Source organism: Mesorhizobium sp. M0408, from assembly GCF_040321495.1.
Classification (GTDB): Bacteria; Pseudomonadota; Alphaproteobacteria; order Rhizobiales; family Rhizobiaceae; genus Mesorhizobium.
Genome location: NZ_JAMYRO010000003.1, coordinates 1 through 53778, shown reverse-complemented (window position 1 = coordinate 53778; position 53778 = coordinate 1). Strand labels below are relative to the sequence as shown.

The window sequence follows — 53778 nt, the reverse complement described above, 5'->3', positions numbered from 1 at the left end:
ACAGGCTGAACACGCCTGGCATCAACGGCATAAGACCGTCGCCACGCACCATCGGCGACGTCGTCGAAGGCCAGCCGATGCTGGTTCCTACAGCTCGCCAGGTCCATGCATTCATCCGCTCCATCCCCGAAGGCATGGACATGAATATCCGCGCTTTGCGCACCGCTCTCGCCATCGAGCACGATGCCGAGATGACATGTCCGGTCACCATCGGCTATCATCTGCGCACCGTCGCCGAGGCCGCCAACGAGGATCTTGAGCGTGGTATGGCGCTGGGCGACGTTGCGCCGTTCTGGCGGGTGGTCGACGCAAACACGCCGACAACGAGGAAATTGTCCTTCGGCGCGGCCTTCGTCGCCGCGCAGCGCAAGCGCGAAGGGCTGGAACGATAGACGCCGAGGGACCATACGATGCGCCGCGCCGACAGGCTCTTCCAGATCGTGCAGCATCTGCGTGGTGGTCGTCTGGTCACCGCTCAGAAGCTGGGCACGTGGCTCGAGGTTTCCGAGCGGACGATCTATCGCGACATCGCAGACCTGCAGTCGACCGGCGTGCCGATCGACGGCGAGGCCGGTGTCGGGTACATGATGAGGGAGGGTTTCGACCTTCCGCCGCTGATGTTCACGCGTGACGAGATCGTCGCGCTGGTCGCCGGCGCCCGCATGGTGCGCGCGTTTGGTGGCGCGGCCATGGCGCGAGCCGCCGACGAGGCGCTGGTCAAGATAGGCGCCGTGTTGCCCGACGCCGAAAAGGACCGCATCGCCCGTACCGAGATCCACACGCCGATGTGGGTGGTAAGCGATGCCGCCCGCGAAGCCATCGACCTGATCGAGCGGTCCATCGAGAAACGTCAGGTGCTGACCATCGACTATTCGGATGAGGCCGGCCGCAGCACCGCGCGCGACATCCGCCCGCTCGGCCTGTGGTTCTGGGGCAAGGTGTGGACCTTGGTCGCCTGGTGTGAGATGCGCGGCGATTTCCGCGCCTTCCGCATCGACCGCATCGCCTCGGTGGTCATCGCCGGCCGCACCTTCAAGCCGGAGCGCGGCAAGCAGCTCGCCGATTTCTATCGCGCGGTGGAGCGCAGCGAGGATTACGGCATGGCGCCGGACCGGGCGGCGCGAAGCTGACACGGAAGATCACAAAAAAGCCCGCTTGAAAGCGGGCTTTTTGTTTTGGATGCCAGACCTACTCCTCTTCGTCGGCGTCCTTGTCCTTCGACTTCAGCGCCGAAAGCTTGGCGAAGACGGCGTTGGCGTCAAGTTCGCGGTCCTCGTCCTTCGGCTTTTCGGGCGCCGGCACCAGCCGTTCGGTCAAGGCGGCCGGCAGCAGCGTATCGCCGACCGGCTGCGCCTGCTCGCGGCCGCGCGAGGCGCGGTTGATTTCCATATCGAGGTCGATCTGCGACGTCAGGCCGAGCGTCACCGGATCCATCGGCTGGAGATTGGCGGAGTTCCAGTGCTTTCTGTCGCGGATCTGGTCGATCGTCGACTTCGTTGTGCCGACAAGGCGGGCAATCTGCGCATCCTTGAGCTCGGGATGGTTGCGCACCAGCCAGAGGATGGCGTTGGGCCGGTCCTGGCGCTTCGACAGCGGCGTGTAGCGCGGACCCTTGCGTTTGGATTCCGGCACCCGCACCTTGGGATCGGAGAGCTTCAGCCGGTGGTTGGCGTCCTTCTCGGCGCGCGCGATCTCGTCGCGAGTGAGCTGGCCGGTCATGATCGGGTCCATGCCCTTGATGCCTTGCGCCGACTCGCCGTCGGCGATCGCCTTGACCTCAAGCGGATGCAGTCCGCAGAACTGCGCGATCTGCTCGAAGGAAAGCGCTGTGTTGTCAACCAGCCAGACGGCGGTCGCCTTTGGCATCAGCAGCGTATTGGCCATTACAAAAATCCTTCTCGTTCGCCCGCGTTCCCGCGCGGGCGGTGGTTTAGAGCCACCAAAATGGGAAAATCGCGGTCTATATAACCGCTCGCTCGCCGTTTCGCAATGTTTTTGGCAGGCGCGCGTCAAGGACGGCACGGCAGCGCGACCAGCAGACCGCGAAGGTCGGCAGATGACGCCATACAGTCGAAAGCTTCAAAAAGACAAAGCCCGCCAGACCAAGGTCGGGCGGGCTCGGAACCGGCGACGGAAATCCGTCTGCTGCGGCTCTGGCTTCTAAAGCTTGATCCCGAACCGCGGCTCGGCGTTGCCGAAAAGCAGCGCCCGGTCTTCGAGCGGGATCGTGCTCGAGATCAAAGCCCTTTGCGGGCGATTCTCTCGATGTCGCCGCGGTTGATGCCGAGGTCGTTGAGCTGACGAGCATTCAGCCGGTTCAGTTCGCGCACGGTTTCGTTGTACATGCGCCAGTTACGGAAAGCGCGGATCGGGTTCATGATAGTCCTCCATCGTTTTGATGCCGCGTAAATAGGCATCGGCGATGAAAAATTGAACAGACGCTTTTGCATGGCCGCAATGCGTTTGTTGCATTGCACCATTAAGCTTTCGTTCAGCCTGTTTGCGGGCCGTCAGGCGACATCGAGCACAATCTTGCCGATGTGCTCACCCTCCTCCATCCGCTCATGCGCCCGCCACGCTTCCTTGAGCGGGAAGATCGTATCCATCACCGGCGCAACCTTGCGCGTGCCGAGCAGCGGCCAAACCTGCGCCTCCAGCGCAGCCGCAACTGCCGCCTTGAACTCCACGGTGCGTGGCCTGAGCAGCGATCCTGTGTGCACGAGCCGCTTGGCCATGATCTTGAAGAAATCGGCGCTCGCCACCGTCCCGCCCTGCGTCGCGATCTGGACGATGCGGCCTTCCATGGCTGCAGCCTCATAGTTTCGCGCCACATAGTCGCCGCCGACCATGTCGAGGATGACATTGGCACCCTTGCCGCCGGTTGCCTCCTTGACTGCGGCGACGAAGTCCTCCTCGCGGTAGTTGATCGCCCGGTCGGCGCCGAGCTTGAGGCAGGCGTCGCATTTCTCCTTGTTGCCGGCGGTGGTGACGACATAGGCGCCGAAAGCGGCAGCAAGCTGGATCGCCGTGGTGCCGATACCCGACGAGCCGCCATGCACGAGCAGGGTCTCGCCGCTCTTCAGGCCGCCGCGCTCGAAGACATTGTGCCAAACAGTGAAGTAGTTTTCCGGCAGCGCCGCCGCTTCGGTGTAGGTAAAGCCGGCGGGCAGCGGCAGCACGCTGCCGGCGTGCACTCTGACATATTCGGCATAGCCGCCGCCCGCCGTCAGCGCACAGACCCGGTCGCCGACGCGCCAGCGCGATATCTCGTCACCAAGGGCAGCGACTTCGCCTGCTGCTTCCAGGCCCGGCAGATCCGACGCTCCCGGCGGTGGCGGATAGGCGCCCTTGCGCTGTTGCACGTCCGGCCGGTTGACGCCGGCGGCCCGCACCCGGATCAGGATCTCGCCGGGACCGGGAACCGGTACGTCGCGGGTGTCCGGTTTCAGCACCCGCGGCCCGCCCGGTTCCGATATGGCGATCGCCATCATCTTCGCCGGAATTTTCTGTGCGTTCGCCATGAATTTTCCCGTCGTGCTCCGCCGGTTTCTCGTGCCAGCTCTTGCCCGCCATTTGCATCCATACCCTTGCCCTATGTATGCTCATTGGCAAATCAGGCAAATGGGCAATCACGGAGGAGCGACGATGGCGATCTTCGACGACGAACCCAAGAAGAAAGCGCGCCCGCACGAGATCGGGCAGGATCTGTCGCTGCTTTCCGTCGACGAATTGTCCGAACGGATCGGCATCCTGCGCGACGAGATCGCCCGGCTGGAAGCCGAGCTCAAGACCAAGGGCTCGACCAAGTCGGCGGCAGAGGCGCTGTTTCGCCGCGGGTAGTTACTGCGGGTAATGCCAAAAGCTCGGGCACGCCGCCGAAAAGCCCGAATGCCGCTGTCTGCAGACTTGTGCCCTAAACCCCAGCCGGATTGAAAAATGTTCGCAAGCTACAGACCGATCCTCTCGCTGCTGCGCGGCACCGCGTTCCTGTTGGCGGCATCCGGACTGCACGGTCTGCTGTTGCCGCTGCGCGGCCAGGTGGAGGGCTTCTCGACGGCATCGCTCGGCCTGATGGGCACGGCTTGGGCCGGCGGCTTCGTCACCGGCTGCTTCTTTGCGCCACGCATCGTGCGCCGCGCCGGTCATGTCAGGGCTTTCGGCGCCTTTGCCGCATCGGGAGCGATCGTCGCACTGCTCACCGGCCTGATCATCGACGAATATACCTGGATCCTGCTGCGCGCCTTCACCGGCTTCACCATGGCCGGCGCCTTCATGGTCATCGAAAGCTGGCTCAACGAGAAGGCCACCAACGAAAACCGCGGCACCGTCTTCGGCCTCTACATGATGGTCACCTATGCCTCGATCATGGGCGGTCAGATGATCGTTGCCGGCGGCGATGTGAGATCGGCGTCGCTGTTCATGATCACCGGCATTCTGTTCTGCCTGTCGCTGATCCCGACGGCGGTCTCGACGGCGTCTCACCCCAAGCCGCTGCAGGACGTGTCGCTTGACGTCAAGGGGCTCTACGTCAATTCGCCGGTGTCGGCGATCGCTTGCGTGCTGATCGGCATCGCCAACGGCGCCTGGGGTACACTTGGTGCCGTCTATGGAGCGCGCATCGGCATCTCGACAGCCGAGATCGCGCTGATGATGAGCCTCGTGGTCATCGCTGGTGCCGCCATGCAGCTTCCGGCCGGGCGGCTCTCCGACACGACGGACCGTCGTTTCGTGCTGGCGGGCGCGGCCTTCGGTGCTGCGCTGTTTGCCATCGCCATCTTCCTGTTCGAACCGCGCTCCGGCGTCTTCGTCATCGTCTGCACCGCCGCCTACGGCGCCTTCGCCTACACGCTCTATTCGATCGCGGTGGCGCATGCCAATGACCATGCGCGATCGGAGGACTTCGTCAAAGTGTCGGGCGGCCTGCTGCTGCTTTATGGCTTCGGCACGATGATCGGTCCGCTGGTGGCCGCCGGCCTGATGGGCTGGATGCGCCCTGAGGGGCTGTTCCTGGCCACTGCGCTCGCGCATCTCAGCCTGGCTGGCTATACGCTGCTGCGCATCAGCCGTCGCGCGCCGGTGCCGATCGAAGGCCGCGATGCCTTCAAGACCCAGCCCGCCGATCGCTCGGTGACGCCGGAAGCGTTGCGGCTCGACCCGCGCAGAAAAGCTGAAGCCGACAGTTGAGATTCGAGGCGCTTTGCCCCACAAATAAGGCATGATGCTTTCCGACGCCTTCATGGCGATTGCCGATCCCAACCGGCGCCATCTCTTGGAAGAGCTCCGGCGCGGACCGAAGACCGTCAACGAATTGGCATCCGGCTTGCCGGTGTCCCGCCCGGCCGTTTCGCAGCACCTGAAGGTGCTGCTTGATGCGGGGTTGGTCAACGCCAAGCCGGAAGGCACCAGGCGCGTCTATACGGTCAGCAATGCCGGCTTCCTGAAGCTCAACATCTGGCTTGACCAGTTCTGGGATGCGGAGCAGCTCGGTTCACCCGGAAGCTGAGGGGCATCGTCAGCGCGTCGAGCAACTATGCAGCATCGGGCCTAGAGCAATTCCAGGAAAAGTGTGAAACGGTTTTCCGTACGGAATTGCGCAAAAACAAAGAGATAGAGCGGTTCGGCGTTTCCGTGAAACGATGAACCACTCTAGCCATTGTTGTAGGGGAAGAGCTTGAAATACGGCTGCGCTTCCTCGATCACACGGGCAACCGAGGGGCGTTGCAGCAACCGGTCGTGATAGCGCCTGACCGCAGGATATTCGTCTCCGAACGGCTCGACCTTGTTGGCGTAGAACAGCGCGGGGGCGGCAGCGCAGTCGGCCATGGTGAAGCTCGCACCCACCGCCCATGTCCTCGACTGCATGTCCTGTTCAATGATGGCGTAGGAGCTGCGCAGCTGGGCGCGGGCCTGCTCGACGCCGAACGGATCGGTCTTGCCCTCCGGCCGCAGCCGGTCGCCAACGATCTTCTGCATCGGTTCCTGGACGTAGAAGTCATAGAAGCGGTCGGCAAGCCGGGTCTGACGGGCGAGATCGAGATCGCCGGGGATCAGCTCGACCGGTCCGGGATAATACGCGTTGAGATATTCGATGACGATCGTCGATTCCGGCACGGTCCGGTCCAGCGCCTCATCGCGCAGCACCGGCATCTTGCCGGCCGGCCACAATTTCAGGAACGCCGCGCGCGACTGTTCGTTGCCGAGATCGACGACGACCGATGTGAATGGCGTGCCGTTCTCATAGAGCGCGATCAGCGGTTTCCAGCAGAAGGAGGCCAGCGGATGAAGATGCATCGTCAGGGACATTTTTGCTCCTATCTTTGGTGCTTCGTCTCGCGGGCATCCGGTGTCAAGGTTCGGCCCGCTGCTACGTGGCCCGGCTGTGGGCGACGATCGCATCGATGATCGCGGCCCAATCGTCGGGATGCAGCTCGTGGCCGCCGCCCTCGATCCGGACCAGTCTTGCACCGGCGACCGCGTCGGCAAGAGCGGCGCCATGCTCGGCTGGAAAGATCGGATCGTCGGTGCCGTGGATAACGAGGAGCGGAATCTTCATCTCGTGCAGCCGCCCCGTCCAGTCCTCGCCGCTCCGATCTTCGCCGCCCTTGAGCATGAAGTGATTGGTCGCGCTGAGAAAGCCGCCGGACCGGTCGTAGTCCTGTTCCACGAACGCTCTCGTCCGCGCCTCATCGAACGGATGCGCGGTGCCGGCGAGCGCACGCGCGTTTTTGACCATGAAATCGACCGCTTGGCCACGGTCAGACCAGTCGACCTTGGCGCCTTCGGCCGAATGTTTCCTATAGGCCTCGGTGGTTCCGGGCAAATGCGACGTATCGATGCCCAGGGGCGAGCTGCTGATCACCGTCAGCGAATTGACACGCGGCGGGTATTTCAACGCAACGAGCTGCGCGATCATACCGCCCATCGACATGCCGACCACGTGCGCCTTTCGGATTCCCTGGTCGTCAAGGACGCGGACGGCATCGTCCACCATGTCGTCGAATGTATAAGGCGGCTCGCCCGGCGCGTATTTGGTCGAACGGCCGGTATCGCGATTGTCATAGCGGATCACGAAGCGACCCTCGCCGGCCAGCTTCCGGCAAAACGCTTCGGGCCACCAAAGCATGGAAGCCATCGCGCCCATGATCAACAACACCGCCGGATGGGCCGGATCGCCGAACGTCTGGGATACGATTTCGGGGTGTTCGGCGTTTCTCATGACTTTCCTCCTTGGGCTGCAAATCCGATTGCAAGTTGCAATCAGTTGCACGATATTAAAACCGATACGATAGTGCAACCGGTTTTTGGAGATTCGCATGAACATCGATCGTCGGTCCGGATGCCCCATCAACCTGTCGCTCGAAGTGTTCGGTGACCGGTGGAGCCTGATCATCCTTCGCGACATCATCTTCGGCGGCAGACGCCACTTTCGCGAACTGCTCAACGGCTCGATGGAGGGCATCGCCTCCAACATCCTCGCCGACCGGCTGAAGCGGCTGATGGAGCTCGGCATGCTGACCAAGGCGGACGATCCCTCCCACAAGCAAAAGGCGATCTACAGCCTGACCGAAATGGCGATTACGCTGGTGCCGATCCTGGCGCATCTCGGCGCCTGGGGCCGCGTCTGGCTGCCGGTCAGCGAAGAGCTCTCTATCCGTGCCGAGCTTCTGGAAAAAGGCGGCCCGCCGATGTGGGATAAGTTCATGAACGAGTTGCGCCACGAGCATCTGGGTGCGTCTCCCGCCCCATCTGGACCCACCGTCCGCGCGACTTTGCAGGCCGGATACGATGCGGTAGTCGCCCGCAAGGCGGAGCGAGTCGGCTGCGATCCGGCGCCATGACCAACTTATTTTCCCAATTGCGGGCTGGCTCTGCTATCAAGGGACTGAAGATAATTTACGGATTGGATAACGCTCTTGGTCGAGAACTCTAAGGACACTGCCCGTGCGCGGGCCGATTTGCGTTTCAAGAAACAGGAAGAGGCAGCCACGGTTCGCCAGAAGGCGATGGCGGAATATGTCGCCGAGAGCGACGCTCGCCAAGCCAAGACCAACAAGCTGCGGGCGCTGCGCCTCGCCAAGGAAGCGGAAGACCTGGCCAATGCGCCTCCGGCCCCGGTGAAGAAGCCTCGCGCCAAGAAGAAATAGGCCGGCGCTCCCAGAATGCATGCTTCCTTTCGCACGCGAAACAGTTCACTCGGAGTCTGTTCTGCCGGTTGATAACTGGCGCGTTTAGGAGACGGCCATGACCGCACTGACGCTCGACAAAGCCCTTGAAATCATCGCCGCCGCCTTTGCCAAGGGTGCCGAGCTCAAGCTCAGGCCGCTTGGCGTCTCGGTGCTCGACGCCGGCGCCCATCTGGTCGCGTTCCAGCGTCAGGACGGCGCCTCTTTCCTGCGTCCGCAAATGTCGGCCGGCAAGGCCTATGGCGCGCTCGCTATCGGCATGGGCTCGCGCCGGGTGGAAGCTTTCGCCAAGGAGCGCCCGCATCTGATCGCCGGCGTCTCCGACGTGTCGGGCGGGCGCGTCCTGCCGGTCGTCGGCGGCGTGCTGATCCGCGACAACGCCGGCACGATCATCGGCGCCATCGGTATTTCCGGCGACACGTCCGACAATGATGAAACGGCAGCCATCGCCGGCGTCGAGGCGGCTGGCTTCACCGCTGACCCGGGCTGAGTCGGGATCCTTAACTCATATTGATGTCGCGGGTGGCCGACCGCATCGACACCGAAAAGCCGGCCAGCACGTCGATCAGCGCTATGACCATCAGTGTGAAGAAAACGGAATGGGCGGCGCCCTTCACCAGCAGGAACTCGACCAGATAGGCCACAAAGACGAAGGTCGACAAAAGATGGTCCATGATCGAGGCATTTGTCGTGCGCGTCGACTTCACCACTTCGACGAACAAGAAGATCAGTGCGATCAGCACGATGAGGTCGCCGAGGGTCATCGAGAACACGCCACCCGACATCATCCGGACCGAAAACATTTCGGTGGCCCACGGATCGTCGCCGCTGCCGAATATTCCCAGAAGCCCGAGATTGTAGAGGATGAAAGGCACGATCAGCAGCGGGATGGCACCGAACATGTGGCGGCTCCGGTTGGACTGATCTTTGTAGAGTGCGCCCGGCGTTCGCCGTCAAGAATTTTCGTGCGGCCGATAAACACGGACAAAGACGGCGTGAAACAACAATGTCAGGCCCGGCTGATACGATCAGTTGTCGCAAACGCAAAAAGACCGGCCAATGGCCGGTCGTTTCGCAACCCATAAACCGTCGAAAGCTCTCTCAGCTTTCCTTCGGCTCCAGAACCTGGCGACCGCGATACATGCCGGTCTTCAGGTCGATATGGTGCGGACGGCGCATCTCGCCGGAGTTCTTGTCCTCGACATAGGTCGGGGCCTTCAGTGCGTCGGCAGAACGGCGCATGCCGCGCTTCGACGGAGAGGTTTTTCGTTTCGGAACGGCCATGGATATGCTCCACTACATGGTCAAAACGCCCCGGCGGCCCTCGTGAAAGGGCCACATCAGGGGCCGGAATCTGAGAAAGTCGGGTGCCTATACACGCCCGACGGCGTTTTGGCCAGCGTCGCCGTGTTTTTTTTTGACACTATCGCAGGCAACCGACATAGGCGCCGGCGCGGCCGGCGCGCCGTTCGATCAACGCGGCAAGCCGCCTCAGTCCCGGCCCGGGCTTCGCCGGATTGCGCACGATCGGATTCGGCAAGGTGACGGCAAGCAGCGCTGCCTGCCGGCGCGACAGCTGTTTTGCCGAGACGCCGAAATGATGCTGGGCGGCGGCCTCGATGCCGTAGATGCCCGGTCCCCATTCGGCGATGTTGAGGTAGATCTCCATGATCCGCCGTTTCGACAGCACCGCATCGAAATAGACGGCCAGCGGCAGTTCCACGACCTTACGGACCGAGCCCAACGGCCGCGACCATAGATAAAGATTCTTTACCGTCTGCATGGTGATGGTCGAGGCGCCACGTGTCATCTCGCCGGCGAGCGCATCGTCGACGACGCCGCGCAACTCGCCCAGATCGACGCCGCGATGGAAACAGAACTGCCCGTCCTCCGACATGATGACCGAATATGCCAGCACCGGCGCGACATCGTCGATGGAAACCCAGCGCCGATCGTAGCCAGAAAACGTCGCCAGGTCCTTCAGCATCAATGTCGACACCGGATGCACGAATGTCGGCAGGTACAGGAAGGTCAGCACCACCGGCACCAGCGCCAGCACGACCGCGACGGCGATGCCGCGCCGGACCCAGCGTTGAAGACCGATGCGGCTGCCGCGTCTCGGTCTCGCCATGTCCAACCCTTCGGTTTCGTGATCGACGATCGGTTCCGCCAAGCCACCCAGTCCGCGCTACTCCCTGCCCCCGGCATAATGGCGCTTGGCTTCTTGCGCAACGTCTGAGTGTCGGCTACCGCTCCCGACCATGACGAAAGACGACCAAATGGCGTTCGAAGCTGCACTTATTGCCCGGGCAGTTCCGCTCGAGGCGCTGCTGAGGCGGTTGCTCGACGGACGGACGCTTTCGGGCGAGGTCGCGCGGCCCGAACGCCTGATGGCGGCAATGCGACATGGCGTGCTGAACGGCGGCAAACGACTGCGTCCCTTCCTGGTCATGGAAAGTGCTGCACTGTTTTCAGCCGACGGCGAGGCGGCGCTGCGCGTCGCGGCGGCGCTCGAATGCGTGCACTGCTATTCGCTCATCCATGACGATCTGCCGGCCATGGACGACGACGATTTGCGCCGCGGCCAGCCGACCGTGCACAGGGCTTTCGATGAGGCGACCGCCATTCTTGCGGGCGACGCCTTGCTGACACTTGCCTTCGACATCCTTGCCGACGAGGCGACAATGCTGCCGGCCGAGCGCAGGGCAACGCTGGTGCTGGCACTGGCCCGCGCCGCCGGGGCGGGAAGCATGGTCGGCGGCCAGATGCTCGATCTCGAAGCCGAACAAAGCCGGCAGGACGAGGCCGGCATCATCCGGCTTCAGGCGATGAAAACCGGTGCGCTGATCCGCTTTGCCTGCGAAGCGGGCGCTATCCTTGCCGGCGCGCCGTCGGGCGACCGCGAAAGGCTGGCCGAGTTCGGCTCGGCGATCGGGCTTGCCTTTCAGCTTGCCGACGATCTGCTCGACCTGACCGCCGACGCGCATCAGATGGGCAAGGCGACCGGCAAGGATGCCGCGGCCGGCAAGGCGACGCTGGTCGCGCTGCACGGACCGGACTGGGCGCGGGGCCAGCTCCATGGCCTCGTTGACCAGGCTCATGCGTTGCTCGAACCTTTTGGCGAGCAGGCTGCGCTTCTGAAACAAGCGGCGCAGTTCGTAGCGGCCCGCAACAATTAAGCGCGCCCCTATGGCGCGCCGGAGAATTGGCGACTGATCGGCCGGACGCCCTCGCAACCGGCCGATCGGGATCATTTCCGGCGATGTCGGACCACATGGACCCGCCACACCAGTTGCCGAGCCATTCTTCAGCCTCGCGGCAGGGTTCCGCGGCTCGGGTGGACAGCGGTCAGCCTTCGCCAGTTGTCTTTTCCACCACGGGCTGCGGAACCGGTTCCATCTCGGCCGCCGCCTCGACCGCCTGCGCCTCGGCCGGCTTGCGCCGGTTGCGGATGATGGCGGCGATGCGATCGCGGATTTCGCCGGCGCTGAGGAACACCGGAACGCGCGCCACCGGCGCGGTCGGCTCAAAGGACAGGCCAAGGCCGGTGATCCTGCCCTTGTCGTCGACGTCGCGGACGATCAGCTCGATCGGACCGAGCAGCACGCGGTCGGCGTATTCGGCGTGGCCGCCGAGCCGCGTAGTGACCAGGTCGCCAATGCTGAGCTTGCGTTCCGCTTCGGTCAGGCCCGGCGCGTAGGCGGTCTCCAGTTCCTCGGCGGGGCGTGACGGATCGACGGCGAAGGCCCCGAAGAAATCCGCGTCCTCGGGATCGACCACGGCACGGCTGGCGAACAGCTTGTCGAGCAGGCGCGGATAGCGGTCCGGCACGAAGATGTAGACATGGTCGCCGGCCGCGAGCCGGCCCATATCCTGGAAGCGCATCGAGCGTCCGTCGCGCAGCACCAGCGACGGCCGCGCCCAGCGCGGAATGCGTTCGCCGCGCGCCACCGGGCTTCCAGGTGCCACGCGGTAGGCGAGAAGCTCATGATGGGCGGAGCCCGGCAGTTCCAATTCGACCTTGTCGAGCGGTCCCAGGCGGGCCGGCACGATAAGGCCGAGACGGCGCGCCAGCGGCCCGACGGTCCATCCCTGGATGATCAGCGAGACCAGCACGATGATGAAGGCAGTGTTGAAGATGAGGCGGCCGTTCTCAAGACCGCCGAGCAGCGGCGTGATGGCAAGCAGGATCGACACGGCACCACGCAGGCCAACCCACGAGACGAAGGCGACTTCCGGGCGTGGCAGACGGAACGGCACCAGGCAGAGCCAGACGGCGATTGGCCGTGCCACAAATACCAGGAACAGGCCGAGCAGCACTGCCGGCACCAGGATCGCCGGAAATTGCGAAGGCGTCGCGAACAGGCCGAGGATCAGGAACATGATGATCTGCGCCAGCCACGACATGCCGTCCTGGAAGCGCTTGAGGATGGTGACGGCCCGGATATCGGAATTGCCGGCAATCAGGCCTGCGAGATAGACCGCCAGAAAGCCGGAGCCGCCGACGGCACCGGCGGCAGCGAACACCATAAGCGACAGCGTCAGCACGAAGATCGGCAGCAGGCCGTGATCGAGATTGAGGCGATCGACAAGGCGCACGATGGCCATGCCGCCGAGAATGCCGATGACCGCGCCGAGCCCCATGTTGACAAGGAAGCCGACGGCAAGATCGGTGACCAGCACCTTGGCCTCGGGGTGGGTATTGGCGGCGATGACCTCGACCAGCGTGATGGTCAGGAAGATGGCGATCGGGTCATTTGTGCCGGATTCCACCTCGAGCGTGGACCGCACGCGCTCGCGCAAATTAATCTCGCCGGCGCGCAGCAGGAAGAACACCGCCGCGGCGTCGGTCGAGGCGACGGCGGCACCGAGCAGGAAGGATTCCAGCCAGGTCAGGTCGAGCAGATAATAGGCGGCGGCGCCGAAGAGTCCGGTGGTCAAAAGGACGCCGAATGTGGCCAGCGACAGCGCCGGCCCGGCCGCCTGCCGCAAGGCGTTGAGCGGCGTGCCAAAGCCGGAATCGAAAAGGATGACCGCCAGCGCCAATGAGCCGGCAAAATAAGCAACTCGGGCATTGTCGAAATGGATGCCGAGACCGTCGGTTCCGGTGGCGAGGCCGATGCAGAGAAACAGCAGCAGGAGAGGGGCGCCGAAACGGAAGGCGATCAGGCTTGAAAACGCGGCGGCAACGACAAGTGCTGCGCCAACGAGCGTCACAAGATAGATACCATGCTCCATTCGTTGGTCGCCCCTAGTCGATATGCTCCGGCATCACGGGAGAGTGGGGCGAAGACATGGCCGCTGCAAGGCAGCAGCGTGGCTTTTTGCCCCACGCTGCCGATCGTCGAAAGTTTTGGCACCCCCGAGCAGCGGAGCGTGCCTCGGCGGTTCGTGCTGCAATGAAAAACGCCCGGACTGAGCCGGGCGTCTCCAGGTCGAGAAGCTGGCTCTGCGATCAGGCGATGGTCTTGCCGAAGGCGACGGCGGTATCGCCCATGCGGTTGGAAAAGCCCCACTCATTGTCGTACCACGACAGCACCGAAACGAAGTTGCCGTCCATGACCTTGGTCTGGTCGAGCGCCACGATCGAGGAATGCGGATCATGGTTGAAGTCGATCGAAACATTGGGGTGACGGGTAACGGCGAGGATGCCCTTCAGCTTGCCGTTCGAGGCGGCGATCACCGCGTCATTGATCTCCTGGACGGTGGTCGGCCGCTTGGCGATGAACTTGAAATCGACGAGCGAGACGTTCGGGGTCGGCACGCGGATGGAGATGCCGTCGAGCTTGCCCTTGAGTTCGGGCAGTACCAGGCCGATGGCCTTGGCAGCACCGGTCGAGGTCGGAATCTGCGACAGCGCGGCGGCGCGGGCGCGGTAGAGGTCCTTGTGCATGGTGTCCAGCGTCGGCTGGTCGCCGGTGTAGGAATGGATCGTCGTCATCATGCCCTTCTCGATGCCGACCGCCTCATTCAGCACGGCCGCCAGCGGCGCCAGGCAGTTGGTGGTGCAGGAGGCGTTCGAGATGACGATGTGGTCCTTGGTCAGCTTGTCGTGATTGATGCCATAGACGACGGTGAGATCGGCGCCCTCTGCCGGAGCGGAGACGAGAACGCGCTTGGCACCGGCGGTCAGATGGGCGACGGCCTTGTCGCGGGCGGTGAAGATGCCGGTGCATTCGAGCGCGATGTCGATGCCAAGCTCCTTCCAGGGCAGTTGCGTCGGATCCTTGATCGCGGTGACCTTGAATTTTTCCTTGCCGACGATGATCTGGTCGCCGTCAACCGTCACCTCATGCGGAAAGCGGCCATGCACGCTGTCGAAGCGCAGCAGATGCGCGTTGGTCTCGACCGGGCCGAGATCGTTGACCGCGACGACGTCGATATCCTTGCGGCCGGATTCATGGATGGCGCGCAGGATGTTGCGGCCGATGCGGCCGAATCCGTTGATGGCAACTCTGACGGTCATTGTTCTCTCCCTGGGAGTTGGAGGCCGAAGATCAAGTCCGCAGCTTCATAACGGCGGACGGGCAAAGAATCCAGCCGCCGAGGCGTGGATTTAAATCGATTAGTGCTCCACCGCCCGGCAAAACCGCTATGCCAGCCTTTGCCGGGCGGGGCTCACTTTCATTTGCCATGCAGACGGGCTTCCGCCGCCTTCACCGTTGCCTCGGCTGTGATGCCGAAATGCGGGTAGAGCTGTTCGATGGTGCCGGAGGCGCCGAAGCCGGTCATGCCGACAAAGATGCCGTCGGTGCCGATGAAGTGATCCCAGCCCTGACGGATGCCGGCTTCGATGGCAATCTTGAGCGGCGCATTGCCGATCGTCCTGCTGCGGTAGTCGGCGCTCTGCTTGTCGAACAATTCGAAACACGGCACCGAGACGACGCGGGTCGCGTGGCCGTGCTTTTCCAAGGCCTCGCGGGCAGCCAGCGCGATCTCGACCTCGGAGCCCGAAGCGAAGATCGTCACCGCCGCCTCGCCACTGGCGGCGGCAAGTTCATAGGCGCCGCGGCTGGAGAGGTTTTCCGCAACGAAGTCGTTGCGTACCGTCGGCAGGTTCTGCCGGGTCAGCGCCAATGTCGAAGGCGTCTTTTCCGACTCAATGGCCAACTGCCAGCATTCCGCGGTTTCCACCGCGTCGGCCGGGCGGAAGACATTGTGGTTCGGAATGGCGCGAAGTGCTGCCAGATGCTCGACCGGCTGATGGGTCGGGCCGTCTTCGCCAAGGCCGATGGAATCATGGGTCATGACGAAGATCGAGCGGATGCCCATCAGCGAAGCAAGCCGCATCGCCGGACGGGCATAATCGGAAAAGCACATGAAAGTGCCGCCGTAGGCGATAATGCCGCCATGCAATGTCAGCCCGTTGAGCGCGGCTGCCATGCCGTGCTCGCGAACGCCGTAATGAACGTAGCGCTGGCCGTAATCGTCGGCGGTGATGTTCTTGGTCTGGCTAGTCTTGGTGTTGTTGGAGCCGGTCAAATCGGCCGAGCCGCCGATGGTTTCGGGCACGGCGCCGTTGATGACCTCCAGCGCCATTTCCGATGACTTACGGGTGGCGACCTTCGGCTTGTCGGCGACGAGCTTCTTCTTGTAATCGCCAATGACGGCGTCGAAGTTGGCCGGCAGCGTGCCACTGATGCGGCGTTCGAACTCTGCGCGCAATTTGGCATCAGCCTTGGCAAGCCGGCTTTCCCAGTCGGTGCGCGCCTTGACGCCGGTCCGCCCGGCGGTACGCCATGCGTCGAGGATATCGGCCGGAACCTCGAAGGGCGGATAATCCCAGCCGAAGAATTTTCTGGCGCCAGCGATTTCCTCGGCGCCGAGCGGCGAGCCATGCGCCTTGTTGGTGCCGGCCTTGGTCGGCGCGCCGAAGCCGATGGTCGTCTTGCAGGCGATCATCGTCGGCTTGTCGGAGTGGCGGGCCGCTTCGATGGCATAGGCGATCGCTTCCGGGTCCTGGCCGTCGATATGGCTGGCATTCCAGCCGGACGCCTGGAAGCGGGCGACCTGATCGGTGTTATCGGCGAGCGACACCGGGCCATCGATCGAGATGTTGTTGTTGTCCCAGAAGACGATCAGCTTGTTCAGCTTCAGATGCCCGGCAAGCGCGATGGCTTCCTGGGATACGCCTTCCATCAGGCAGCCGTCGCCGGCCAGCACATAGGTGTAGTGGTCGACGAGATCTTTGCCGAAAGCGGCATTCATGATGCGCTCGCCGAGCGCGAAGCCGACCGAATTGGCAAGGCCCTGGCCGAGTGGGCCTGTCGTCGTCTCGATGCCGGCGGCATGGCCGTATTCCGGGTGGCCCGCCGTCCTCGACCCCAATTGGCGGAACTGCTTGATCTGGTCGATGGTGATGTCTTCGTAGCCGGTCAGATAGAGCAGCGAGTAAAGCAGCATCGAGCCGTGGCCGGCCGACAGGATAAAGCGGTCGCGGTCCGGCCAATGCGGGTTTTTCGGATCGTATTTGAGAAAGCGGGTGAACAGCACCGTGGCGATGTCGGCGCAGCCCATGGGCAGTCCGGGGTGGCCGGAATTTGCCTTCTCGACGGCGTCCATGGCGAGAAAACGGATCGCATTGGCCATCCGGTCATGTTGTTCGCGCGAGGTCATGCTTCCTCCAAAATGGGGGTTTGGGCCTTGGGAAAGCCCTTGAAAAGGGTGCGCGACACATAGCAGGCGCGGCCTTTTAGTCAACAAATCGGTGTGCTTTTGCCGGTCTTGTGATGGCCATGCGCGACTTACATTAGCGTTAGCAGGGGACAGTCGCGACAGCTTTATTGACGTGCGGTTCACACGACGCGTAATGTTTCAGGGATAACGCGTTCTGAACGTGGATGATTCGGTGATGGGCAGGGCGCAGGACGAAAGCCATGACCGGGGAAACGACCCTCAAAGAAGTCATTGCCAGGCTGGGTAAGGCCATCGAAGGGCTGGAAAACGCCGTCGCGGCCAAGCTCGAGCACGAGCGGGACTATTCGGAAGCCGAGGCCGAAGTGCAGCGGATGAACGCCGACCGCTCGCGGCTGGCGCAGGAACTCGACAATTCCGAGGCCCGCGCCGAACGGCTGGAAGATGCCAACAAGGAAGTGTCGCGAAGGCTGGTGACAGCCATGGAAACCATCCGCGCGGTACTGGACAGGTAGGCTAATGGCACAAGTCACGGTTTCCATCGACGGCAAGCAGTATCGGATGGCCTGCGACGAGGGCCAGGAAGAGCATCTGATCGATCTTGCCGAGCGCTTCGACCGCTATGTTTCGCATCTGAAGGATTCTTTTGGCGAGATTGGCGACCAGCGGCTGACCGTGATGGCCGGCATCATGGTCATGGACGAGCTTTCGGAACTGCAAAAGCGGGTCAAGGGCATGGAAAGCGAAGTGCTGACGCTGCGCAAGACGCGCGACGACGCACTGACCAAGGCCGACAAGAACGATTCCGCGCTGACCGGGGCGCTCGGCGCGCTGGCCCAGCGCATGGAAGACCTGGCGACGACGCTGGCAGTGAACAAGGCCTGAGCCAGCGCAGCGAAAATTCCTGCGGCATTTGCCGAGAAGCAATGAAAATATTTCGCCGCCGGCCTTGATGCCGGCGCAACAGGCATTTGAAGGATGACGCCGGAGTGATAGAAAGGCAAAAGCAGCGCCGGTCAACGCCGGCTGCGATCTGCACTCACAGGGTAGGGACACGCCATGAGCCTTCGTATCAACGATATCGCACCGGACTTCACCGCTGAGACCACGCAAGGACCGATCAGCTTCCATGAATGGATCGGCGACGGCTGGGCAGTATTGTTCAGCCATCCGAAGAACTTTACGCCGGTTTGCACGACCGAACTCGGCACGATGGCCGGGCTCGAAGGCGAGTTCAGGAAGCGCAACGTCAAGATCATCGGCATCTCGGTCGATCCCGTCCAAAGCCATGAAAAGTGGCAGAACGACATCAAGACCGCGACCGGCCATTCGGTGAACTACCCGCTGATCGGCGACAAGGATCTCAAGGTCGCCAAGCTTTACGAGATGCTGCCGGCGGGTGCCGGCGAGAGCTCGGAAGGCCGCACGCCGGCGGACAATGCCACGGTGCGCTCGGTCTACGTCATCGGGCCCGACAAGAAGATCAAGCTGGTTCTCACCTACCCGATGACGACCGGCCGCAACTTCGACGAAATCCTGCGCGCCATCGATTCCATGCAGCTGACCGCCAAGCACCAGGTGGCGACGCCGGCGAACTGGAAGCAGGGCGAGGACGTCATCATCACCGCTGCCGTCTCGAATGAAGATGCCATCAAGCGTTTCGGCGCCTACGAGACAATCCTGCCATATCTCAGGAAAACCAAGCAGCCTTCCGCCTGAGCAGGCAGAGGCGGCACGGAGAATTTTCGGTTTTCTTGGCCGTATGAGCATGGGGTGCTTGACGGCGCCTGGTTGACGGACAACCATGCCTTTCATTTGCCGTGGCAGAGAAAGTCATTCCTGCCACGGTGAGGATCAAGGGGGCTGGGATTGGACGCATTATCGGCCAGGTCGCAGGTCACCGGCTTCTATGACAAGCCGAGCGGGTCCGTCCAGTATGTGGTCGCCGACATGGCGACCCGCAAATGCGCCATCATCGATCCGGTGCTCGACTTCGACGAAAGGTCCGGTACAACGGCAACGAAAAATGCCGACGCCCTGCTCGACTTCGTCAGGGAAAGCGGGCTGGAGGTCGAGTGGATCCTCGACACGCATCCGCATGCCGATCATTTCTCCGCCGCCCATTATCTGAGGGGGAGAACCGGAGCGCCGACGGCAATCGGCGAAAAGGTCATCGACGTCCAGAAATTGTGGAAGGTGATCTACAACTGGCCGGAATTCCCCGCCGACGGTTCGCAATGGGACAGGCTGTTCGCCGACGGCGCAACTTTTTCGGTCGGCCGCCTTCCGGCAAGAGTGCTGTTCTCGCCGGGCCACACACTGGCCTCGATCACTTACGTCATCGGCGACGCCGCCTTCATCCACGACACGCTGTTCATACCGGACAGCGGGACCGCCAGGACAGACTTTCCCGGCGGCAGTGCCGAGCGGCTCTGGCACTCGATCGAGGACATCCTGGCGCTGCCGGACGAGACACGTCTGTTCGTCGGTCACGACTACCAGCCGGGCGGTCGCGAAGCGCGCTGGGAAAGCACGGTCGCGGAGCAGAAAGCCGGCAACATCCATGTTGCCGGCTGCAAGGCGGAAGCCGACTTCGTCGCGCTCCGCCAGGCCCGCGACAGGACCTTGCCGATGCCGCGGCTGATCCTGCACGCGCTGCAGGTGAACATGAATGGCGGACGCCTGCCGGAACCGGAATCCAACGGGCGGCGCTATCTGAAATTTCCGCTCGATTGCCTGTGAGGAGATGGGTCGCTGGCACTACAATGCCATTCAGACTCGGCGCCGCCCTCATCGTTCTGCGAGGGTCATCCAAGCTATTGATCCTGATTCGATTTTTGCGATGTTTGAATCCGAGAGGTCCATGCGGGAAGACGGTGGCGGCAGCCCGATGAGGAGCAGCGCAGACGCCAGCCAGTCCAGCGTCAGGGTTTTGTTCGGCGGGCTAAATGTTCATACGTGATTTGCCAAGGATCGCTCTCGGAAGATCTTTCCTCGCCGATCCAATGGAAGCTGTTGGCAGTGATCTCGGTGAAACGCCACCGAGTTTGCAGACCGCGCGAGTCATTGCCGAGCTGGACAATGTCCTCACCCTCGGCCCGCCCGATCTGGCGCGAGTGATCCCGGTTGAGCGGGTCGTTCCATATGATATGCCAGCCATCGATCCCAGGGTCGAAGATGCGCAAGGTTGTGCCATACATCGCGGACGGAGCAGGGCGCTTGGGCCTGATCCAAACGTCCTGAATCGCGCGGCCTTCGAGCACCCAGCCAAAATGGCATTCGCCATCCCATTTCTGGATTGTGCCGTCGTCGAGGTAGTGGACCGAGTCCATTTCCCAGCTTCCAATTAGCCATCCATACAGGGCCATGTCTTTCGCTCGATCGGCTGGCGGACCGTCGGATCCGAGAGCGGCCAGAAACGGAGAAATCGTCATCGTCACACTGCCTTTCGTTTTCAATAGACGAGCTCAACTGCCCGGCGCAGCCCCGGCGGCTCGTTGTCGCGCCGCCTGCCGCGAGCGCCGGGTTGTGGAATGCCGCGGTCGGCGCCGCAACATTGCCGCCACAGCTTGCAGTCTTGCGGTTTTCAGGGCTTGGGGAAAATTGCGGTAATGCCGCTATCGATGCGATCGTCTGGAGACGCCATGGCAAGGCTACTGAGCAGTTATGGCGGCGGATCGGACATCCGCGAAGGCGCCGCGGAACCGGCAACCCGCTAATGCATGTCGCGCAAAAGTGTGCAGCGGTTTTGCGATAACGACATGCATAAAAACAAGAATCTAAAGCGCGTCGCACAAGGCCGGCCGAACGCGACGCGCTTTAGAAAAAACGGCGGCGCCAGTTACCTGACGCCGCCGTTATTTGTTTCTACCGGAAGGTCTTACGCCGCCGGCTGCGCCTCGATGGTGCGCAGCGCCTGCGTCTGGCGCTTGGCCGCGGCCTTGACCGCGTCCTGCACCTTCTCGAAGGCGCGCACCTCGATCTGGCGCACGCGCTCGCGGCTGATATCGAACTCGGCCGACAGCTCTTCAAGCGTCAACGGCTCATCGGCGAGGCGGCGCGCCTCGAAGATGCGGCGTTCGCGGTCGTTGAGCACGGCAAGAGCGCCCGACAGCATGCCGCGCCGGTTTTCCAGCTCGTCCTGCTCGATCAGCATCTCTTCCTGGCTTTCGTGGTCGTCGACCAGCCAGTCCTGCCATTCGCCGGACTCGCCTTCACTGGCCCGGATGGGCGCATTGAGCGAGGCGTCGCCCGACAGACGGCGGTTCATCGACACGACTTCCGCTTCCGAGACGTTCAGCCGGGTGGCAATCTCGGTGATCTGGTCGGGCTTCAAATCGCCTTCGTCGAGCGCCTGGATCTTGCCCTTCACCTTGCGCAGGTTGAAGAACAGGCGCTTCTGGTTGGCGGTGGTGCCCATCTTGACCAGGCTCCACGAGCGCAGGATGTATTCCTGGATAGAGGCCTTGATCCACCACATCGCATAGGTGGCGAGACGGAAACCGCGCTCCGGTTCGAATTTCTTGACGGCCTGCATCAGGCCGACATTGCCTTCCGAGATCACCTCACCGATCGGCAGGCCATAGCCGCGATAGCCCATGGCGATCTTGGCGACGAGCCGAAGGTGGCTGGTGACGAGCTTGTGCGCAGCCGTGGTGTCCTCATGCTCGGCATAGCGCTTGGCGAGCATGTACTCTTCCTGCGGCTGAAGCATCGGAAAGCGGCGGATTTCTTCCAGGTAGCGGCTGAGACCGCCTTCGCCGGAAACGATACTGGGTAATGACTGGGCCATGATAGCGCCCCCTCTCTATTGGAGTGATGCCCCCGAAACGCGGCGGGCATGTGGCGCGAATGCCAAAGGCACATTCGCGCCAACCGACATATATAGGAACAAAACCAGAAAGACAGGCATTTGTTCAACACGAAACAGTGTGTCACGTTGAAGTGAACAGCGCCGGTCAGGTTTTCAGGTGGTTGGTTCAGAGCTTGCGGAAGCCGTCGACGAGTTCCTCCATGTCCCACGGTATCGGTGCTTCGAACCTCATCGTTAGATGGGTATCCGGATGCCGAAATGCAAGGAGGCGGGCGTGCAAAGCTTGTCGCGGAAACGCTTTTACCTTGCTTCTTAGCGGCTCGGGCAACCGATTGGCCTTGGTGCGGAAAGCCTGGCCGTATTCGGGGTCGCCAATCACCGGATGGCCGATATGGGCCATGTGGACGCGTATCTGGTGAGTGCGACCGGTTTCCAGCCGGCATTCGACCAGGCTCGCCGTGGCGAATTCCTGCTGCTGCTCGCCAAAGCGCTCGACAACGGTGAAATGCGTGACGGCGTGGCGGGCATCGTCGCGGCCTTGCGGCACCACGGCGCGGCGTACCCGGTCGGCGGCGCGGCCGAGCGGCGCGTCGACCGTCCCGGTCGGCCTTGCCGGTATGCCCCAGACCAACGCCAGATACGCGCGCTCGAGATCGCCGGTCAGGCCGTGGTCGGCAAAGGCCTCCGACAACGCCTTGTGGGCGCGATCGGTCTTGGCGACGACCATGACGCCACTGGTCTCCTTGTCGAGGCGGTGGACGATGCCCGGCCGTCTCACCCCGCCGATGCCCGACAGGCTATCACCGCAATGATGGATCAGCGCGTTGACCAGCGTGCCGGTCCAGTTGCCGGCGCCGGGATGCACGACCAGCCCGGCCGGCTTGTTGATGACGATCAGCTCGCTGTCCTCGTAGAGGACGTCCAGCGCAATATCTTCGCCTTGCGGCTCCGCCGGTTCCGGCTCCGGCATGTCGACCGACACGCTGTCACCTTGTGCCATCTTGCGCTTCGTTTCGTCGACCTGCCTGCCGCCGATCCTGACGGCGCCCTGCTTTATCAGCATCTGTACCCGGCTGCGCGACATGTCGGGGCCGAGCCTGGCCGCCAGCCATTGGTCGAGCCGCTGGCCGGCCGCATCAGCGCCCGCCTCCAGGACGATCGGTCCGGCCCCTATTAATTGTCTGACCTCTTCGTTATGAGCGCTCATCGAAAACAGTTCCGGAATCTGCTGCCATGGCCCGGCCGCTTGCCGACGAAGACGAGGAAAAGCCGCTCGACCCCGAGGTCGAAAAGGTGCGGAGGAAGCTCGTCCGCTTCGTCGCCATCAATCTCGGCCTGCTGTTCCTCGCCCTTATGGTGGTGATCGCAGCACTTGTCTACAAAGCGCGCAACGCGCCGCCTACCGCCCCTCCGCTAAGCAGCGACATCCAGGTGCCGATCGGCGAAACGGTCAACGGCGACATCGTGCTGCCGGTCGGCGCCAGGGTGATCAGCCAATCGCTCTCCGGCAATCACCTGTCGATCGACGCCGAGCTGCCCGACGGCAGCCGCGCCATCTTCGTTTATGACATCACCGAGCGCCGCATCGTCGGGCGTTTTTCGATCAGGAACAAATGACCGGTTTTGCCGAACACCGCAGCATTGCCACGGTCGCGCTTGTCGTCGCAAATTATGACGAGGCGATCTCGTGGTATGTCGACCAACTGGGTTTTGTCCTCACCGAAGATGTCGATCTCGGCGGCGGCAAACGCTGGGTCACGATCACGCCGCGCAAAGGGCAGGGCGCGCGGCTGCTTCTCGCCGAAGCATCCGGCGATGCGCAAAGGCACGCCGTCGGCAACCAGACCGGCGGGCGGGTCTTTTTGTTCCTCGAAACCGACGATTTTGCCCGCGACCATGCGCTGATGCTCGAAAAAGGCGTCGAGTTCCGCGAAGCTCCACGCCACGAGGCTTATGGCACGGTCGCGGTTTTCGCCGACCTTTATGGAAATCTCTGGGACCTGATCGAGCAAAAACGCTAGGCTTGTAGCGGATATTTCGTCTGTGCGAGCAGTGGCCTTGAGCCTAGTTGCTTTTTCCCAGCCGTCAGCCTATATCGCCGGTTCTTGAACGCGCCCATCGTCTAGCGGTCAGGACACCGCCCTCTCACGGCGGGAACAGGGGTTCGATTCCCCTTGGGCGTACCAAGTCTCTCCAAGCTCTCGGCAAACCATCAATCCGATCCATCGCCTTGAGTCGCGGCGGGTTTGGCTCATTGCCGCTTCTGGCGCAGCGGAGCCGATTGCATTAGCATTGCATCGTGGGTCTTGAGGCACAGCGTTAGCGGCGCGCAGAACGTCGCGCTGAACAGGGCAGTCGATGCCACGCGGGGAGGAGCCAGATACAGAAACTACAATCGCAAGGCGTCCATCACGCTGGTCGGCACTGCCTGGAGCCGACCTGAGCTACAGCTGCCGGCGGCGGATCGTTTTGGCGAGCTCGGCGAAGGCGCCTCTCCCTCGAAGGGTGGATGCCGGGAAGGCCCTTAGCACCGGCCAGCGAAGCTGCGCGCGACGCGCATGGCTGGGCTCTAAACGCGCCATACTTTAGTTGCAGTATCGTAGCTTCTTTGCCGTTCGAATTTCTCTCGGTCATGGCTTCGCACGATACCAAGATATGCTGCGAACGACACATCCACGGCGGGGCTCAACCATTCGATCTATTCCGGCAAGCCGAAAAGTGTTTGCGCGCCTGCTATTCCTCCGAGCGGATGACTGCCCATGGCGATCATCCGCTCGGTAGTTTCTGCCTCGAACACTGTCGACGCGAGCACCGTCCGTCCCAACGGCTTGCACAGCCCTTCGATGCGGCTGACAAGATTTACAGCCTTGCCAATCGCGGTGAAGTCCAACCTGCCGGCAGTGCCGATATTCCCCCAGAGTATCTCGCCGACATGCAGGCCAATGCCATATCCGAGCTCAGGGCCGCCATTGCGGCGCCGAGTTTGGTTGAGATGATCTATCCCGGCGCGCGTGGCCTTCACGGCGCGTACCGCAGCGTCACATGCGGCATTTGCATCGCGCTCGCCAATCGGGAAAATCGCGAGGACGCCATCACCTATAAACTTGAGAACCTCACCACCAAATGCGTGCACCGCGCCGGCGACGCAATCGAACCAGGCATCAAGTACCAATACGATCTCGTCTGCATCATGAACCTCGGATAGATCGGTGAAACCTCGAAGGTCCGCGCACAGAAGCGCAGCCCGTATCGTCTCTCCCTTTAATCGACGAGAATGACCGTTGAGCACATGTGCTGCACTGCGCTTTCCCAAATATGCTTCGAGCAATGCGCGTTTCGCGGACCGTTCTGCGAGTGCGGTCATCGGAGCCGCAGCAAACCGGGAGATTTGCCGCAGCAGCTCTGACTGCGCCTCATCCGGAGTATGATCGAACGCCCACACCAAAGTCGGTGCGACACCGCCCGCTCGCTCGTCGAACACGATCGCCCGCGTCGTGCCAAGCCACTCCCGCAGCACGAGCCGGGGATCGGCATTCTGGCGGTCGGCGCCTATCCCCAAACCCTCGACCACTTCACCCCCAGACGCTCGCCAGAGCCAGATACGGCGTGAAATGATTGGGTCGGGAGCATCCTGCGCCAGCGCGCCGGCGATGATCGGCAAGCCGTCTTCCAGCAAATGCGTTGAGAGCTGCAATAGAAGTCGCCCACCGTCGCCAATATGCGCGGCGTCGTCCAGAAGGAATGAAAGCGACTTTGCGAGAAGCATCGGTAGAAGGTCACTCGGCTCCGGCTTATGCTTACGCCTCGAACATCTTCTTGCAACTCCCCATATTCGCTTCAATCATGCACGGCATTCGATGCGGATGTGACCTGGAGTGAGCGATGGCGGAATCGGTTTACACAGAAATTGAGGTCGCCGCGCCACAAGCGACCGTGTTCGCGCTTTTGACGGATCCGGACCAGATCGTGCGATGGATCGGGACCGAAGCGAATTTGGATGCATCGCCGGGCGGTCTGTTCCTCGTCAATGTCGGTGGTCGCCATATGGCGCGCGGTGAGTTCACCGAGGTGATCCCGGTCCACCGTCTTGCCTACAGTTTTGGCTGGGAAGACAACGAGACAGTGCCGCCCGGCTCCAGCCATGTCGAGATCGACCTGATCGCGAGGGATGCGGGGACACTGATCCGCTTCACGCACAGCGGACTGCCGAACGCAAAGGAGCGTGACAGCCACCGAAGGGGATGGGAGCACTACCTCTCAAGGCTGAAGATCACTGCCGATGGGGGACATGTCGATCCCGATGTGCCGATGAAGAATATGTGATTTTCATCTAAGGGCCACGGATGCCCGTAATCCGAACCAGGCGCGGCATGCGTCAACGAGGCCCCTTTGACCTGCCGTCGCCAAACCGGCCGCTCGGGAAACCCAGCGACCTGCGGGCCGCCGCACCATTACAGCTGCCGGCGACGGATCGTTTCAGCGAGCTCGGCGAAGGCGTCCGCGATCCCGGTGCCGCTCTTGGCGCCTGCGTGGAGTTCTTGAAACTCAGCGCTTCTGGCGCAACGTCTCGGATTGAATTAGCATCCGTTCATCAAAGCTCCGGCCGCACTCCTGCAGGATGCGGAATGCGGAGCGCAGGCGAGCGAGGCCGGGCGCGGTCACATGCCGGGCGCCGATCCAAGCGCGACTGGGCATCCGAACTTCCGTTCGGCGGCAAGACGGCGTGGCCGGGAGGAGTCAGATGCAAAAACTACAATCGCAAGGCGTCCATCACATCACGCTGGTCGGCGCCGGACGTCAGACCTCGATCGATTTCTGGGAGGGCGTGCTCGGCATGCCTTTCATCTTCGAGCAGCCCAACCTCGACAAGCCAAGCGAAAGCCATCTCTATTTCGATCCGGGCGACGGCCGGCTGATCACCGTCTTCACCGACGAGAGCCGCACGCCGGTCAAGCGGCGCACGCCGACCGATACGGGCTGCGTCCATCACATCGCTTTCGCGGTGTCGCGCGTCACCTTCTTGCAGGCGGTCGCCCGGCTCAACGAGCGTGAAATCAAGCACAGCGGCGTCAAGGATCGCGGTTTCATGGATTCGATCTACTTCGAGGATCCGCTCGGCCTGCTAATCGAGCTCGCCTCCTACCGTTTCGAGCCGCCGGCGGGCTTCACCCATGCCGACGTGCTGATGCAGGCGCACAAGATCCGCGTCGCGCGCGGCGATTACAACATCGCCGAAGTGCACCTTGCCGATGCGATCCAGGCGCTTGTCGAGCACTTGCGCGCAACCTTGTCGGAGGATCGCGCACCGAAAAATCCATACTGACGACACGCCAAACAAAGGGAGGACATAATGGCAAAGACAGCAACGAAGAGTGCGAAAAAGCCCGCCGCCAAGGCAGCCAAACCAGGAGCGAAGCCGGCGGCCAAAGCCGCCGCCAAGTCAGCGGCGAAAGTGGCAAGGCCGGCGACGAAGGTCTCCGGCAGAAAGCCCGCGAAGGCCAAGGCGAAGCCTGCGAAAAAGCCGGCGCTCACGCTCAGCATGCTGAAGCCCAGCGTCAACAATATGAGCGTTCGGGTGTTTGCACGCGCCGCCGGGCTCGATCATTCCGAAACCGACGTTTGGGGCCTCACGCGCTCGCCCGAATATATGGCGCGAAACCCGGCCCATCTTACGCCGATGATCGAGGACAAGGGCCTGCCGAGAGGTGTCTTGTGGGAAAGCTGCGCCATCATGCAGTATCTCGCCAACAAGCACGGGCTGGAGAAATTATATCCCAAGGCGCCGGCCAAGCGGGCAATGATCGACAGCGCCATGTTCTACCTGATCGGCACGCTCTACCCCTATGTGGCGCGCGCCACATATCCTGTACTGAATTTCCCGCAATATGCCGGCGAGGTCGGCCACAGCGACGCCCACCCCGACAAGAAGTCGGAAGCCCAGAAGGCCGCTATAGAAGCGATAGCCGAGCCGCTGGAGGTGTTTCATAGCTTCTTCAGGAACGGCAAGCCGTTCATCGGCGGCAAGAACCCGTCGATCGCCGACATCCGCCTAGCGGCGACGCTCGAGTTCCTCGCCGTAATCGACTATGCGCTGCCCCAATGGGCAAAAGACTATATGGCGGCGATCGAGAAGAAGCTCGGCAAGGCCTATGCCGAGCCGGCCGGCGACGTGCGCGGCTATATCGCCTATGTAAGGTCGCAGGCCAACGCCTGAGGCACGTGCAGGCCGGCGATCGTCCGCACGTTCTGCGGGAGCCGGTAATGATCTGGGGTAATTCTTTCTTACTCTCCCCTGTTTGCACGATGTGGGGAGCTTAAGGTTTCGTTAACCGAAACCCTTTCTACTGGTATTCACCTCCAGCTTGCGACCACGGATGTACCGGCGCGGATGGAAAGCAAAGGTCGGCTGCTCGCCGGCCTTTGCTTATTGCAGCCCTGCCGAAGTTTGCGGCTGACGGCGCTTCACGGCGCCTGAATGGCTGATGAAGCGCGTTGCCGGCATCTTGCCATCGCCGATGTCGGCCCTACCATCGAAGTAGTCCCGTCCTCGATGGCGGTTCAAGGACAGAGGCCCTGTCATGAAAAGCATTGCTGGAATGATAGTGGTTGCAGGCGCCATGCTGGGTGCAGCCGGTCAATCGAATGCAGCGACGCTCAACACCATGCCCGAGGTCGGGGCTGCCATCCAGGCGTGCTGGACCCCTCCGGCGAATGCCGGGAATTCCACCGTCACCCTGAGCTTCAGCTTCAGGCGCGATGGCACGCTGATCGGCCGGCCCAAGCCGACCGCCATCCGCGTCGCCGGCGAGGAGAAGACGCGCCAAGCTTTTGTCGACGCGGCGGTCGCGGCCGTGGACCATTGCCTGCCGTTGAGCTTTTCACCGGCGCTGGCTGAAGGCATCCCGGGCAAGGTGTTCACTCTGCAATTCAACTCGCCCAAACAAGAACAGGCTGCACCGCGAGTGAAGGCTTCGCCTTGATCTTTTCCAAAAACCGGATTCCACTTTTCGGGATCTAGTGCATGTCGCGCAAAAGTGTGCAGCGGTTTTGCGACAACGACATGCATTAGACAAGAACCTAAGCGCGTCGCATGAGGCCCGGTCGACCGCGATGCGCTTTAGTGGCGCCTTCGTCTGGCCTCGACATGTCGCGCCAGTTCCGGCATCTCGAAGACATAGTCGCTCCAGGCCGATTCCGGTATCTGGCCGGCGAGATAGCACTCCAGCAAAAGCCTCTGCTCGTGGTCGAGTGGCCTCGGTGCGCGTTCATGGTCCAACCCAAGTGAATGGAACAGATTCCTGGTCAGGTCCGCGACAGTGAAGTGGATCGACATTTGCGGTCTCCTCCTTTGGCCGCTCAACGCCGATCCCAGGGCTAAGGTTTCAGCAACGGCCGGCCGGTAACGCCGGATTGATCGCGATGCCGAACCCGCCGCGCGCATCAAAACTTCGCCGTGGCGGGCGTCCGCCGGCGTTGCTGCCGGTTCGTCTCAATCTTGAAATAAAAATGTAATATTGAATTTACACGAGTGGATCTAATACACTAGAGCTAAAGTCTCTGGTGGCGATTTGATCTACTCCAATTAGGAAAGACTGATTTAGCTAGTACTTATCCATAGTCGACAAAGAAATCCTGTTCTCGGTGCAACAAGGATAATGGTCGTTCCAATGACACGCTTCTGGCCCCTCACGATTCTGATGCTGGTGTCGGCAATAGCCGTTGCGCTCGGCACATCCTTCTCCTACGCGGATAGCTGCGGTGCCATCAGGAGCCAATTGCTTTCGGCGGGGCGCAGCGGCGGGACCAGCCCCGAGCTTGCCCAACTGCGCCGGCAACTCGCCGCGATTCAAAAGCTTGAGAGACAACGCAGATGCACGGCGAGAACGGCCGGCTTCTTCTTCAATCCCTGCGCCGACCTGGTCAGCAGCAAGGCGGAGGTGCAACGGCAGATCGCCAGACTGTCGAATTCGAGCAGGGACACGTCCGGATTGAAGGCCAGGTTTGTCGCGCTGGGCTGCGCCGCCCCCGCTGCCAAGAAACAGCCGGCGCAGCAACGCACGGCACCCAAGGCCCAGTCCGCAGGCACAACAATTGGCGGCAATCGGATGCTGTTTTGCGTTCGCTTGTCGGACGGATATTTCTTCCCCGCGCCAAAATCGCAGTTCGCCAAGGGCGACGATCTGAAGGAAACGGTCGATCAGTGTCGCTACATCTGCGACGATGCCGGCGTCGACCTCTATACGCTGAGCGACGCCACTCGCGAGACCGAGGAGATGGTCGCGCTCGAGTCGGGAAAACCCTATGTGGAGCTACCTGCCGCGTTCCGGTACCGCGACGACGCGAACTTCAAGGCCTGCGACGTCAAGCGCTATTACCGGCGCGTCGCCGAGCTCAGGGCACGAACCGTGACACCGGCCAACATGAGCAACGCCATCATTCCGTTGCCGACGGCAAAGCCGGATCTTGGCGTCGTCGCGGAAATTCCTGAATCCGGGATCGAAACTGCCGGTGCCGCTCTCGCAGGGGCAAAAACGCCGGTTTTCGAGGTGCCAGGGATTGCCCAGCATCAGTCGATCGAGAAAGCGATCGGCGCGCGGCCGGTGAGAGTGGTCGGGCCGGCCTTTTTCCCGGCGGACTGACCAGGGCGGGCGATGTTCCGAGACGGCTGGCCGGATAGCCGCTTCAAGGCCTGGAGCCGTACGCATCGACGGACGTCGGCTGGTTATTCGCAGACCATGCGGGCCCGTTTGCCGGGCTCGCTGACATTCTTGCAAGTTAGCGGCTTCGTCGGCTCCGGCGACAGCATGGGCGGGTTGTTGGTGATCCTCCTCCGAGGCGTTGCAACGGAAGCCGCGCTCCTGCGCACCGCCGGCCTTTTCGGCGTTTGCGGCGCCACTGGAAAGACGTCGGTCTCCAGTTGCGACTGTTCGGCTTGCGCCTGCGGCGAAGGCCTGTCCCAGAAACGGCGAACATCGAGCGGCTTGGGAATGATGACGGTGCCGTCATAGCTGCGCGCGCAGCCGCTTCCCAGAGGCAGCGCCAGGCACAGGAAGACAGGCAGAATCCGTCGAGACATCAGCAATACCCCTGCAAGCTTATAACGCTGCTTCGGCCTAACCGACAACCGGCGGAATAGGGCGAAGGGAGTAGATACCGTGAAGTAGAGTCGTCGCACTTCCAGTCGAAGGCGTTGCTCGAAGATCGAGCGCCGGGTCGGGCGCGGATGGAGGTCCAGCGCGAGTTAGAACCTTGCGATTCGTCAACGCTTCCAGCGTAAGGCCATGGTGCGATCGCACCATACCAAAGCTGCGCTCAGTGGCGACAATGGGATATTCGAAGTTCCGCTCCTCCAGTTACGGGCGGGAGCAGCGACCGCCGGCAAGAAACAGGGTCAGATTTACCCCAACGGACCTGTTTCGGCGATGGCGCGGCCATGACACGTTCTGGCTGCATGCAACGCGCTCCCGTCCGGCTTTTTTCTTTTAAAGCCGGTGGCTACGATCGCCGAGCAGACGATGCCGGCCGGAATTCACGCAAGCTGCTGATTCCAGCGGCAAACCGCGGCCCATGCCGACAAAGCCCGCGGCCGCTCCTTCTTAACCCGGCTGGGCGCCGTTACCGGAGCGACATGAAACTGTCATGCGACTGTAATAATCGGGGGCTATTGGCCTCAGCGGGCGCCGGAGGAATGGCGCCGAGAGACCATATTCCGAACAGGAGCAGGCCACATGAGACATTTCATCCGCTCGGCGGCCGTTGCGATTGCAATGGCTGCGGCGACGACCACTCTCACCCTGTCCGCCGCGCTCGCCGCGGACATCTCCGGCGCCGGCGCCACCTTCCCCTACCCGATCTATGCGAAGTGGGCCGACACCTACAAGAAAGACACCGGCGTTGGCCTTAACTACCAGTCGATCGGTTCCGGCGGCGGCATCAAGCAGATCAAAGCCAAGACCGTTACCTTCGGCGCTTCGGATGCGCCGCTCAAGGGCGACGAGCTTGAAGCGACCGGACTGGCTCAGTTCCCGATGGTGATGGGCGGCATCGTTCCCGTCGTCAATCTCGAAGGCATCAAGCCGGGCGAGTTGGTTCTCGACGGCCCGACGCTGGCCGACATCTTCCTCGGCAAGATCACGAGCTGGGATGACGAAGCGATCAAGAAGCTTAATCCGGACGTCAAGCTGCCTTCGCAGGCGATCGCGGTCGTTCACCGTTCCGATGGTTCGGGCACGACGTTCAACTTCACCTATTACCTCGGCGACGTCAGCGCGGACTGGAAAGAAAAGGTCGGCGTCGACAAGGCCGTGGAATGGCCGGTCGGCATCGGCGCCAAGGGCAATGAGGGCGTTGCCAACAACGTTTCCCAGACCGGCGGCGCGATCGGTTATGTCGAATATGCCTACGCCAAGCAGAACAAGCTCACCCACACCGATATGATCAACAAGGACGGCAAGAAGGTCGAGCCCACCGCGGCGGCGTTCTCGGCGGCAGCGGCCAATGCCGACTGGAGCTCGCAGCCGGGCTATGGTGTCATCCTCGCCAACGAGCCGGGCGCCGAGTCCTGGCCGATGACGGCGGCAACGTGGATCCTGCTCTACAAGAAGCCGGATGATGCCGCGACCACCGGCGAAGCGCTCAAATTCTTCGCCTGGGCATACGACAAGGGCGACGAGATGGCCGGCGAGCTGGACTACGTTCCGATGCCCGAAAAGGTGGTTGAGAGCGTCAAGGCCATGTGGGCCAAGGAAGTCGTCGGCGACGACGGCAAGCCGCTCTACTCGGCTATGTAATCTCCTCCAGGGAGGGCGTCGATGGCGCCCTCCCTGTTGCCTTCAATCGCGAGGACCCAATGACCATCGCTTCCGATGCCATGCCATCATCTGCAGCAGCCCGGGCCAGGGAAGCTACGGTGCGGCGCTTCGCGCTCACAGATGCCCTATTCCGCGGACTCACCCGCGCTTCCGCAATTCTTGTGCTGGTCATCCTCGGCGGTGTCGCGATCTCGCTGTTTGCCGGCTCATGGCAGGCGCTGTCGTCGTTCGGTTTTTCTTTCCTGACGACTGAAAGCTGGAATCCGGTCACGGAAAAATTTGGCGCACTGGCGCCGATCTACGGCACCCTGGTCACGGCGGCCATCGCCATCCTGATCGCGGTTCCGATCGGCATCGGCATTGCAGTCTTTCTCACCGAGCTCTGCCCGCGCCCGCTCAGGCGCCCGATCGGCATAGCGGTCGAGCTGTTGGCCGGCATTCCTTCGATCATCTACGGCATCTGGGGCCTGTTCGTGTTCGCGCCGTTCCTGCAGACGGCGATACAGCCCTTCATCATCAACGTCTTCCACGGCGTGCCGGGACTATCCAGCCTTTTCGCCGGCCCTCCTTACGGCATCGGCCTTCTGACCTCGGCGCTGATCCTTGCCATCATGGTGCTGCCCTTCATCACCTCGATCACCAAAGACGTCTTCGATACGGTGCCGGCGGTGCTGAAGGAATCGGCCTATGGCATCGGTTGCACGACCTGGGAAGTGACCCGGCGCGTGGTCATTCCCTATACCCGCATCGGCATCATGGGCGGCGTCATGCTTGGCCTGGGCCGGGCGCTCGGCGAGACCATGGCGGTGACCTTCGTCATCGGCAACGCCCACCGCATCAGTGCCTCCCTGTTCGCGCCGGGCACGACGATCTCGGCGACCATCGCCAATGAATTCACCGAGGCCGACGGCGACCTCTACACCTCCTCGCTGGTTTCGCTCGGCCTGATCCTCTTCGTTATCACCTTCCTGATCCTTGCCGCCGCCCGCTATATGTTGATGCGGATCGACGCCCGTACGGGAGCCTGACCGATGTCGACATCCTCATCGCTCCACAGCCGCCGCAAAGCCAGGAATTCGGTGATGATGGCGCTTTGCGTCGTCGCCGCCGGCATCGGGCTTGCCTGGCTGGCGCTCATTCTCGGCGCACTGGTCTATAAGGGCACAGCCGGGCTTTCGCTCGCGGTCTTCACCGAGATGACGCCACCACCGGGCGAGGCCGGCGGCCTGCTCAATGCCATCGCGGGCAGCCTGCTGATGACGATCATCGCCGTTGTCGTCGGCACGCCGATCGGCGTGCTGGCGGGAACCTACATGGCCGAGTATGGACGCTTTTCGCGCATCACCACCGTCGTCCGCTTCATCAACGACATCCTGTTGTCGGCGCCGTCGATCATCATCGGCTTGTTTGTCTATGAGCTGATGGTGCGGCCAATGGGACATTTCTCGGCCATTGCCGGCGCCGTTGCGCTTGCCATCCTGGTCATTCCGGTGGTCGTGCGCACCACTGAAGACATGCTCAACCTGGTGCCGAACGCGTTGCGTGAAGCCGGTGCCGCGATCGGCGCGCCACGCTGGGTGGTGATCCGTTCGGTCGCCTACCGCGCCGCATTGTCCGGCATCGTCACCGGCATATTGCTGGCGATAGCACGCATTTCCGGCGAGACGGCGCCGCTGCTCTTCACCGCGCTCAACAACCAGTTCTGGAGCAGCAATATCAACGCGCCGATGGCCAGCCTGCCGGTGACCATCTTCCAGTTCGCTCTCAGCCCTTACGAGGAATGGCAGCAACTGGCGTGGACCGGCGCACTCATAATCACCCTGACGGTTCTGGGCTTGAGCATCCTCGCCCGCAGCCTTACCGGACGCAGAGAGGACAGATGACACAGATGTTGTCCCCAGACATGACGATGGCCGAAACGGTCGTCGAGAAGACGAAGATCGAGGTCAAGAATCTCAACTTCTACTACGGCCAGAGCAAGGCGCTGAAGGACATCAGCCTGTCACTGCCTGAGCGCAGTGTCACGGCCTTCATCGGCCCTTCGGGGTGCGGGAAATCGACGCTGCTGCGTGTGTTCAACCGCATCTATGAGCTCTACCCAAAACAGACGGCCGAGGGCCAGGTGCTGCTCGACGGCAAGAACATTCTCGACCGGTCGCAGGATCTCAACCTCCTCAGGACCAAGATCGGCATGGTGTTCCAGAAGCCGACGCCGTTCCCGATGTCGATCTACGAGAACATCGCCTTCGGCGTCAGGCTCTACGAGAACCTCGGCAAGTCCGAGATGGACGGCCGCGTCGAACAGGCGTTGAAGCGCGCCGCGCTGTGGAGCGAGGTCAAGGACAAGCTCAACGCCAGCGGCTTGAGCCTGTCCGGCGGCCAGCAGCAGCGGCTCTGTATCGCCCGCACCGTGGCCGTGAAGCCGGAAGTCATTCTGCTCGACGAACCGGCTTCGGCCCTCGACCCGCTGTCGACTGCCAAGATCGAGGAACTGATCGACGAATTGCAAGCCGACTATACGATCGTCATCGTCACCCACAACATGCAGCAGGCGGCGCGCGTGTCGCGCCAGACCGCCTTCATGTATCTGGGTGAACTGGTCGAGTTCGACCGGACCGAGAAGATCTTCACGTCGCCCCGCGAGAAGCGCACGCAGGACTACATCACTGGCCGCTTCGGCTGAGCCGTTCCGATCATGCATATGAGGACAGGACCATGGGCGAACACACAGTCGCTTCTTTCGACGAGGATCTCGAGCAGATCAGCAAGCTGATCCGCGACATGGCCGACCTCGCCGGTTCGATGGTCGGCGGGGCGACCAAGGCCCTGTTGAATTCCGACAACGTGCTGGCGCAACGCGTCGTTTCCGACGACGCCATCATGGATGCGCGTCAACGCGAACTGGACGACCGCGCCATCACCCTGATCGCCAAACGCCAGCCGATGGCCCACGATCTTCGCCATGTGGTCGGAGCGATCCGCATGGCGGGCGACCTCGAACGCATCGGCGACCTTGCCAAGAATATCGCCAAGCGCGTGAGTGCGGTCGGCCTCAGCGCCACGCCGCGGGACCTGTCGCATTCCATCGACGCGATGGCGCAGCTGGTTCTCATCCAGGTGCAGGGTGTCATCGAGGAATATGCTGCAGGCGATGCGGCCGCGTTGGCCAAGCTGCGTGCCGCCGACGAGCGCATCGACGTCAAATACACGTCCGTGTTCCGCGAGCTGTTGACCTACATGATGGAAGATCCGCGCAACATCACCGCTTGCACGCACCTGCTGTTCTGCGCCAAGAATCTGGAGCGGATCGGCGACCATGTCACCAACATCGCCGAAAATGCGTATTATGTGCTGACCGGCGAGCAATTGCCGGTCAATCGTCCGAAGCAGGACGAAACGACAATGTCCGCACCGGTGACATGATGGGGGTGCCCAGCCGATGATCGCACCACGCATAATGGTGGTGGAGGACGAGGAGCCATTGGGTGTGCTGCTCCGCTACAATCTCGAATCCGAAGGCTACCAGGTCGAGGTGGTGACACGCGGCGACGAAGCCGAGATCCGTTTGCAGGAGAATGTGCCCGACCTTTTGGTGCTCGACTGGATGATACCAGCGGTTTCCGGCATCGAGCTCTGTCGTCGGTTGCGGGTGCGCCCCGAAACCGAGCGGCTGCCGATCATCATGCTGACCGCGCGCGGCGAGGAGAGCGACCGGGTGCGCGGGCTTTCGACCGGCGCCGACGACTATCTGGTCAAACCGTTTTCGACACCGGAATTCATGGCCAGGGTCAAGGCGCTGCTGCGGCGCGCCAAGCCGGAAGTGCTGTCCAGCGTGCTGAAGGTCGGCGACATCGTGCTCGATCGCGAATCGCACAGGGTCTATCGCAAGAAGAGCGAAATCAGGCTCGGGCCGACCGAATTCCGGCTGCTCGAGTTCATGATGCGGCATCCGGGCCGTGTCTTCTCGCGCAGCCAGTTACTCGATAATGTCTGGGGCGAGACAATCTACATCGACGAACGCACCGTCGACGTGCATGTCGGGCGGCTGCGCAAAGCCGTCAACAACGGCCGGATGCCGGATGTCATCCGCACCATCCGCGGTGCCGGCTATGCGATCAGGGAAGATTGACCCGCCTGGTCAGGCTACGTTCTTTCTGACGCTGGGCCTCATTTGCGCGCCCGGCGCGAAAATCTCCTGGTCGACGAAGCTTAGCGCCCGCATCGCGCAGCCTTCGCGGATCAGCGGCAATTCGTTCGGCTCTGTATCGAAGGAGATCGAGTCCGAATGCTGGCCGCCGGCGGTCTGGGCGATTGCCTTCCGCAAGGCCGGCTCGATCAGATCGAAGGCGGCGGCACTGGCGCCGACCATCGCGACCGGTGCCGGATCGATCAGCGCGAACAGCGAGCCGAGACCGAAACCCAGCGCTTCGCCGGCCTTGCGGTAGGCCTCGCGTTCCGGCCCATCTTTCTCGCGCGCCCGGGCCGCCAGTGCTCGCATGTCGGCGTCGCTGACGTCGGCGATCGGTTCGCTTTCTTCGCTCATCTGCCTGGCGTTGCGCCAGATGGCGTAGTTGCCGGCATAGGCCTCGATGCAGCCGCGCCGCCCGCAACGGCAGAGCGCGCCGCCCGGACGATGGATCATGTGGCCAAATTCGCCACCCGAGGAATGCGTCCCGGTGAACAGTTCGCCCTTCAGCACCAGCCCCATGCCGATGCCATGCGAAAGCAGGATGGCGATGAAGTCGTCGCGATAGCGATCCGGATTGCGCCAGCGCAAAGCCACCGCCATCATGTTGCAGTCGTTCTCCACCGTTGCCGGGATGCCGAATTCGTCCTCCAGCATGTCGGCAAAGGCGATGTCGGTCTGCGGCGTGATCGGCGACCACAGCATGGCGCGTGCAGGGGAGTCGGTAATGCCCTGAATCGCCAGGGCGATGCGGGCGACACTGCGGACGTCAAGGTCTGGATCCTGCAGCCGGCGCCGGACGATGGCCATGCATTCACGGATCAGCTCGTCGCGCGGCATGGTCAGCGTGTCCAGCCGGCGCTGTTCCTCGGCGACCACCTGTCCCGTATAGTCGATAATGGCGGCCGACAGGAAATTCAGCGACAACACCACGGTCAGCACCGCCGCCGCTTCCGGGTTGAGGGCGAGGCCGACCTGCGGACGACCGCGTTTCAACGAAACGGGCTCACTTGCCTTGCTCTCGGCGAGGATGCCTTCCCGTATCAGGTCGGAAGAGATCGCCGATATGGTCGAATGACTGAGGCCGGTAGTAGCTGCGATCTCAGTACGCGATGGCTGGCCGGCCCGGCGCACCGCCGAGATCACCATCGCCCGGTTGCGCCGGCGCAAATCGTCATGGCGGATTCCGACCGACATTGTTTTGCTTTCCTCCCGGTTGCCGCGGCCGCTCATGAACCGGAAGCCGTCGGTAATGTCCGACAAATAGTGTCGGACGCAGGCAAATAGTGTCAGATGCAGGTGGCGCTGTCATCGTTTATTCCGACGCTCGAAAAAACTCGCAGAGTCATCAAAATCCATCAGAATCGATGTTGACAGCAGCCGGAGATCGGGCCAGTATTTTTTCGAGGCTCGAAAAAATTAGAGCTTCTAAGCTGGTCTTTGAGCCAATTGGTCACGCCGTACGCGGCGCAGGGAGGATATGATGAAGAAATTCACGACCGCCATTCTGGCGGGTGTCGCCATGACGCTGGCGCTGGCGTCGGTGGCGCAGGCTAAAGACAAGGTCATCGGCGTTTCCTGGTCGAACTTCCAGGAAGAGCGCTGGAAGACCGACGAGGCCGCAATGAAGGCGGCCATTGATGCCGCAGGCGACAAGTATATTTCCGCCGACGCACAGTCCAACCCCGGCAAGCAGCTCACCGACGTCGAGAGCCTGATCTCGCAGGGCGCCAGCGCACTGATCATCCTGGCGCAGGACGCCTCGGCCATCGGGCCGGCCGTGCAGAAGGCACTGGACGAAGGCATCCCGGTCGTCGGCTATGACCGGCTGATCGAGAACAAGGACGTGTTCTATCTGACCTTCGACAACAAGGAAGTCGGCCGCATGCAGGCCCGCGAAGTCTTCAAGGTGAAGCCGGAAGGCAACTACGTCTTCATCAAGGGTTCGGGTTCCGATCCGAATGCCGATTTCCTGTTTGCCGGTTCGATGGAGGTGCTGAAGGAGGCCATTGACGGCGGCAAGATCAAGAATGTCGGCGAGGCCTATACGGACGGCTGGCTGCCGGCCAACGCTCAGAAGAACATGGAACAGTTCCTGACCGCCAACGACAACAAGGTCGATGCCGTGGTCGCCGCTAATGACGGCACTGCCGGCGGCGTCGTCGCCGCGCTGACGGCGCAAGGGCTGGCCGGATCGGTTCCGGTTTCGGGCCAGGACGGCGACCACGCCGCGCTGAACCGCATCGCGCTCGGCACACAGACCGTGTCGGTGTGGAAGGATGCGCGCGAGCTCGGCAAGAATGCCGCCGAGATCGCCTCGCAACTGGCCGACGGCAAGCAGATGACCGACATTGCCGGCGTGAAGGATTTCACCACGCCCGGCGGCAATACCGTCAAGTCGCTGTTCCTGACCCCGGTCGCCATCACCAAGGACAACCTCAACGTCGTCATCGACGCCGGCTGGATCAAGAAAGAAGAGGTCTGCGCCGGGGTGACGGCTGGCACTGTTGCAGTCTGCAACTGAGCCGACGTTTCCGAAAAGTCCGAACGCCGCGGCCGCTCGCCGCGGCGTTTTTCCAACAAGAGTTGTTTTTCCGCTTCCGGCGGATAACTTCTAGGCTGCTTCCGGCATCCGCGGCAGACGGCAACCCGGCGGGAGAAACATCATGACCGACACGACGTCCAACACGCCGGTCGACAGCACGACAGACCGGGCACGGGAATCCGAACTCGGCATTGTTGCCCGATTTCTCAAGGCAACCGAACTCGACACGCGCATGCTCGGCATGGTCGGCGCGCTGCTGGTCATCTGGGTCGGCCTGCATGTCATTTCTAGCGTACGGCTCGGCGTCAATCCGTTCGACTTCGACAGCCGGACCTTCCTGACGCCACGCAATCTCTGGAACCTGTCGGTGCAGACTTCGGCCGTGGCCATAATGGCCGCCGGAATGGTGCTGGTTATCGTCATGCGCAATATCGACCTGTCGGTCGGCTCCGCCGAAGGCCTGATCGGCGTGGTCATGGGTTTTGCGCAGGTGCATTTCCTGGTGCGAATGGTCGGTCTGCAATTAGGCAACCCCTGGATCTGGATCCTGGCGCTGGCCATCGGCCTCGCGCTTGGCCTTCTGATCGGAGCGTTCCAGGGATACATCATCGCTTATCTCGAGGTGCCGGCCTTCATCGTGACGCTGGGCGGCCTTCTGGTCTGGCGGGGTGCCGCATGGTGGGTCGCCAGTGGGCAGACGATTGCGCCGCTGGATGCCACTTTCCAGCTGATGGGCGGCGGACCGACGGGTTCGATCGGTGCGCGATGGAGCTGGATCGTCGGAATTGTCGCGTGCCTGGCGGTTGTGTTCATGCTGCTCAACGGGCGGGTGCAGCGCAAGCGGTTCCGCTTCCCGTTACGCCCGATCTGGGCCGAGACGTTCCTCGGGGCCGTCACTTGCCTTGTCATCATGGGCGCCATATGGCTTGCCAATTCCTATCCTTGGCCGGTCGGCATCGTGAACAGATATGCGGCGGCCAACAATATAACCGTTCCCGAAGGCGGGCTGTTCATCGCCCATGGCATCGCCATACCCGTGCTGATGGCTGTAGCCGTAGGGCTGATCATGACCTTCATCGCCAAGCGTACCCGTTTCGGCCGCTATGTCTTCGCCATCGGCGGCAATCCGGAAGCAGCCAACCTTGCCGGTATCAACACGCGCTGGGTGACCATGAAGGTGTTCATGATCATGGGCGTGCTGGCGACGATCGCCGCAGCGATCTCGTCAGCCAGGCAGAACTCGTCGACCAATGCGCTGGGCACGCTGGACGAGCTCCTGGTCATCGCGGCGGCGGTGATCGGCGGCACGTCGCTCGCCGGCGGCTCCGGCACAGTGCTCGGCGCCATGCTCGGCGCGCTTTTGATGCAGTCGCTGCAGTCCGGTATGGTGCTGCTCGGCATCGATTCGCCGCTGCAGAGCATCGTTGTCGGAGCCGTGCTGGTGGTCGCGGTGTGGCTCGATACCGTCTATCGCAAACGGGTCTGAGCATGATCCCGCAAGGTGGAAACCGGTTTTCGTACAACTTGATGCTCAAGCAGGATCTATAGGGAGGAAGGACGAGCATGGCAGACAAAACCGCTCCCACGCCGCTGATCGACATGCGCAACATCTCCATCGCTTTCGGCGGCATTCGCGCCGTCGACGATGCCTCTGTCGACCTTTTCCCGGGCGAGGTGATGGCTTTGCTCGGTCACAACGGTGCCGGCAAATCGACGTTGATAAAAATCCTGTCCGGCGCCTACAAGCGCGATGCGGGCCAGATTTTCGTCAACGGCGAGGAAGCTTCGATCTCCAATCCCCGCGACGCCAAGAAGTACGGCATCGAGACGATCTACCAGACGCTGGCGCTGGCCGACAATGTCGATGCGGCCGCCAACCTGTTTCTCGGCCGCGAGCTGATGACCGGCTGGGGTACGCTCGACGACGTCGCCATGGAGGCCGAGGCGCGCAAGGTGATGGGCAGGCTCAATCCGCGTTTCCAACGCTTCAAGGAGCCGGTGGTAAAGCTTTCGGGCGGCCAGCGGCAGTCGGTGGCGATCGCCCGCGCCATCCTGTTCAATGCTCGCATCCTGATCATGGACGAGCCGACGGCGGCACTCGGGCCGCAAGAGACGGCGCAGGTCGGCGAACTGGTCAGGCAGCTCAAGTCCGACGGCATCGGCATCTTCCTGATCAGCCATGATATTCACGACGTGTTCGAGCTTGCCGACCGTGTCTGCGTCATGAAGAACGGTCGGGTTGTCGGAACGACGCGCACAACCGACGTCACCCAGGACGAGGTGCTCGGCATGATCATCCTCGGCAAGTGCCCACCCGGCGCCATTCCGGGGCCGGGCGCGCTGAAGATCGCCGCATGAACGAGAATTAGCCGGCTAATCACAAGCCGCCAAAATGTGCCAGCCGTCACCATGCATTGGCCTCGCCATTGTGTTGGCGTCAGGACTTGCCCATAAAGATGCCGAACCGTCCACGGGACGTATCAGCAATTGAAGAAGCTTTTTCCGACCGTCGCTTTTATCGCCGTCGCGCTGATCAGCCTGACGATGGCGGGTTTTGCCTATTTTGCCACCCAGGAGGCGGCCCGCATTAAATTCGAGGCGACGGCAGACGACGCGCTTAACCGGATCGAAAGCCGCATCGACCTGGACCTGTCGCTGCTGCGTTCGACCCGGGCGCTGTTCGACGCACGCAATGGCGGTATCTCGCAGGGCGAGTTCAAGGCCTTCTTCAACGCGCTCGACATCGAGAATAATTTCGCCGGCCTGCGCGGCATCGGTTTCCTTCGCCTGGCGAAAACTGGCAACGAGGCGGCGGTCGAGCGCGACATCCTGCACGATCACGGCGCAAGCCATCCGATCTATCCCGACACGAACTTACCGTGGCGTACGCCCATCGTGCTGTTCGAACCGCTGGATCCGTCCAACAAATCCAGCATCGGCTACGACATGTTCACCGGGCCGGCGCGGCGCGAGGCGATCGAAAAGGCGATGACCGACGACCAGCAGCACGCCAGCGGGCTCGTGCAGTTCGGCAAGGATACGGGTGCGGCGCAGACCTTTACCGGGTTCCTCGTCTTCGTCCGGCTCAATGTCGAAACCGCGCCGGACGCCGTGAACGCGACGAGATCCTCGACTGCCGGCTTCCTTTATGCGGCCTTCCGCGCCCGTGATCTGTTCCAGGCTGCGCTCAGCCGGGCACCATTGCTGCCGGTCAACACCGAGATCTATGACGGCACGGTGGACAGCGACAACCTGCTGTTCCAATCGGAAACGCCGCCTGTTTCGAGCCTCGGCGACAGGCTGCTGGTCACCCGCAAGATCACCGTCGCCGGCCGGCCGTGGGTCGTCCTGTTCAGGCCGACAAGTGCTTTCTCGCAACCTTCCTCGCGCGCCATCCCGGTGATGCTCGGATTGTTCGGACTGCTGCTTGCGGGCGCCATCGCGCTGGTGGCCCGCTATCAGGAGCGGGCCTATGAGGCGGTCTCGCTGCTTCACGAAACGACCGAAAAGAGCCTGCTGGAAAAAGACCTGATGCTGCAGGAGATGAAGCATCGCATCAAGAACTCGATCACGCGGGTGCTGGCAATCGCGCGCCAGACAGCATCGCACACCACCGACGTCCAGGAATTCTCGGCTTCTTTCTCGGCCCGGCTGCAGGCGATGGCGGCTTCCCAGGACATGCTGACGCGCTCACGCTGGCAGAAAGCCGATCTCGGCGACCTGCTGCGCATCGAGCTAGGCCAGGTGTTCGGCAGCGAGCTTCCTGAAGGGCTGCTGTCGGGACCGCAGGTTCTTCTCGATGAAAAGACGACGCAGGCACTCGGCCTCGTCTTTCACGAACTGGCGACGAATGCGCTGAAGCATGGCGAAGCCGGCAATTCAGTCGGTGCGCTGAAGGTCGACTGGTCGCTCGACGCCCGTAGCGGCACCCGGACATTGGCTCTCAACTGGCGCGAGGCCGGTCAGAAGAAGCTCGAGACACCGGCAAAGAGCGGTTTTGGCACCAGACTGATCGATCTCAACGTCACGCGCGAATTGCGTGGCACAATCAGGCGCGATTTTCGCGAAGATGGCTTGAACGTGGAAATCAAGGTTCCGCTGCCGGCCTGAAACGCCGTCTCGTGGGCCGCGTCGCAACAGCGCTCTAAAAGGGCAAACGCGGAGACAGGTGGCCTGCCTCCGCGTTTGCTGTTCGCCTGGAGCTCGAAACTAGTTGCAGCGAGCTGTGTAAATCCGGCCGTGACGATCTCTGTATTGGCAGTAGCCATTTTGCAGACGGCGAACGAGCAGACCGCCAATCGCACCAGCGCCGGCGCCGATCAAAGCGCCCTTGCCGCCGCCGACAGCGCCACCAATGAGCGCGCCGCCCACAGTGCCGATACCCACGTTCTCTTCCGTGGTGGTGCAGCCGCTGACCGCAACCACGGCAACCATGGCAATAATCATCTTCCGCATGGAGTCATCCTCACTTTTGTCCTCACTTTAATAAGCTCCAGCCGCCATTTAGCATGAAAGTACGGCCTTTGCCCGCACGATTTCATTGTTGATTAAGATAGTCTTTTTCGGGGCGTGCGCCGTTCGATGCTACCACGAACCCGGAAATCTCCAAGGACGCATCGAGCGTGCCGCTGGGACGCACGTTCCAGACGATCCTGTCATAGTCGTCCTCGAGCACCGGATCGACGGCAAGGCATCTGGCGACGACATGTTGGGCCTGGCCCGGCAGGTCGGTGACCGCGAACGGGCACGGCCGAGCACTCGGGCAGTGGTTTCAAAGCGATCAAGCAGAGGCGAGTTCGATTCAGATCAGTTGGGACGCGGCGGTCAGGACGATCGCGGCCATAAGCGCGATAGCGGCGAAGCGGAGGGGCGAAGCACGAGGCGCGGGCGCTGCGGACGCGTCGGGATCCTGAAAACCGCCCATCGAGACGCGAGCGGCCTGTTCCAGTCTGTTCAAGTCGGCAGCCGTCAAGGCCCATTCCCTTCATTTTGTGCCAAACTCAATCCGGTGGATCGGCACGTTCGCACAGGATCGGACTTTATGGTGAACAGTCGGTTAAAGATGGCGATGCGCAGCAAGCCTTCGCGCGGCGACCGCCGCTCGTTAATCCGTCTCGAAATTGCCGTGAGGAACGACAAGGCGGTATTCGAGGCGGTTCCCGGTGATCTCAAGTGTCGCCGTTCCATTCAATGAAGTGGGCACGACGCGTTCGAGCGCGACGCTGCCAAAACGCTTCTCACTGCGCTGATTGTCGTTGGCTCCGATCACTTCGGCCCATGTCAGCGACAGCGCAGGCTCGCCAGCGGAAGCTGCCGTCAGATCGGCCGTCACCTCGACGAAACCGTCGCTGCGCGACAGTGCGCCATAGCTGACCGAATTGACGGCGAGCTCATGCATGGCCAAGCCGATGTGCAAGGCGGCATTGGGGTTGAGATATGGATTTGCGCCGCGGAAGCGTAGGCTGTGCAAGGGATCCGCGCCGTACCTGCCGACCTGACCGGAAACCAGCTCGCGCAGCGCCGCTCCCCGCCAGTTGGATGACGTAACCAAATCCTGCGAGGAGGCCAGCGACTGCAATCGGCCGCGGAAGCGCGTCAGGAAATCGTCAATGCTGCCGGAATAACGGCCCGTCTGGGTGGCGATACTCTGGATGATGGCCAAAAGGTTCTTGGAGCGATGACTGACTTCGCGCAGCAGCGCCTTCAACGTCTGCTCCCGGCGTTTCTGCTCGGTTGTTTCGACCATGGTGGTCACGACGCCCTGCACCGCGCCGGTCTCGCTGCGGTCGGCGTCTATCCACACCTGAAACCAGCGGGCGCCGTCATCGGCCGGCACGCTGAGTTCAAGATGTTGAGGATTGCCGGAGACGATGACGTCGTGCTTGGCGGCGCCGATACGCTCTGCCTGCGCCGGCGGCAAGATGCCGGTGTTGTCGGAGGCATCGGAAGTCCAGGGCGCGCGCATGTTGCGCGCCCACACCGTCTTCATCTCGCGATCCTGGTACAGGACGGAAATCCCGGCATTGTGCAGTGCATGGAGAAGGGCCCGGCCAAGCTGCATCCCGCTTTCGGCGGGATGCAAAGCGATGATCTCATCACTCTGGCCGCGGTCTTTCATTTTTCCGACTCTGGAACGCATCGGTCAATTTGCTCAACCCATGTCGGGCTGAACGGTTCGCGGAAAAATGGGTTCCAAAAGGAGGAGGTTCGTATCAAGCCTTAAAAAGCGGTCCGCCGAGCGGCATCCCGTTGGAGGACACTGCCCGGCGGTGGCTGGAAACCGTTTGAGGGGTGCGGCTTCCAGTGTTCGCTTGAATGGCCGCTTGGCATTCACGCTCGTCTGATCAGGCCGGCAATAAGCGATATGATCAGGAAGGCGAGAAAGATGAAGAACAATATCTGCGCTATGCCGGCCGAGGTGCCAGCGATGCCGCCGAAACCAAGCGCACCGGCGATAATCGCCACGACGAGAAATACGAGCGCCCAGTAAAGCATGATCGATCTCCTTCCAATGCTGCGGTGAAAACGTGATTCGCCTCCGTTTGTTCCACCATTTTCCGAAAAAGACGATGCTGAAAATCTTCAGGGCCCGAATTGCCGCGGTGTGTGGAAAGGTCCAGTTGGTTGCCCCAGTTGGTTGCCAGTGAATTGAGCCGGCGTCACGCCCATCTGATCCGAGAGAGCGGCTGTCTCGGCGGCCGCAGTTCGGCCGTCCGCTGTTTCATGCCGCGGCTTTCGCGTGCCGGTCAAAGAACAGGGCCTGGCTGATAAGAGCCTTGACCATGTCCGGATTGAACGGCTTGGTAACCAGGAAAGCCGGTTCCGGCCGCTCGCCGGTGAGCAGGCGCTCGGGAAAGGCGGTGATGAAGATCACCGGTACCGAGGTCGACGACAGGATCTCATTGACGGCCGCTATGCCCGAACTTCCGTCGGCAAGCTGGATATCGGCAAGCACCATCTTTGGCCGCGCCTTGCCGAACATCGCCACCGCCTCGGCGTGGGTGCGCGCCGTTCCGACGACGCGGTGGCCGAGGCTTTCGACCATTTCCTCGATATCCATGGCGATCAGCGGCTCATCCTCGATGATCAGCACGTCGGTTGCCACCTGACGGGAGATCTCGTTGCTCGCCTGCGCGAGGAGTTCGGAGAATTCCTGTTCGTCGACGTCGAGAATCTCCGCCGCCTCGTCTTCGCTGAAGCCTTCGACCGCCACCAGCAGAAAGGCTTGGCGGGGGCGAGGCGCAATTGCATTCAGATTGGCCGCGGCACGCTGTTCCCATGCCGACTGGGCATGCTCCTGCGGAACGCGAATGGCCACTGAGGTGAAGAGCTTGGCAAAGACCTTGTAGAGCGCGATGCGGTCGTCCGATGCGTTCGGAAAGATGTCGACATCGGCAATGATGGCTTCGAGCATTGCGGCGACCAGCGCGTCGCCGCTCTCCTGCGATCCGGATACTGCGCGCGAGAAGCGGCGCAGGAACGGCAGGTGCGGAGCGATGGTTGCTGATAGGCTCATATTGGACGTCTCCCTCATATGACGTGATTGCATGTTACAGCTAAAAACGGTTCGCAAGCCCAAAGTTGAAAACGCGGGTTCTGCGAAAAAGTTCCGATCATGCGGAACTAAATATATGGGCTGGCGTTTAGGGGCGGGTTGGGCAACCAGACGAGGCTGCCGCTTGCATTGCGTTATGTGTTGAAGGGCGGCTTAAGGCTGGGACAAAAGGGCGAAATGAAGAACATGACGAAAGCTACCATGGGTGGCGTTGGCAACGGGCGCCGGGCTGCTTCCCGCGACCCGCTTGGGCCGAACTCGGAAATCGGCCGCAAACTCAAACAATACTATGACGAGCTGGTCTCCGACAATGTGCCGGATCGCTTCGCCCAACTGCTCAGCCAGTTGGAAAAGGCCGAACCTGTACAAAAGAAGGACTGAGGCATGGCGGCCGTCTCCCAGGGCTTCAAGACCGACTTGCTCGGCTCGATCCCGAGCCTGCGGGCTTTTGCCGTGTCGCTGACGCAAAACGCCGACAAGGCCGACGACCTGGTGCAGGAAACATTGGTCAAGGCCTGGGACAAGCATGAAAGCTTCCAGCCCGGCACCAACCTGAAGGCATGGCTGTTCACGATCTTGCGCAACGAATTCTATTCGCAGATGCGCAAGCGCGGCCGCGAGGTGCAGGACAGCGATGGCGTCATGACGGCCAGGCTTGCCGTTCACCCGGCCCAGCACGGCCAGCTTGACCTCGAAGACTTTCGCGGCGCGCTCGAGTTGCTGCCAGAAGACCAGCGCGAAGCCATTATCCTCATCGGCGCGTCGGGCTTCTCCTACGAGGAAGCGGCCGAGATCTGCGGCTGCGCCGTCGGAACGATCAAGAGCCGCGTCAGCCGCGCCCGCACACGGCTGCAGGAAATTCTGAAGATCTCCGGTGAAGACGAGTATGGCCCGGACGCAATTTCGGCTCAGGTAACCGGGTCGACGGCTGCGTGAAGCGCGGCGTCTTCGAACCGCTCCGCGCCTCAGCGGAGAGGCGTTCGCCTGCAGGCCGCCGCCACTGCCTCGACGAGATCGTCTCCCGAATAGGGCTTGGTGACCAGTCTGACGCCGGGAAAGGATTCCTTGATCTCGTCCGTATCCGAATAGCCCGAGGCGAAGACGAACGGGATGCCCGCTTCACGCAGCCGCGAAGCAAATTGGAGCGTCGAAACGCCGCTCAGCATGAGGTCGACGATGGCCACATCGAACTGCGCCGCAACGTCTTGCTGTTCGATCTCAGTCAGCTCACGGGCGATGACCACATTGAGCGCGCCGTAGTCGCGGCAAAGCTGCTCGATATCCATGGCAATCAGGAACTCATCTTCCAGGATAAGAATCCGCAAACCGTCAAGTGATGCGCGCACGCAGCAATATCTCCTTAAATGCGTCTCTAACGTGAAACGGGGGAAGTCATGATCGGTATTTGGCATGCTGTCATTTAAAAAAGATGTGCCGGCGCGGATGCGTCGGCCTCGGCCCGTGCAAGGCATTTGCAACGCGCGCTGCCGGAGATAGGGTTAGAAGAGGTTCGTGCCGGAACCTTGGGGTCTGTCGGGCGTTTCGACCGAGCAAAAGCATGGAGAGTGAAGCAATGGCGACTGCCGCAGGAAAGGCCGCGAACGAAGCCCGCACGAATTCCGATATTGAGGCCGACATCGCACAATTGAAGGCCGACATCGACCAACTTACCAAGCTGTTGGCCAAAACTGGCGAACATGGCTACGGGGCAGCACGGCGAGCCGCCGCCGAAAGCGTCGAGCAGTTGCGAACCCAGGGCGAGGCAGCCTTCGACAGCCTGCGCAGCAACGCCAGGGACATCGAGGCGCAGATGATAGCGCATATGCGCGAAAAACCGGTGACTTCGCTGGCGATCGCCGCAGGCGTCGGATTCCTCTTCGCTCTTCTCGCGCGCCGTTAGTTCTGCACGCATGGGAATGCTTGCATCGCTGATCTCGGGCCTCGCCTCGGGCGAAACCATTGCGGCGGTGCAACGCGCACGCGTCGCTGCGATTGTCTATTCGATCGCAGCGCTCGCGGCGCTGTGCGGCCTCGGCTTCCTCGTCGGGGCGGCCTATATCTGGACGGCGGCCCGCTATGGGCCGATGGCAGCTTCCCTGAGCTTCGGGATCGGCTTTCTGGCAATCGCCGGTCTCATCCTGCTCGTCTACCGGATGTCGGCCGGCTCGCGCGCCAGGCGCCGGGCGAAGCGACGCAACGCCGACATGAAGGCTATCGGCATCACTGCGGTACTCGCCGTGCTGCCGGCGCTGCTCAAGGGCAAAGGTGGCCCGGGGAAGGCCGGACTGGGCGCGATTCTCGGCCCGGCGATAGCACTCGCTGCCTACGCTATCTACCGCGAGAACGTGAAGCGCGGCTCCGATGATCCGGATATCGGCAAACGGGAATAGTTCGGAGGGATAGTTCGGGGCAAACGATTCTGGCGCCGGTCGCAAAATGCTGGCGTCACAAATCTTCGAGCGGAATCGATATTTCGGCGACCACGCCTTCCGGCCGGAATTCATGGGTCACCTCGCTGGAAATGACCTTGGCCAGGCTGCGGCGGATCAGGATCGAGCCGAAGCCATGGCGTTTGGGCGGCGCAACCCGCGGGCCGCCGCTTTCACGCCAGGCCAGCAACAGACGCCGTGCGCCCTTCCTGCCTTGTACCCTCCAATCGAGATCGACCTTTCCGGAGGAAACCGAGAGCGACCCGTATTGCAGTGCGTTGCTTGCCAGTTCATGCAGGATCAGCCCGAGCCCGACTGCCTGGTCGGGTGACAGCAGGACATCGGCGCCGGAGATCGCCATGCGCGATTGTCCGGCGGCTTGGAACGGCTTTAGCTCGATCTCCACCAGCTCGCGGATGCCGATGCCGCGCCACTCGCGGTCCGACAGCAGGCTGTGCGCAACGCCCAGTGCCTGCAGCCTGGCGCTGAAGGCTTCGAGGAATTCGCTTGGCTGGCGGGCATGGCGAACGGTCTGCGTCGCCAGCGCCTGTACGGTTGCCAAAGTGTTCTTGACGCGGTGATTGAGCTCGCGCAGCAACAGCCGTTGACGTTCGTCGCCAAGCTTGCGTTCGGTAATATCGTAGTTGACGCCGAAGATCAGCGTTGGCTTGCCCTCGCCGTCGCGCTCTATGACGCGGCCGCGCGTTGCGATCCATCGCGGCGGATCGAGGCCTTTGACACGGTATTCGCCAAAATAATCGTCGCTGCCGGTCAACGCGTCGCGAAAGCGTGTTTCGGTCTGGTGAACGTCGCGCGGGTCGATGGCGGTCAGGATGTCGCGCGCCCTCAGCCTGTTCGACTTCGGCAGGTTGAACAATTCGGACAGCAGGACATCGCAGTCGATCATATCGCTGCGGATATCCCATGCCCAGCTGGCAAGCGAAGCCGCGTCGAGCGCGATGGCGCGCCGCTTTTCCTCTCGAACCAGTGCTGCCTTGGCAATCGCCGCACTGCGGGTTGCATCCTTCAGCGTGAACAGGCTGGCGGCAAGGCCGGCCAGCGCCGACAGCTGGTCGAGCTGGACAGAGGAGGGACGTGCGTGCGGCTTCCGGTCGAGCACGCACAGCGTGCCGATCAGCGCGCCGTCGATTACGATAGGCACGCCTGCGTAAAAGCGGATATGATGCTCGCCGGTGACCAGCGGATTGGCTTTGAACCGCGGATCCGCCGCCGCGTCGGCCACCACCATCGGCACGTTGCCGGCTGCGATGGTATAGGCGCAGAACGATGTCTCGGTTGCGGTTTCGGTCTCGTCGAGGCCGATACAGGACTTGAACCACTGCCGCTCGGCATCGACCAGCGTGATCAGTGCGACAGACGTTTGCATCGCCGAAGCGGCAAGACCGCCGATACGATCGAAATCAGGGTCGGCAGCCCCGTCCAGCGTGTCGAGGCCGTGCAGCACGGCAAGACGGTCCGCGGCGCCCACCACACGGCGAATATCGGCCGGCAGGCCCGGCGTGTTCTGGCTATTGTCGTCCACTATGCCCCCGGTGGCCGGCTCCGCTGATTGGTCAGGCCAACCGGCCCGTCTGCCGCCTTGCAGAGCCGGAACTTTCGCGGCGGGGGACCGTTACCAGCCAACGCCCCGCCAGTTACGCCTGCCGGCGCCAAATATGGAGCCAGACAATGCCAAAAACCATTCCTGAAAACAAAGCCCGTCAAGGGCGGCGGGGTCGGCATGTCCTTCGTATCCTGATCGCCGCGCTGTTGCTGGCTTTTATCGCCTGGGGCGTCGCCGAAATCTACGGCTGGATGATCGAGACGCCGAAGACCGAACAGGGCAACACGCCCAGCGGCTAGGTTCTCTCCATCGCTCGCGCCAGTTTGCATCACACAACCCCACATCACGCATCCCACGTCAGGCAACCTTTGCCTCGGCGGCGCGCGCCGGGACGAGAACATTCAACGCGCGCGGATGGATTTCGACGGTCGTCTCGCGATCGAGCTTTACCAGTTCGCCGTCCATGACGGCCTGAACTTTCCTGTTCGTCGAATGGATTGTCAAAACGGCGCGGTTTGCCTGATGGATTTCGACATGCTCGTTACCGCGCCATTTGCCACGGGCGACGTCAAAGAGGAACCTGATCAACTCGCCGCGCCGCCTTGCCACGGTGACATAGATGCCCAGCACGCCGCCTGCCGGATTATCGGCATAGGGCAGGTGGCCCTCGCCGAACAGATTGTTGGTGATGCCGATGCCGGTGATCCGCGTTCTGATCTCGGCCTCACCGACCGTCAGCGTTACGTTCATGGCCGGCGGGTTGTTGATCGTTGCCCAAGCGGCTCGCACCGAGGCGCGCATCTTCCCCAACCGCGAGCCGAATTCCATCTTCTGGCGCAGTTGCACCATCCTGGCGTGCATGCCGATCGAGAATTGATGCACGAAAGGCCGGCCGTTGGCTGTTGCAATGTCAATCGCCATCACCTCGCCGTCGGCAAACGATTTCAGTGCCGCATCAAGGGTCTGCGGAATGCCGAGGCCGCGCGCAAAAAGATTCATTGTGCCAGCCGGCAGAATTGCAAGCGCCTTCTCCCCATTCATCAAACGGGCTGCCGCGGCCGAGATGGTGCCGTCGCCGCCGCCCGCCAGCACGACGTCGATGCCGCGCCTGGAAGCTATGTCGTCCAGCGTGGCGACGATATCCTTGCCGGCGGCGATGTCGATATCGATCGAGTGACCAGCAGCCTCAAGCGTACCGCGGATCCGGCCGGCGAAGGCCTCAAGATCGATGGTGCGCAGGGTGCCGCCGTCCTTGTTCAGCACCGCTGCAAACCGCATGGCCGCTCCATTTTTCCAGCACCTATCCGGCCGGGACGGGGTCCCAGCCGGGAGTGGAACGGGGCGGCCGAGAAAATGTTCCTTTCGACCAGCGTGACGAATCCGAGAACCTTCGACATGGCACCGGGTGCGCCACGGCTTTTTTCGGAACAACAGTGTGGTCACAACGTTGTGAACATGCAGAAGACGCTGCGCCCGCAGCGACGCTATGCGGGCACGGCGTGCACGAAATCACCGACGAGGAGACACTAAGATGATCCGCACCCTTTTAACCACGACAGCAGTCGCAACATTGATTGCGACGGGTGCATTTGCGCAATCGGCGACGACCCCGGCGCCGGCGCAAGCACCCGCCGTAGAGAATTCCGCTCCAGCCGCTCCGGTGCAACGCGCCGAGGGCAGCCTTGTCACCAATATCATCGGCGAGTCGGTTTATAACGGCACCGGCGACAATGCAGAGAATATCGGCAAGGTCACCGATGTCGTCTTCGACGAACGCGGCCAGGTAAAATCCATCGTCATCGGCGTCGGCGGGTTCCTCGGCATTGGGACCAAGAACGTCGCCTTCGACTACAGCAAGATGCAATGGGCCGAAAGAAATGGCGATCGCTGGCTGATAGCGCAAACGACGAAGGATGAGCTGACGGGTCATCCGGATTTCGACCGCAAGCCCTATGATCCGGCGCCTGCAGCGACAGACACCACGGCTACGGCTCCTGCCGCTCCGTCGACCTCCACCGATACGGCGCAGAACGCCCCGGCGGCGCCGGCCGGTAACAACCCCGCTCCGGTCGTGAAGCGCGCGGAAGGCAATCTTGCCACCAATATCATCGGCGAGACCGTCTACAACGGTACCGGCGACGACGCCCAGAACATCGGCGACGTAAACGACATCGTCATCAACAAGGAAGCCAAGGCTCAATCGCTGGTCATCGGTGTCGGCGGCTTCCTCGGCATAGGTGAAAAGAACGTCGCCTATGACTTCGACAAGGCGCAGTGGGCCGAGAGGAACGGCGATCGCTGGCTGGTTGCCCAAACCACCAGGGAAGAGCTGACGGCGCAGCCGGATTTCGACCGCAAGCCCTATGATCCGGCCCCGGCGACCACAGCGTCGAACGATGCTGCGGCTAATGCGCCAGCCGTCGTCACGCCTACCGTGACGGCCAGCAACACTGCCACGACCGATAACACTGCGACGACCAACAACACTGACCAGGCCAGTAAGACGGCTCAAAATGCTCCGGCAGCGGCGCCTCCGGCTAATTCCACGGCCGACCAGACCAAGACCGGGTCGATCGACAAGTCGACGCTAACCGAAATGCCGATCGGCGAAATCCGGGCCGAGGATCTGGTTGGAACAACCGTTTACGGCGCCAACGATGTCAACGTCGGCGAGATCGGCGATATCGTGCTGGGCGGCGACAAGAAGGTCGACGCAGTCATCATCGACGTCGGCGGCTTCCTTGGCATCGGCGAGAAGGAGGTGGCGGTCGGCATGGACAACCTGAAATTCATGACCGACAAGAACGGCAAGCGCTATCTCTACACGAACTTCACCAAGGAGCAGCTTGAGGCGCAGGCCCCCTATGACAAGGCCAGCTATGCGCAAAATCGCGAGAAACAGCGCATGATCATGCGCTAAGCTGCGCACAGGCCGACAGAGAAGCGCGCGCCGGCCCCGGGGGGGGGGGTGGGGTTTTGGCGGGGGTGCCCGCGGCAAGGGCGGGCCCCGCCATGTTGGTGCAATAGGGGGGGGCCCGCGACGGGTGGAGATGGTAGG

62 protein-coding genes and 1 tRNA gene (1 of these 63 only partly in view) are annotated in these 53778 nt (G+C 62.2%); 37 read left to right on the top strand and 26 right to left on the bottom strand.

The window, feature by feature from the left end:
* Together NKI67_RS04250 and NKI67_RS04245 are read left to right on the top strand one after the other, a co-directional pair.
* Window positions 1-392, top strand: the 3' portion of a protein-coding gene (locus NKI67_RS04250; RefSeq protein WP_023678490.1) for a hypothetical protein. Its footprint begins 16 nt before the window's first position; only the last 392 of its 408 coding nucleotides appear in the window; its start codon lies off the left edge, out of view; it ends in the stop codon at window positions 390-392.
* An 18-nt stretch (window positions 393-410) separates the two neighbouring features.
* Window positions 411-1130, top strand: a complete 720-nt coding sequence (locus NKI67_RS04245) for a helix-turn-helix transcriptional regulator (RefSeq protein ID WP_023678491.1) — start codon at window positions 411-413, stop codon at window positions 1128-1130.
* 58 nt (window positions 1131-1188) lie between these two features.
* On the opposite strand, the gene NKI67_RS04240 is transcribed toward NKI67_RS04245, so the two are convergent.
* The 3 genes from NKI67_RS04240 to NKI67_RS04230 all read right to left on the bottom strand — a co-directional run bounded on the left by NKI67_RS04240 (window position 1189) and on the right by NKI67_RS04230 (window position 3521).
* Window positions 1189-1884, bottom strand: a complete 696-nt coding sequence (locus NKI67_RS04240; protein WP_023678492.1) for a DUF1013 domain-containing protein — start codon at window positions 1882-1884, stop codon at window positions 1189-1191.
* Between the two features lie 353 nt (window positions 1885-2237).
* Window positions 2238-2378 carry a DUF1127 domain-containing protein gene (locus NKI67_RS04235; protein ID WP_023678493.1) on the bottom strand — a complete coding sequence of 47 codons (141 nt, stop codon included), beginning with the start codon at window positions 2376-2378 and terminating at the stop codon, window positions 2238-2240.
* A gap of 132 nt (window positions 2379-2510) precedes the next feature.
* Complete coding sequence (locus NKI67_RS04230; RefSeq protein WP_352644523.1) at window positions 2511-3521, bottom strand: NAD(P)H-quinone oxidoreductase; 1011 nt, start codon at window positions 3519-3521, stop codon at window positions 2511-2513.
* Window positions 3522-3645: 124 nt separating this feature from the next.
* Here NKI67_RS04230 and NKI67_RS04225 point away from each other — a divergent pair, with 124 nt between their 5' ends.
* The 3 genes from NKI67_RS04225 (at window position 3646) to NKI67_RS04215 (ending at window position 5503) form a co-directional block, all read left to right on the top strand.
* Window positions 3646-3840, top strand: a complete 195-nt coding sequence (locus NKI67_RS04225; protein ID WP_023678495.1) for a DUF1192 domain-containing protein — start codon at window positions 3646-3648, stop codon at window positions 3838-3840.
* Between the two features lie 96 nt (window positions 3841-3936).
* Entirely contained in the window at window positions 3937-5184 is a 1248-nt protein-coding gene (locus tag NKI67_RS04220; protein WP_023678496.1) for an MFS transporter, read from the top strand.
* Window positions 5185-5215: 31 nt separating this feature from the next.
* Window positions 5216-5503 carry an ArsR/SmtB family transcription factor gene (locus NKI67_RS04215; protein WP_023678497.1) on the top strand — a complete coding sequence of 96 codons (288 nt, stop codon included), beginning with the start codon at window positions 5216-5218 and terminating at the stop codon, window positions 5501-5503.
* 143 nt (window positions 5504-5646) lie between these two features.
* Here NKI67_RS04215 and NKI67_RS04210 read toward each other — a convergent pair whose 3' ends face one another.
* On the bottom strand, window positions 5647-6303 hold the full coding sequence (locus NKI67_RS04210; RefSeq protein ID WP_352457946.1) for a glutathione S-transferase family protein: 657 nt from the start codon (window positions 6301-6303) through the stop codon (window positions 5647-5649).
* Between the two features lie 61 nt (window positions 6304-6364).
* On the bottom strand, window positions 6365-7216 hold the full coding sequence (locus NKI67_RS04205) for an alpha/beta fold hydrolase (RefSeq protein ID WP_352571983.1): 852 nt from the start codon (window positions 7214-7216) through the stop codon (window positions 6365-6367).
* Window positions 7217-7313: 97 nt separating this feature from the next.
* Here NKI67_RS04205 and NKI67_RS04200 point away from each other — a divergent pair, with 97 nt between their 5' ends.
* From NKI67_RS04200 to NKI67_RS04190, 3 genes are all read left to right on the top strand, one after another.
* Entirely contained in the window at window positions 7314-7838 is a 525-nt protein-coding gene (locus tag NKI67_RS04200) for a winged helix-turn-helix transcriptional regulator (RefSeq protein WP_352451127.1), read from the top strand.
* A 75-nt stretch (window positions 7839-7913) separates the two neighbouring features.
* Entirely contained in the window at window positions 7914-8144 is a 231-nt protein-coding gene (locus NKI67_RS04195) for a hypothetical protein (RefSeq protein WP_023678501.1), read from the top strand.
* Window positions 8145-8241: 97 nt separating this feature from the next.
* Window positions 8242-8673, top strand: coding sequence for a GlcG/HbpS family heme-binding protein (locus NKI67_RS04190; protein ID WP_023678502.1), 432 nt, complete (start codon window positions 8242-8244; stop codon window positions 8671-8673).
* Window positions 8674-8683: 10 nt separating this feature from the next.
* Here NKI67_RS04190 and NKI67_RS04185 read toward each other — a convergent pair whose 3' ends face one another.
* The 3 genes from NKI67_RS04185 to NKI67_RS04175 all read right to left on the bottom strand — a co-directional run bounded on the left by NKI67_RS04185 (window position 8684) and on the right by NKI67_RS04175 (window position 10365).
* Window positions 8684-9085 (bottom strand): hypothetical protein, encoded by a 402-nt coding sequence (locus NKI67_RS04185; protein WP_023678503.1) that lies wholly within the window; start codon window positions 9083-9085, stop codon window positions 8684-8686.
* A gap of 199 nt (window positions 9086-9284) precedes the next feature.
* Window positions 9285-9467, bottom strand: coding sequence for a 50S ribosomal protein L32 (rpmF, locus tag NKI67_RS04180; RefSeq protein ID WP_006203806.1), 183 nt, complete (start codon window positions 9465-9467; stop codon window positions 9285-9287).
* Window positions 9468-9606: 139 nt separating this feature from the next.
* The gene (locus tag NKI67_RS04175; RefSeq protein WP_031212144.1) at window positions 9607-10365 is read right to left on the bottom strand and encodes a biosynthetic peptidoglycan transglycosylase; all 759 of its coding nucleotides are present in this window, start codon (window positions 10363-10365) and stop codon (window positions 9607-9609) included.
* Between the two features lie 79 nt (window positions 10366-10444).
* On the opposite strand from NKI67_RS04175, the gene NKI67_RS04170 reads away from it, so the two are divergent.
* Window positions 10445-11362: a polyprenyl synthetase family protein gene (locus NKI67_RS04170; protein WP_352644521.1), complete on the top strand. Its 918-nt coding sequence runs from the start codon at window positions 10445-10447 to the stop codon at window positions 11360-11362.
* A gap of 169 nt (window positions 11363-11531) precedes the next feature.
* On the opposite strand, the gene NKI67_RS04165 is transcribed toward NKI67_RS04170, so the two are convergent.
* The 3 genes from NKI67_RS04165 to tkt all read right to left on the bottom strand — a co-directional run bounded on the left by NKI67_RS04165 (window position 11532) and on the right by tkt (window position 16799).
* Window positions 11532-13421, bottom strand: a complete 1890-nt coding sequence (locus NKI67_RS04165) for a potassium/proton antiporter (protein ID WP_352589844.1) — start codon at window positions 13419-13421, stop codon at window positions 11532-11534.
* Window positions 13422-13638: 217 nt separating this feature from the next.
* Window positions 13639-14649: a type I glyceraldehyde-3-phosphate dehydrogenase gene (gene gap, locus NKI67_RS04160; protein WP_023678507.1), complete on the bottom strand. Its 1011-nt coding sequence runs from the start codon at window positions 14647-14649 to the stop codon at window positions 13639-13641.
* A 158-nt stretch (window positions 14650-14807) separates the two neighbouring features.
* A complete protein-coding gene (gene tkt, locus NKI67_RS04155; protein WP_352571981.1) occupies window positions 14808-16799 on the bottom strand; it encodes a transketolase in 1992 nt (663 codons plus the stop codon).
* A 260-nt stretch (window positions 16800-17059) separates the two neighbouring features.
* Between tkt and NKI67_RS04150 the strand changes: the two genes are divergently transcribed.
* From NKI67_RS04150 to NKI67_RS04135, 4 genes are all read left to right on the top strand, one after another.
* Entirely contained in the window at window positions 17060-17332 is a 273-nt protein-coding gene (locus tag NKI67_RS04150) for a DUF4164 domain-containing protein (protein WP_006200774.1), read from the top strand.
* Window positions 17333-17336: 4 nt separating this feature from the next.
* Window positions 17337-17702: a cell division protein ZapA gene (locus NKI67_RS04145; RefSeq protein WP_023678510.1), complete on the top strand. Its 366-nt coding sequence runs from the start codon at window positions 17337-17339 to the stop codon at window positions 17700-17702.
* A gap of 174 nt (window positions 17703-17876) precedes the next feature.
* Entirely contained in the window at window positions 17877-18536 is a 660-nt protein-coding gene (locus tag NKI67_RS04140; protein WP_023678511.1) for a peroxiredoxin, read from the top strand.
* A gap of 150 nt (window positions 18537-18686) precedes the next feature.
* Window positions 18687-19559: an MBL fold metallo-hydrolase gene (locus NKI67_RS04135; protein ID WP_352634145.1), complete on the top strand. Its 873-nt coding sequence runs from the start codon at window positions 18687-18689 to the stop codon at window positions 19557-19559.
* 182 nt (window positions 19560-19741) lie between these two features.
* Here the strand turns inward: NKI67_RS04135 and NKI67_RS04130 are convergent, their stop codons facing one another.
* From NKI67_RS04130 to NKI67_RS04120, 3 genes are all read right to left on the bottom strand, one after another.
* Window positions 19742-20251 (bottom strand): hypothetical protein, encoded by a 510-nt coding sequence (locus NKI67_RS04130; protein ID WP_352634143.1) that lies wholly within the window; start codon window positions 20249-20251, stop codon window positions 19742-19744.
* Window positions 20252-20697: 446 nt separating this feature from the next.
* Window positions 20698-21609 (bottom strand): RNA polymerase sigma factor RpoH, encoded by a 912-nt coding sequence (gene rpoH, locus NKI67_RS04125; RefSeq protein WP_023678514.1) that lies wholly within the window; start codon window positions 21607-21609, stop codon window positions 20698-20700.
* Window positions 21610-21796: 187 nt separating this feature from the next.
* Window positions 21797-22837, bottom strand: a complete 1041-nt coding sequence (locus NKI67_RS04120; RefSeq protein ID WP_352634141.1) for an RluA family pseudouridine synthase — start codon at window positions 22835-22837, stop codon at window positions 21797-21799.
* A 26-nt stretch (window positions 22838-22863) separates the two neighbouring features.
* Here NKI67_RS04120 and NKI67_RS04115 point away from each other — a divergent pair, with 26 nt between their 5' ends.
* From NKI67_RS04115 to NKI67_RS04105, 3 genes are all read left to right on the top strand, one after another.
* On the top strand, window positions 22864-23247 hold the full coding sequence (locus NKI67_RS04115; protein ID WP_352634139.1) for a fimbrial protein: 384 nt from the start codon (window positions 22864-22866) through the stop codon (window positions 23245-23247).
* Entirely contained in the window at window positions 23244-23651 is a 408-nt protein-coding gene (locus tag NKI67_RS04110) for a VOC family protein (RefSeq protein ID WP_352634137.1), read from the top strand. The genes NKI67_RS04115 and NKI67_RS04110 overlap by 4 nt, the downstream gene beginning before the upstream one ends.
* Before the next feature lie 90 nt (window positions 23652-23741).
* Window positions 23742-23816: transfer RNA gene (locus tag NKI67_RS04105), tRNA-Glu, on the top strand.
* 512 nt (window positions 23817-24328) lie between these two features.
* Here the strand turns inward: NKI67_RS04105 and NKI67_RS04100 are convergent.
* Window positions 24329-25396, bottom strand: a complete 1068-nt coding sequence (locus NKI67_RS04100) for an adenylate/guanylate cyclase domain-containing protein (protein WP_031212146.1) — start codon at window positions 25394-25396, stop codon at window positions 24329-24331.
* 116 nt (window positions 25397-25512) lie between these two features.
* Here NKI67_RS04100 and NKI67_RS04095 point away from each other — a divergent pair, with 116 nt between their 5' ends.
* The 4 genes from NKI67_RS04095 to tolA all read left to right on the top strand — a co-directional run bounded on the left by NKI67_RS04095 (window position 25513) and on the right by tolA (window position 28610).
* Entirely contained in the window at window positions 25513-25953 is a 441-nt protein-coding gene (locus NKI67_RS04095; protein ID WP_023678521.1) for an SRPBCC family protein, read from the top strand.
* A gap of 418 nt (window positions 25954-26371) precedes the next feature.
* Window positions 26372-26953 carry a VOC family protein gene (locus NKI67_RS04090; protein ID WP_352619700.1) on the top strand — a complete coding sequence of 194 codons (582 nt, stop codon included), beginning with the start codon at window positions 26372-26374 and terminating at the stop codon, window positions 26951-26953.
* 27 nt (window positions 26954-26980) lie between these two features.
* On the top strand, window positions 26981-27844 hold the full coding sequence (locus NKI67_RS04085; RefSeq protein ID WP_352574823.1) for a glutathione S-transferase family protein: 864 nt from the start codon (window positions 26981-26983) through the stop codon (window positions 27842-27844).
* Between the two features lie 364 nt (window positions 27845-28208).
* On the top strand, window positions 28209-28610 hold the full coding sequence (tolA, locus tag NKI67_RS04080; protein ID WP_352644517.1) for a cell envelope integrity protein TolA: 402 nt from the start codon (window positions 28209-28211) through the stop codon (window positions 28608-28610).
* 137 nt (window positions 28611-28747) lie between these two features.
* Here tolA and NKI67_RS04075 read toward each other — a convergent pair whose 3' ends face one another.
* Complete coding sequence (locus tag NKI67_RS04075) at window positions 28748-28963, bottom strand: hypothetical protein (RefSeq protein WP_023678527.1); 216 nt, start codon at window positions 28961-28963, stop codon at window positions 28748-28750.
* 334 nt (window positions 28964-29297) lie between these two features.
* Between NKI67_RS04075 and NKI67_RS04070 the strand changes: the two genes are divergently transcribed.
* Complete coding sequence (locus NKI67_RS04070) at window positions 29298-30269, top strand: DUF2865 domain-containing protein (protein WP_023678528.1); 972 nt, start codon at window positions 29298-29300, stop codon at window positions 30267-30269.
* An 83-nt stretch (window positions 30270-30352) separates the two neighbouring features.
* Here the strand turns inward: NKI67_RS04070 and NKI67_RS04065 are convergent, their stop codons facing one another.
* On the bottom strand, window positions 30353-30706 hold the full coding sequence (locus NKI67_RS04065) for a hypothetical protein (RefSeq protein WP_023678529.1): 354 nt from the start codon (window positions 30704-30706) through the stop codon (window positions 30353-30355).
* A 652-nt stretch (window positions 30707-31358) separates the two neighbouring features.
* Between NKI67_RS04065 and pstS the strand changes: the two genes are divergently transcribed.
* From pstS to phoB, 6 genes are read left to right on the top strand one after another with little or no spacing between them, the layout of a single operon-like run.
* On the top strand, window positions 31359-32420 hold the full coding sequence (gene pstS / locus NKI67_RS04060; protein WP_031212147.1) for a phosphate ABC transporter substrate-binding protein PstS: 1062 nt from the start codon (window positions 31359-31361) through the stop codon (window positions 32418-32420).
* Window positions 32421-32479: 59 nt separating this feature from the next.
* Window positions 32480-33469 (top strand): phosphate ABC transporter permease subunit PstC, encoded by a 990-nt coding sequence (gene pstC, locus NKI67_RS04055; protein WP_023678531.1) that lies wholly within the window; start codon window positions 32480-32482, stop codon window positions 33467-33469.
* A 3-nt stretch (window positions 33470-33472) separates the two neighbouring features.
* On the top strand, window positions 33473-34324 hold the full coding sequence (gene pstA, locus NKI67_RS04050) for a phosphate ABC transporter permease PstA (protein WP_023678532.1): 852 nt from the start codon (window positions 33473-33475) through the stop codon (window positions 34322-34324).
* Complete coding sequence (gene pstB / locus NKI67_RS04045) at window positions 34321-35124, top strand: phosphate ABC transporter ATP-binding protein PstB (protein ID WP_031212148.1); 804 nt, start codon at window positions 34321-34323, stop codon at window positions 35122-35124. Before pstA ends, pstB begins: the two co-directional genes overlap by 4 nt.
* A 32-nt stretch (window positions 35125-35156) precedes the next feature.
* Entirely contained in the window at window positions 35157-35864 is a 708-nt protein-coding gene (gene phoU / locus NKI67_RS04040; RefSeq protein ID WP_023678534.1) for a phosphate signaling complex protein PhoU, read from the top strand.
* Between the two features lie 16 nt (window positions 35865-35880).
* Window positions 35881-36570 (top strand): phosphate regulon transcriptional regulator PhoB, encoded by a 690-nt coding sequence (gene phoB / locus NKI67_RS04035; protein WP_031212149.1) that lies wholly within the window; start codon window positions 35881-35883, stop codon window positions 36568-36570.
* A 9-nt stretch (window positions 36571-36579) separates the two neighbouring features.
* Here the strand turns inward: phoB and NKI67_RS04030 are convergent, their stop codons facing one another.
* Window positions 36580-37824: an ROK family protein gene (locus tag NKI67_RS04030; RefSeq protein ID WP_023678536.1), complete on the bottom strand. Its 1245-nt coding sequence runs from the start codon at window positions 37822-37824 to the stop codon at window positions 36580-36582.
* A 286-nt stretch (window positions 37825-38110) separates the two neighbouring features.
* On the opposite strand from NKI67_RS04030, the gene xylF reads away from it, so the two are divergent.
* From xylF to NKI67_RS04010, 4 genes are all read left to right on the top strand, one after another.
* Window positions 38111-39151, top strand: coding sequence for a D-xylose ABC transporter substrate-binding protein (gene xylF / locus NKI67_RS04025; RefSeq protein WP_352644514.1), 1041 nt, complete (start codon window positions 38111-38113; stop codon window positions 39149-39151).
* A gap of 142 nt (window positions 39152-39293) precedes the next feature.
* A complete protein-coding gene (locus NKI67_RS04020; RefSeq protein WP_352574833.1) occupies window positions 39294-40658 on the top strand; it encodes a sugar ABC transporter permease in 1365 nt (454 codons plus the stop codon).
* A gap of 77 nt (window positions 40659-40735) precedes the next feature.
* The gene (locus NKI67_RS04015; protein WP_352480857.1) at window positions 40736-41530 is read left to right on the top strand and encodes an ATP-binding cassette domain-containing protein; all 795 of its coding nucleotides are present in this window, start codon (window positions 40736-40738) and stop codon (window positions 41528-41530) included.
* Between the two features lie 129 nt (window positions 41531-41659).
* Window positions 41660-43282: a CHASE domain-containing protein gene (locus NKI67_RS04010; protein WP_352480856.1), complete on the top strand. Its 1623-nt coding sequence runs from the start codon at window positions 41660-41662 to the stop codon at window positions 43280-43282.
* 99 nt (window positions 43283-43381) lie between these two features.
* On the opposite strand, the gene NKI67_RS04005 is transcribed toward NKI67_RS04010, so the two are convergent.
* The 5 genes from NKI67_RS04005 to NKI67_RS03985 form a co-directional block, all read right to left on the bottom strand.
* Window positions 43382-43627: a YMGG-like glycine zipper-containing protein gene (locus NKI67_RS04005; protein ID WP_006328050.1), complete on the bottom strand. Its 246-nt coding sequence runs from the start codon at window positions 43625-43627 to the stop codon at window positions 43382-43384.
* A 346-nt stretch (window positions 43628-43973) separates the two neighbouring features.
* Complete coding sequence (locus tag NKI67_RS04000) at window positions 43974-44144, bottom strand: hypothetical protein (RefSeq protein WP_352480855.1); 171 nt, start codon at window positions 44142-44144, stop codon at window positions 43974-43976.
* Between the two features lie 132 nt (window positions 44145-44276).
* A complete protein-coding gene (locus NKI67_RS03995) occupies window positions 44277-45311 on the bottom strand; it encodes a sensor histidine kinase (protein ID WP_352574835.1) in 1035 nt (344 codons plus the stop codon).
* A gap of 191 nt (window positions 45312-45502) precedes the next feature.
* The gene (locus tag NKI67_RS03990; RefSeq protein WP_023678541.1) at window positions 45503-45667 is read right to left on the bottom strand and encodes a DUF1328 domain-containing protein; all 165 of its coding nucleotides are present in this window, start codon (window positions 45665-45667) and stop codon (window positions 45503-45505) included.
* A gap of 226 nt (window positions 45668-45893) precedes the next feature.
* Window positions 45894-46688, bottom strand: a complete 795-nt coding sequence (locus NKI67_RS03985) for a response regulator (protein WP_352574837.1) — start codon at window positions 46686-46688, stop codon at window positions 45894-45896.
* A gap of 216 nt (window positions 46689-46904) precedes the next feature.
* Between NKI67_RS03985 and NKI67_RS03980 the strand changes: the two genes are divergently transcribed.
* A complete protein-coding gene (locus NKI67_RS03980; protein ID WP_023678543.1) occupies window positions 46905-47108 on the top strand; it encodes a NepR family anti-sigma factor in 204 nt (67 codons plus the stop codon).
* 3 nt (window positions 47109-47111) lie between these two features.
* Window positions 47112-47663: a sigma-70 family RNA polymerase sigma factor gene (locus NKI67_RS03975; protein ID WP_023678544.1), complete on the top strand. Its 552-nt coding sequence runs from the start codon at window positions 47112-47114 to the stop codon at window positions 47661-47663.
* Between the two features lie 29 nt (window positions 47664-47692).
* Here NKI67_RS03975 and NKI67_RS03970 read toward each other — a convergent pair whose 3' ends face one another.
* A complete protein-coding gene (locus tag NKI67_RS03970) occupies window positions 47693-48139 on the bottom strand; it encodes a response regulator (protein WP_352574839.1) in 447 nt (148 codons plus the stop codon).
* A gap of 161 nt (window positions 48140-48300) precedes the next feature.
* On the opposite strand from NKI67_RS03970, the gene NKI67_RS03965 reads away from it, so the two are divergent.
* Together NKI67_RS03965 and NKI67_RS03960 are read left to right on the top strand one after the other, a co-directional pair.
* Window positions 48301-48627: an ElaB/YgaM/YqjD family protein gene (locus NKI67_RS03965; protein ID WP_023678546.1), complete on the top strand. Its 327-nt coding sequence runs from the start codon at window positions 48301-48303 to the stop codon at window positions 48625-48627.
* A gap of 10 nt (window positions 48628-48637) precedes the next feature.
* A complete protein-coding gene (locus NKI67_RS03960) occupies window positions 48638-49117 on the top strand; it encodes a hypothetical protein (protein ID WP_352457967.1) in 480 nt (159 codons plus the stop codon).
* A 55-nt stretch (window positions 49118-49172) separates the two neighbouring features.
* Here the strand turns inward: NKI67_RS03960 and NKI67_RS03955 are convergent, their stop codons facing one another.
* Window positions 49173-50699, bottom strand: a complete 1527-nt coding sequence (locus tag NKI67_RS03955) for a sensor histidine kinase (RefSeq protein ID WP_352571968.1) — start codon at window positions 50697-50699, stop codon at window positions 49173-49175.
* 146 nt (window positions 50700-50845) lie between these two features.
* Between NKI67_RS03955 and NKI67_RS03950 the strand changes: the two genes are divergently transcribed.
* A complete protein-coding gene (locus tag NKI67_RS03950; protein WP_292659198.1) occupies window positions 50846-51019 on the top strand; it encodes a hypothetical protein in 174 nt (57 codons plus the stop codon).
* A 58-nt stretch (window positions 51020-51077) separates the two neighbouring features.
* Here the strand turns inward: NKI67_RS03950 and NKI67_RS03945 are convergent, their stop codons facing one another.
* Window positions 51078-51998, bottom strand: coding sequence for a diacylglycerol/lipid kinase family protein (locus NKI67_RS03945; RefSeq protein WP_352574840.1), 921 nt, complete (start codon window positions 51996-51998; stop codon window positions 51078-51080).
* Window positions 51999-52251: 253 nt separating this feature from the next.
* Between NKI67_RS03945 and NKI67_RS03940 the strand changes: the two genes are divergently transcribed.
* Window positions 52252-53640, top strand: coding sequence for a PRC-barrel domain-containing protein (locus NKI67_RS03940; protein WP_023678551.1), 1389 nt, complete (start codon window positions 52252-52254; stop codon window positions 53638-53640).
* The last annotated feature ends 138 nt before the right edge of the window (window positions 53641-53778 follow it).

Excerpts from the sequence above, each read along its gene's own strand:
- NKI67_RS04140 (WP_023678511.1), top strand. The coding sequence starts at position 17,877 with ATGAGCCTTCGTATCAACGATATCGCACCGGACTTCACCGCTGAGACC.
- NKI67_RS04170 (WP_352644521.1), top strand. The coding sequence starts at position 10,445 with ATGACGAAAGACGACCAAATGGCGTTCGAAGCTGCACTTATTGCCCGG.
- NKI67_RS04245 (WP_023678491.1), top strand. The coding sequence starts at position 411 with ATGCGCCGCGCCGACAGGCTCTTCCAGATCGTGCAGCATCTGCGTGGT.
- NKI67_RS03965 (WP_023678546.1), top strand. The coding sequence starts at position 48,301 with ATGGCGACTGCCGCAGGAAAGGCCGCGAACGAAGCCCGCACGAATTCC.
- NKI67_RS03940 (WP_023678551.1), top strand. The coding sequence starts at position 52,252 with ATGATCCGCACCCTTTTAACCACGACAGCAGTCGCAACATTGATTGCG.
- NKI67_RS03975 (WP_023678544.1), top strand. The coding sequence starts at position 47,112 with ATGGCGGCCGTCTCCCAGGGCTTCAAGACCGACTTGCTCGGCTCGATC.
- NKI67_RS03990 (WP_023678541.1), bottom strand. The coding sequence starts at position 45,667 with ATGCTTTACTGGGCGCTCGTATTTCTCGTCGTGGCGATTATCGCCGGT.
- NKI67_RS04165 (WP_352589844.1), bottom strand. The coding sequence starts at position 13,421 with ATGGAGCATGGTATCTATCTTGTGACGCTCGTTGGCGCAGCACTTGTC.
- NKI67_RS04130 (WP_352634143.1), bottom strand. The coding sequence starts at position 20,251 with ATGACGATTTCTCCGTTTCTGGCCGCTCTCGGATCCGACGGTCCGCCA.
- pstC (WP_023678531.1), top strand. The coding sequence starts at position 32,480 with ATGACCATCGCTTCCGATGCCATGCCATCATCTGCAGCAGCCCGGGCC.
- NKI67_RS04150 (WP_006200774.1), top strand. The coding sequence starts at position 17,060 with ATGACCGGGGAAACGACCCTCAAAGAAGTCATTGCCAGGCTGGGTAAG.
- phoU (WP_023678534.1), top strand. The coding sequence starts at position 35,157 with ATGGGCGAACACACAGTCGCTTCTTTCGACGAGGATCTCGAGCAGATC.
- NKI67_RS04205 (WP_352571983.1), bottom strand. The coding sequence starts at position 7,216 with ATGAGAAACGCCGAACACCCCGAAATCGTATCCCAGACGTTCGGCGAT.
- pstS (WP_031212147.1), top strand. The coding sequence starts at position 31,359 with ATGAGACATTTCATCCGCTCGGCGGCCGTTGCGATTGCAATGGCTGCG.
- NKI67_RS04005 (WP_006328050.1), bottom strand. The coding sequence starts at position 43,627 with ATGCGGAAGATGATTATTGCCATGGTTGCCGTGGTTGCGGTCAGCGGC.
- NKI67_RS04145 (WP_023678510.1), top strand. The coding sequence starts at position 17,337 with ATGGCACAAGTCACGGTTTCCATCGACGGCAAGCAGTATCGGATGGCC.
- NKI67_RS04070 (WP_023678528.1), top strand. The coding sequence starts at position 29,298 with ATGACACGCTTCTGGCCCCTCACGATTCTGATGCTGGTGTCGGCAATA.
- NKI67_RS04075 (WP_023678527.1), bottom strand. The coding sequence starts at position 28,963 with ATGTCGATCCACTTCACTGTCGCGGACCTGACCAGGAATCTGTTCCAT.
- NKI67_RS04215 (WP_023678497.1), top strand. The coding sequence starts at position 5,216 with ATGATGCTTTCCGACGCCTTCATGGCGATTGCCGATCCCAACCGGCGC.
- NKI67_RS03970 (WP_352574839.1), bottom strand. The coding sequence starts at position 48,139 with ATGCCAAATACCGATCATGACTTCCCCCGTTTCACGTTAGAGACGCAT.
- NKI67_RS04030 (WP_023678536.1), bottom strand. The coding sequence starts at position 37,824 with ATGTCGGTCGGAATCCGCCATGACGATTTGCGCCGGCGCAACCGGGCG.
- NKI67_RS03945 (WP_352574840.1), bottom strand. The coding sequence starts at position 51,998 with ATGCGGTTTGCAGCGGTGCTGAACAAGGACGGCGGCACCCTGCGCACC.
- NKI67_RS04240 (WP_023678492.1), bottom strand. The coding sequence starts at position 1,884 with ATGGCCAATACGCTGCTGATGCCAAAGGCGACCGCCGTCTGGCTGGTT.
- gap (WP_023678507.1), bottom strand. The coding sequence starts at position 14,649 with ATGACCGTCAGAGTTGCCATCAACGGATTCGGCCGCATCGGCCGCAAC.
- NKI67_RS03995 (WP_352574835.1), bottom strand. The coding sequence starts at position 45,311 with ATGCGTTCCAGAGTCGGAAAAATGAAAGACCGCGGCCAGAGTGATGAG.
- NKI67_RS04100 (WP_031212146.1), bottom strand. The coding sequence starts at position 25,396 with ATGCTTCTCGCAAAGTCGCTTTCATTCCTTCTGGACGACGCCGCGCAT.
- NKI67_RS04230 (WP_352644523.1), bottom strand. The coding sequence starts at position 3,521 with ATGGCGAACGCACAGAAAATTCCGGCGAAGATGATGGCGATCGCCATA.
- NKI67_RS04200 (WP_352451127.1), top strand. The coding sequence starts at position 7,314 with ATGAACATCGATCGTCGGTCCGGATGCCCCATCAACCTGTCGCTCGAA.
- NKI67_RS04020 (WP_352574833.1), top strand. The coding sequence starts at position 39,294 with ATGACCGACACGACGTCCAACACGCCGGTCGACAGCACGACAGACCGG.
- NKI67_RS04120 (WP_352634141.1), bottom strand. The coding sequence starts at position 22,837 with ATGAGCGCTCATAACGAAGAGGTCAGACAATTAATAGGGGCCGGACCG.
- NKI67_RS04115 (WP_352634139.1), top strand. The coding sequence starts at position 22,864 with ATGGCCCGGCCGCTTGCCGACGAAGACGAGGAAAAGCCGCTCGACCCC.
- NKI67_RS04015 (WP_352480857.1), top strand. The coding sequence starts at position 40,736 with ATGGCAGACAAAACCGCTCCCACGCCGCTGATCGACATGCGCAACATC.
- NKI67_RS03950 (WP_292659198.1), top strand. The coding sequence starts at position 50,846 with ATGCCAAAAACCATTCCTGAAAACAAAGCCCGTCAAGGGCGGCGGGGT.
- rpoH (WP_023678514.1), bottom strand. The coding sequence starts at position 21,609 with ATGGCCCAGTCATTACCCAGTATCGTTTCCGGCGAAGGCGGTCTCAGC.
- NKI67_RS04220 (WP_023678496.1), top strand. The coding sequence starts at position 3,937 with ATGTTCGCAAGCTACAGACCGATCCTCTCGCTGCTGCGCGGCACCGCG.
- NKI67_RS04110 (WP_352634137.1), top strand. The coding sequence starts at position 23,244 with ATGACCGGTTTTGCCGAACACCGCAGCATTGCCACGGTCGCGCTTGTC.
- tolA (WP_352644517.1), top strand. The coding sequence starts at position 28,209 with ATGAAAAGCATTGCTGGAATGATAGTGGTTGCAGGCGCCATGCTGGGT.
- rpmF (WP_006203806.1), bottom strand. The coding sequence starts at position 9,467 with ATGGCCGTTCCGAAACGAAAAACCTCTCCGTCGAAGCGCGGCATGCGC.
- NKI67_RS04065 (WP_023678529.1), bottom strand. The coding sequence starts at position 30,706 with ATGTCTCGACGGATTCTGCCTGTCTTCCTGTGCCTGGCGCTGCCTCTG.
- NKI67_RS04090 (WP_352619700.1), top strand. The coding sequence starts at position 26,372 with ATGCAAAAACTACAATCGCAAGGCGTCCATCACATCACGCTGGTCGGC.
- NKI67_RS04190 (WP_023678502.1), top strand. The coding sequence starts at position 8,242 with ATGACCGCACTGACGCTCGACAAAGCCCTTGAAATCATCGCCGCCGCC.
- NKI67_RS04095 (WP_023678521.1), top strand. The coding sequence starts at position 25,513 with ATGGCGGAATCGGTTTACACAGAAATTGAGGTCGCCGCGCCACAAGCG.
- xylF (WP_352644514.1), top strand. The coding sequence starts at position 38,111 with ATGAAGAAATTCACGACCGCCATTCTGGCGGGTGTCGCCATGACGCTG.
- pstA (WP_023678532.1), top strand. The coding sequence starts at position 33,473 with ATGTCGACATCCTCATCGCTCCACAGCCGCCGCAAAGCCAGGAATTCG.
- NKI67_RS04185 (WP_023678503.1), bottom strand. The coding sequence starts at position 9,085 with ATGTTCGGTGCCATCCCGCTGCTGATCGTGCCTTTCATCCTCTACAAT.
- NKI67_RS04085 (WP_352574823.1), top strand. The coding sequence starts at position 26,981 with ATGGCAAAGACAGCAACGAAGAGTGCGAAAAAGCCCGCCGCCAAGGCA.
- NKI67_RS03980 (WP_023678543.1), top strand. The coding sequence starts at position 46,905 with ATGAAGAACATGACGAAAGCTACCATGGGTGGCGTTGGCAACGGGCGC.
- NKI67_RS03985 (WP_352574837.1), bottom strand. The coding sequence starts at position 46,688 with ATGAGCCTATCAGCAACCATCGCTCCGCACCTGCCGTTCCTGCGCCGC.
- tkt (WP_352571981.1), bottom strand. The coding sequence starts at position 16,799 with ATGACCTCGCGCGAACAACATGACCGGATGGCCAATGCGATCCGTTTT.
- NKI67_RS04210 (WP_352457946.1), bottom strand. The coding sequence starts at position 6,303 with ATGTCCCTGACGATGCATCTTCATCCGCTGGCCTCCTTCTGCTGGAAA.
- NKI67_RS04235 (WP_023678493.1), bottom strand. The coding sequence starts at position 2,378 with ATGAACCCGATCCGCGCTTTCCGTAACTGGCGCATGTACAACGAAACC.
- NKI67_RS03960 (WP_352457967.1), top strand. The coding sequence starts at position 48,638 with ATGGGAATGCTTGCATCGCTGATCTCGGGCCTCGCCTCGGGCGAAACC.
- NKI67_RS04225 (WP_023678495.1), top strand. The coding sequence starts at position 3,646 with ATGGCGATCTTCGACGACGAACCCAAGAAGAAAGCGCGCCCGCACGAG.
- phoB (WP_031212149.1), top strand. The coding sequence starts at position 35,881 with ATGATCGCACCACGCATAATGGTGGTGGAGGACGAGGAGCCATTGGGT.
- pstB (WP_031212148.1), top strand. The coding sequence starts at position 34,321 with ATGACACAGATGTTGTCCCCAGACATGACGATGGCCGAAACGGTCGTC.